Raw genomic sequence first — 42,332 nt, 5'->3', positions numbered from 1 at the left:
GGTGCAGCAATTTCCTCCGCCGCTATCGAATTAGAGGATACCCACTCCCAGGCAATAGCCCGTACGATCACAGATTCTGCGGGCCGCTACCACTTAACCGTCCCCATTGCAGGAGTCTATCGGCTGACAGTCTCGCAGCCTGGATTCAGGACCGCGATCGTGGAAAACATGACGCTTTTGACGAGCACGAATCTAAGAGACGTGACCCTTCAGCTCGGCCTGGTTAAAGATTCAATTCGCGTAAGCGAAGAACCTGAACTCGCGGCTGACCAAATTGCTACGCAAGGGCCGGTTGGCATTCTCGGCGATCTTCCGGTTCAAGAAACACCGTTCAGCGTTAAGTCGTACACGAGCACATTTCTTGAGAACCGCCAAGCGCTGACGCTGACGGATGCCCTCGACAGTGATGCTTCGATCCTTTCAGCATCGGCCTCCAGTCGTGGGTCGCCTAATGGCGACGTGTTTTTGAGCCGTGGTTTCAAGGGTGTAGCCGTCGCAGTTAACGGACTTTTTGGTCTTTCCGACGATTTGACGAACATGTATTTTGTCGATCGAGTGGATGTCTTCAGCGGTCCCAGCGCATTTGTCATGGGGGCGCCCGAGTCAGTTGGAGGCGTTTTCAACCTCCAACTCAAACGTGCGGATGATCGCCCTTACCTTCTATTGGCATCCGACTTCGTCGGCAAGAGTGTCTATGGGGCACGGATCGACGCTTCACGGAGATTTGCACCGCATAATGCCTTTGGAGCGCGCGCAAACGCCTTATATCGGGAAGGTGAAGGAGAGATCCGGGATTCCCGCCTGTTGATCGAAGGAGCTTCGCTGGGCCTCGACTTCAAATCAAAGGTGGTGCAGCTTTCACTGGATGCCCAGTATCTTCGTAACTACAACAGGGCATTTCAATATGTGCTTATTCCCGTCGCAGAAGTAGTCAGTTTACCTCGTCCCATGCCTACGAACTTGTCGACCCAACCGGTGTGGATGGATGACACCACTTCGCAGAAGGCAATCCTGGGACGAGCAGATGTCAACCTGTCGCCAAAGTGGATAGCAACCGCGGGCTCTGGCTTTTCTCCTTCATCGACCAGCATCCCAGGATATTGTCCGGTGTTGTTACTGGACTACTTTGGAACGATTCTTTGCGAGCAACGCAACCAGCTTACGGATCAGAACAACTACAGCACTGACTTTGGCCTTCGCGGGAAGGTCCATACCGGCGCCGTCTCCCACTCACTCATGATCGGATGGAATCGTGTGCATGATATGGAAAGTTTTGGTGACTTCAATGACTACGGACCTTCGCAACCCTACAACTTGTACACGTCCTACCGTCCAACATCACCAAACTATTCTTTTCCTGCTGTAACCGCAGACTACGTTGTAGACGACGAGAGCACAAAAGGCTGGTATCTAGGCGATACGGCTGGTCTGTTGCACGACAGGCTGCTTCTTACCGGGGGATTTCGCAGAACAATCATGAGGGGCAAGGAGACGTACCGCGGCACCTCGTCTAGCCGATATCACCAGAGTGCGTTCACGCCATCAGCGGCTGCGCTCTTTAAGGCGACCTCCCAGCTCTCGCTCTATGGGAACTTCATTCAGGCCCTTCAGCCGGGTTTCATTGCTCCGCCGGACACAAAGAACGCAGGAGAGATCTTTCCTCCCATCGTCAGCAACCAGGTTGAGGTTGGGGCCAAGTTTCAGGGTCGTGCCTGGATTTCAACAATTGCCCTCTATCGCATCAGCGAGGCAAATGGAGTCGTGAGCACTGCTACGAACCCACCAACTTTCTCTCAAGATGGCCGCCAGGTGAACACCGGGCTTGAAGTCAATTTCGCGGGGGACTTGTTTCGCGGTCTGCATGCGATTCTCTCAGGCAGTTTCATCGATTCCCGGCAGCGATCCACGGGCGATCCGACCATCGAAGGGAAACGCACGGCAAATGTCCCGGCGGCAACGGAACGTATAAATCTGAATTGGGACATTCCCCGCACAAAAGCGCTTGCTTTTGATTGCAACCTGAAGTTTACGGGAGCAGCGGCGTTCGACGCGACCAACAGCTATGACGTCCCAGCTTGGATAAGCGCGGATTTAGGCGTTCGATACTCTTTCCCTAAGGAGAGGCCGTTTACATTCAGGGCTCAAGTGGCAAACGTGTCCAATTCTTCATACTGGATTTCCGTGTTTTCCGGAGGGCTGGCTCCTTCTGGTCCGCGAGTCGTGACTGTCTCGATTTCCAAGTCGTTTTGAAGGGCAGCGGTGCGTTCTTTGAGAGTCAGCTACCAACTGTCCAACGTCGCGTACTGACCCTTAGCACTAATAAACACCCTTTCAAAAACCATAGTCGGAAGAACGCCGTCTTCCCGGGTTGACGGACCCCGTCCCAATGAGTTCAGTGGGACTGCGAAGGAGACCTGGGCAACGACGTGTGGACTAATGCGAAGCGCCATCTCCGGTAGTATTTGGAATCCCTGTTTACCTCCATATACCACTCGAGTGAGAACCGGGTCAGGGTGCTCGCGGCGTTGACCAGAGTGGAGTGCGGCTGCAGCGTTGTAAAGCACAGGCGCGTTACTCCCCGAGTCGAGCCTCAGAAGTATTAAAGGAGTCTCAGAGCCAGATGATCGAACGGCAATGATTAAGGGCCGCGTAAACGGTAAGTCGTCCCCTAGACCAAGTGGAGTGGCGAGACCGATGTGCGCACTTTTGATCGACAACGCCAGGGAATCACCGTCATCGAGGCATAGGAGCTTACGGCGGTTGTCGATCAGCAAATCGAAGTGTTCCAGGAAGTTGTCGCCCAGAATACCCCGAATACGCGGATCTGCAGCTCGCAGGTTGTCAATGTCACCGATAACCGCCAGGGAGTCCGTAACCGAACGATCTCCAGCTCGAAGAAGCCCAAGGTGAACGAATTCGCTCCTGGAGAATGTAGCGACGCCCGCGGAGCCGGTCGTTCCTTCTGCCTTCAGATGCAGTTCTGCGGCAAGGGAAGTTTCCACGGTGCTGATCTGTGCCCCGGTGTCGACCACGAAGTCGTATGGCCCGGAGTAGTTAATCTGAACCGAGACGACTATCAGAGAGCTTTGAATAAGTCGAAGCGGTAAACTGGTCACGTTTGCCGGGCAGCGCGGCTCGGCTCCCATCGCTGGGAGAACCGAGACAGCTAAGACAAGTGAACTTAAGCAACGGGAGAAAGGCATCTGCGCACCCCACGGCCGAGTTGGCCAGGTGCGACTGTCGCTTGTTTTTTCGACATGGTCGTGACGGGGTTCTCACCATTTTCTGAAAGTGAGTGACGGATTTGTGACGGCACATAAGTCCTCTGTTTTCAAATTCGAAGACGTGGAAGTGCGCGAAGGCGAATTCCTTTTAATCAAAGGAACTAAAGCTGTGCCGGTAGAACCCAAGGCATTTCGCGTGCTCATATATCTCCTGCAAAATCCTGGGAGGGTCGTTACCAAGGAAGAAATCCTGGAATCGGTCTGGAACGACTGCGCAGTTTCGGATAACTCGCTTACCAGAAGCATTGCGACTCTGAGGCGTTTGCTGCGCGACGACACCCACGAGCCGCGTTACATCGCCACGGTACCCACAGTGGGATACCGTTTCCTGTGCGCCGTGAAGGTGACCGACGAGGCCGGACAACTTGAGTTGGCTCCAGCGGAGATCGTGGAAATTACAGACCAGAGTCGTTCGAGACGAAGAGTATCCAAGCTCCCGATCGGCGTCACCGCAGTCACTGCCCTTGCGCTCGCGGCCTTCGTCTTCGTCCTGGTTGCGCACCGACAGGGGAGCAAGCTTCCAACATATGGCCCGGAGTCACGATTGACGGCAAGTTCTAAGGAGACTCCGGTTACCAGCTCTTCCATCTCGCCAGATGCCAAGTATCTCGCCTATACGGACAGAACGGGCCTCTTCGTACGTCAATTGGAAGACGGGGAGACTAACCATCTCTTCCTACCGCAATCTCTGGGCCCGGTTCGGGTAGAAAGCTGGTTTCCTGACAGCGCACACCTGCTGGTCTCGTCTTGGGATGGAGGGCCAAATGACCCCCAAAGCCTCTGGAAGGTATCACTGGCCGGTGCAACACCGCCGCGGAAACTGGTCGAGGACGGCGAACTCGCGAGGGTTTCACCTGACGGTGCCCTCATTGCGTTTTTGAGGGTTGCGGACAGCCGCACTGAAATATGGACAATCCGTTCGGACACTGCCGAGGCACACCAAGTACTGACCACTTCCGCAACCGAAGAAGAATACCTGAGCGCGGCGGCGTGGGCGCCGGATAGCCGACGTTTTGCCTATGTCAGAACAACCGTTCACCAGGACGGAAGTGGTGAGCGGAAGATCGAGACGATTGACATCGCCACCCGCAAGGTCAAGCTTGTGCTCTCTGACCCGAACGTTAGACCGTGGCTCACCTGGACGGAGAAGAGTTCACTCGTCTATTCACGTTTTGACGAGACTCCGAACCAGAAAGACATGAACCTCTGGCTGGCACGACTAGACGCTCAAACGGATCAGAAACGGTTTAAAACCCAAATCACGAGTGGTCACGGCTTCCTCGTCGAATTGAGCGCCTCAAGCGATGGGAAAGTCTTGGCCTTCAGAAGGGTCGAGCCTCAAGGTGACGTATATATCGCTGAACTGCGACAGGGTAAGCTTCTGGCGGCACCCGCGCGGCTCACGCGGGAAAATTGGGAGGACGACGCACACTCGTGGACCCGAGACAGCGAAGCTGTTCTTTTTACTTCCGATCGGGACGGTCGCCAGCATATTTACAGGCAGGATATTGATCAGTTAGCCCCCGTCCTATTGGTGGGCGGAGAACATGACCTGGGACTTCCGCGGCTCAGCCCAGAGGGAAGCGACATGCTCTATCTCCAGTACCCCCGGCAGGCTGAAGCATCTCGAGACGTGCAAATCAGAACAATACCATTGTCGGGGGGCACGTCCCGGCTACTTCTCCAGGCGCCGGGAATTTGGAATCACGAGTGTGCCCGACTCCCTTCGTCGGTATGTATCTACAGTTCCGGTTCTCAGAAAGACCTCCGCTTATTCTCCTTTGATTCGAAGACAGGCGCCAAAACAGAGCTCTCTTCGAGCAAATTTAAGAGCACATTGTGGGACAACTGGGGCTTATCCCCTGATGGAAAATATCTTGCTGGATTTAAGCCGATCCCACTACACGATGTTGTGATTCGTATCATTTCGCTCCAGGACGAGTCGGAGAAAAGCATCTCCCTACCGGGGTGGATTGGGCTGAACGGTATGGATTGGGCAGCTGACGGCATGAGCCTTTGGGTGAGCGCATGTACTCAACACAGCTCGCTCTGGGGAGAACCCAATACTTGCACGCTTGTGAACGCGGGCCTCAACGGCAGAATCACACCGCTGATCGACGGCAGAGATATCCACTTCTTCGCAGCCATACCGTCTCCCAACGGAGACCGGCTAGCACTTGACGGCGAGACTGCCGACAATTCGAATGTCTGGATTGTGAGAGCCGATCACTAGGCAATTTCGAGCGACACAGACTCGAAACGGGCCTTCCGACTATCCATACGCGAAAAAGATCGGGTTTGTTGACCTGTCGGCGTAAAACGCCATGTCTGGAAGAGGGAAAGGTCAGCCCGATGATTTTGATAAGGGCCCGGCAAGTGGCCGAATAGTCGGCATCTCGAACAAGTGACTTTGGCAGCTGCCGAAAAACGGTGTTATAGGAAACGACCCTTGCCAACCGGAGTTATTGTGGGTGACGGAAACGTTGCAAAGTATTCGCCCCACCGTTTTGCGCTCCCGACGAAGCCTTATGGAAAGAACCAGCTCACTATTCCTTCTTCTCGACTACCACATTCAGGTGCATAATCGTGGCTCATGCGACTCATTCTGATCCTGTTTGTTCTGGCGTGGACGGTCGCCTCCCTTCCAGAGGAGCAGACTTCACCAGCATCCTCTAACGCCCTCTTCTCGGTGACCAACAACCGCGAAGAGATTATCTCCCTCGCTGGCAAATGGCGATTCCAACCCGGCGACAACCCCAACTTCGCCGAACCCACATTCGATGACTCCGCCTGGATTCTCCTCGACTCCACCAAAAGCTGGTCGAGTCAAGGCTACAAAGGGATGAGCGGCCTTGCCTGGTACCGCTTTCGCATAATCCTCCCTGCCGGCAACGAGCCGATCGCTCTCTACCTCCCGCGGATCAACACCTGCTACCAGGTATTTGCAGACGGCGCGCTGCTAACGACCGTCGGCCGCATGCCACCCAAAGCGTCTACCTACCGCACCCAACCTACTGTCGTTGCTCTGTCAGCTGCCGATCGACCGGCCCCCCACACAGTGACCATCGCGGTGCGCGTCTGGCACAACCCTATCTGGGCAGCTTACGTCGGTGGTGGCCCTAATGGTGAAGGTGAATACGGCAGCTTGAGCCGAATCGCCCCAATGGCCAAGTCCCGCGCCTCTGAGCGCACGTGGAGCTCCAGCATGGACCTCGATATAGCCGTGCTGGAGTTCCTGGCGGGGACCGTCGCCTTCGCCTTGTACCTCTTGCGTCGCTCCGAGCGTGAGTACCTCTGGTTCAGTTTGATGAGCTTGTCGAACGGACTCGGATATCTCATCTCTTTCTACGAAAGTAACAACACCCACCGCATTCACCTCTGGGATGGAATCGGCGGTGCCATCGGCTGCTTCTTCTCCGTCGCCTCTCTCTTCTTCTATCGCAGCCTCCTTAAGGGCCGGACGAATCTGCTCTTCTGGAGTGCGGTTGCAGCGCAGTGCCTCACATATTGCATCACTTGGGCTCTCTTCACCGGGCACATCACCACCCCTCAAATCATTGCAAGCAGTTTCCTGCTGGACCTTCTATCTTTTGCTTGGATCCTTTTGCTTTTGAGTGAACGGCTTAGAGAGCGCCTCCCCGACGCCAGGCTCCTCATCCTTCCCCTCCTGTTATCCATTGGGAACGAGTTCCTCATAACCCTTGCCAACGTTCTAAGTACGCTCGATGTGAAAGAGTTGCCCTACCCCTTTGACATCGTTAAGAGGCCCGTAGAGATCGCCTCCTCCCACTTGGTTGAAGTTCTCTTCCTTCTTGCCATGCTCGCAATTCTGCTCAACCGTTTCAGCCGGACCAGCCGCGAGCACGACCGCACCGCATCCGAACTCGAAGCCGCCCGCTCCCTGCAGCATGTCCTGATCCCGGACAATATTCCCAACATCCCCGGTATGCAAGTCATGACCGCCTATCATCCCGCACAGGAGGTCGGCGGAGACTTCTTCCAGATTCTTCCGCTGCCCCTCGGGGAGACTCTTATCGTCCTCGGTGATGTATCCGGGAAAGGCCTCGGAGCCGCCATGACCGTCTCTCTCATCGTAGGATCCCTTCGCACGCTTGCGGAAACCATCGACTCACCGGCACTTCTACTCGCTGGCCTGAACCGCTGTCTCTACGGCCGCGGTACTGGCTTCACGACATGCATCATCCTGCGAATCGCGCCGGGCAACAGGCTTACCATCTCCAATGCGGGTCATTTGTCTCCATACCTCAATGGCGTAGAAGTGGAAACTGAAGCCAACCTTCCTCTAGGCTTGCTCGAAGTCGGTCTCTTCCACGAGCAACTAATGATCCTGACTTTGGGAGATCGGCTCACTATGCTGACCGATGGTGTGCCGGAGGCAACCAGGAAACGGGAACTTTTCGGCTTCGAACGCACCCAGATCCTAGCAATTCAAGGTGCAGAATTCATTGCGGATGCGGCTCGACGCTTCGGCCAGACGGATGACATCACCGTCTTAACGATTGATCTCCTATCGCACTCTTGAGCAATCTTAAGGTGGACATATATCAAGTCGCTGTCAAAGATCGGGATATTTACCGCTCGCACTGCTCGTGTACTGGTCGCGATTTCTGCCGCGCTTTCTGGGCGTCTGGCTCGCCATCGATGGCTTGGCGTGGTTGATTCTGAGCCTTACGGGCATACTGTTGCCGCAGTACCACGACAAGGTGTTTACCTAAGCTCAACCCGCCTCCTTCGGAGAGGTGGCGTTCATGCTGTGGCTTGTCATCAAGGGCGCCTGGTCGCCAGCGCTGGATGCCACAGGCTTATCGTCGACGATTAGTTAGGATGCACTTCATGGGTTGTCGGCAACTCGGAAACAATCTCCGACGATCCGAACTGGGCTTCAAAAGTTCCCGAGAAACGGGTTTTCGGAGATGACGAGATCGAAGTTACCGAAAATCCGACTTTGCGTGAAATATCAGTTGCTGATTGCTTTGGGTGCTTCATCATCGTCTGTTCGGATTCATCACCATGATCTTTCCTCTAAGGCAACGCCTAAGTGCGCCTCTCGTCGACAGCATCTCGCCTATGGCGCCCCAGAGATGTCGCTTCCCTGAAGGATATACAGGGCGCCTACTGTGGTGCCTTCACTCGGCCAGTTCGAAGTCACGAAGGCTAGCCCGTTCGTTCCCCAGCGAACCATGCGCCACGGAGCCCCGAGCACGTCCGGAATGGTGATCGTATTCAGCAGCGCCTGCGTGTTTAGGTCATAGATATTGAGCGTGTACGAGTTAGCTCCATGCCCAGAGTTGGGAACCGTGGTCAAGGGCGTGAGGACGAAGGCTCGCTTCAATGCTGAGTCCGTGGCGAGCAGGGTACCCTCGCCCGAATCGAACTGACCGACCTGCGCTGGCCCGACTGGGTTTGTAATCACACCCGAGTCGCTGTAAAGCAGCTTGGTTCCCGGATCGAAATGAACCTGCAGCCCGAAGCCGCCCCGATTGAGGCCGTTAGCAGGCGATACGCCGGACGGGGAAACGATAACGCCGTAGATTTCCTGCGGCGAAATACCATTTTGCACTTGACCGTAAAGCGTATTCGCATCCGCGCCCCATACAAGACTGCTGAACTCGACTCCGCTTGTGAAGTAAGAGAGCGTGTTCGGACGAGCAGTAGCGTTGTCATAAATTGCGAGAATGCAGGCGCTGGGCCCAACGTTCGTTATGCCTTCCGATACCGCAATCGTTTGAGGACTGCCGGGAGCTACCTTCATCGCTACAGGAAACGCGCAACTACCCTGCGTGCCAACCGTGCCCGTGACTCCAGCCCCCGTTGGAATCGTGAGATCTAATGAGAAAGACGGCAACGAATACCGCTGAACGATTGCTTGGCCTGAGAAGCCCGCATAGAGATAGCTTCCATCGTCAGAGAGGGCAATGGCGCTCGGTTGGTCGGCAACAGGAATCGTCTGCTGAATAGCAGCCGCGGCCGGGTCGATAACGGCAATAGTGTCGGGTGATACGGGATCGCCTGTCGGAACCGAAACGTAAAGCAGGTTGCGTGCGGCATCCCAGGCAAGATCGCTCCCTGAGACGTTGAGCACTTGCATCTGCGCGTGAGCTCCCAGATTTGGAACCACCGTAAAGCCTATCGCATTAGAACTACCTGTTCCCGGACCGTTGCTGACCGTGAGTAGGCTAGCTACTGGCTGGCTCAGCGCTGTCGCCGGAATCGTGACGACGATCTGAGTATCTGAAATGGAGTCTATCAACAAATTCTGATTGTTCCACGTCACCTGAGAGGCCTGCGTAAAGTCGCGGCCCTTCAACATAACCTGCTTGTACCTCGTAGTGAGATGACGGGAGCGGACCGCAGTTGGGCACAGCGGTATCAGATCGACGACATTCTTCACTACTCGCGTGTCTCGAAAGAGACCGGTATTGGGACAAGCGAGTACGCTCAGGTAATCGCGCTGCATAGTCAGGAAAACAGGCTAATAGTTCTGCGGGGCAACCGAGAGCAGACAACCTACAACCCACGCCGTCAGATGGGGGTCACAGTCTATCGCGCGCGGGAGAAGGCGTTTGCCGTCGGTGATCGTGTTCAGTTCACCGCGCCGAATCGGGAGTTGAAGGTTGCAAATCGCGAGCTGGGAAGCATAGACAACATAGCCCCCAGCGGATCGATGCAGCTGAAGCTGGATTGCGGGCGCAGCGTGGAGTTCACAGCGCAGAGCTTTCCACACCTGGACCATGACTACGCCGTCACTAGTCATTCAAGCCAAGGACAGACCGCAGAGCGTGTGTTAATCCATGTAGACACTGAGCTTGGTGCAAAGGACCTGCTGAACCGCCGCCTGGCGTATGTCTCGGTTTCGCGCGGACAGTGGGACGCACAGATCCTTACCAATGATCGCGAGAAGCTGTCGCAGGCTCTTAGTCACGATGTGTCGCACAACAGCGCTTATCAACCAGAGCAAGCGATCCTCGGGGTGCAGCAGAAAATCGGTCCATCCTCCGAGCGGGTGTTGGAGCGGAGCATAGGGTATGGATTGGGTTTGTGAAGAAAGTGAAGTCTCTATCGAAGGAGCAGACGATGCAGGCAATCAACAACGCGTATAAGAAACCATCAGCACGAGCCACCATTCAGCCCGAGGCGAAGCTGCTGGTCAGCCGGGAAGCGGCAGCCCAACTACTCTCGATCAGCCAGCGTGGACTCGATTACCTCCTCGCCAATCGGAGACTGCCAACTAGAAGAATTGGCGGAAGGGTTCTGATCCCGGTGGCTGACCTGCGAAAGTATGCGGGTGGCGATCATCCTGAGAACATCGTGGCTTAGTTACACCCAACCTCATCGTCGACAAGCAACCGATTTTACATCTCCGACAGGTTCGAGGCGCACGGCCTTCCCGTTCGGCCTGCCGGCGCCCAATCCGCCTCATGGATTACGAGGAGTTCGTCAGACTAGCCACCAGCGGCCACGTCAGGGTCGGCAGCCTAGCTCACCCAGTTGAGCACTGCCATGGCGTCCACGACTTGGCTGGGTGCGAAGTGGGCATATCTCATGGTTGACGCTATAGAAGCGTGACCTGCAGCCTCCTGGACCACCTTAAGATGTACTCCAGCTTGTACTAGCCTAGAGCAGAAAGTATGCCGGTTGTCGTGCCACCTATAGTTCGTGATTCCGGCCTCAGCCAACGCTGCCGCCCACCACTTCTTGTTGTCCGACTTCGAGAACACGAAGTCGTCACTATCGTCCTTCCCTGCCCTTCGGTGCACATCCAGTTCTTTTAGGGTAAGGAGCGCCTTCTTCACGTCTTCGATGATGAAGGCATTGCGAGGCTTCCAATTCTTCGTCATAAAAAGCCTCATGATCCGCCTGGAGAAATCCACATCAGGCCATCGCAGATTGAACTGTTCGCTCCGTCTCAACCCCGAGCGGATCGACACGTCGAACTCGATCATTCGGTGAAGCGCTTGCTTGCGCAGCTCCGGATGCCTCTTTGGATCACACGCTGCGATATCTCGGTTGATCACCTCCCGCAGACGCCGCTCTTCGTCTAGCGACAGAAACCTCTCGATCCCTTTCCCGACGTCCTTTAGTGGAACATGCTCAGCGGGATTCACGTCTATCAAGCCCTTCCGTTTCCCGTGCTTGTAGAGCATCGACAAAGTCCCCCGAAGCTTATTGATCGTCGCGTTTGCCAACTCGCGGTCTACCTGAATGCCAACGAGCCACTCTTCGATTTGCGGCGCAGTGATCTCGGCAGCTACCTTTCCTTCAAAGGCTTTGCGAATCTCCTCGATTCGTCGCGGCGGATTCTTCTGGTCCCTATACTCCTCGGGGTGCCCCTGAATGTAAGACAGGAACTCCGCGCAAAGGAGATCCATTGTCGCAATACTCCCAACATTATTTGAAGCTTCTTTCTGACTCTTCGCGCTGGTGGGGAGCCTACCGACGCGCCTAATAACCTTAGCCGCATTCACCCAGTCCACTGCTGCCCTGCGATCTCGCCCGAAGCTCTTACGTACCAACTTTCCTTCCGGAGACCTGTAACGACCACACCAGTTTCCCGGCTCACGTTCATACACACCAATAACTTTTTTCGGTTTCGGCGGCACTCGACACACTTCCTCCGAAGCCCCTCGCCTCGTGAGATGAGGGTGAAGCTCCTGTCCCAGCATACAATTCACAGTGATACTTTTGTGATACTTTTCTCTGGTATCTCTTGCAATTCCCTGCAGGCGACTCTGAACTATTGGAACAGCAAAGCCTTGTTTTTATTGGGTTTAATAATTGAGTTGCAGAGTCATGCTAATCCCGCAAACCATAGAAAAAGGCCTTTAAGGCGTTGGTCCTGGGTTCGAGCCCCAGCGCTCTCACCATAAATCCCTTATAACCAATCACATAGAGTCAATAGCTGCCGGGTCGGTTCAGACGGTCCTCTATGCTGTCGGTTTGTCCGGAGGGGGGACGACCGCGCAGAAGTCCTCGAGAAAGCGGTCGGTGTACTCGGCGATCAAGGTTTCGATACGGTCCGCGGCGTCTGCGCGGAGGATGAGGCCGGCGTGATGATGACGTTCAAGACGGTGGACTACCTCGGGTGCGTCGTAGCTGCTGGTGTCGGGATGCTCTTGCCGCGCGAGGCAGATGACGCTGCCGGCGTACTGGTAGGTCAGGTTTGGCAGCGTGTACTCCATGCCGAGAAGAGTGGCAAGTTCGAGTCTTGCCCACTCGACCCACGGATTGATGCCGGAAGCTAACTCGACAACGTCGGCGATGTGAGCACCGCCAACGCGCGCTGCGGTTTCGAGGAAGTAAAAGCTGCCGTCGGCATCCGACTTGATGAACTCGGTGTGGGTGACGCCGGAGATGAGACCGAGTGACTCGATCACCTGTTTGTGGATGGCATTGAGAGAGAGGGCATCGATCGATTCCCTGTTGAGGGCGCGGGTACTGAAGATGCCGCCTTGATGCATGGTCTGCATGGGCGGCTTGCCGTATCTGTAGGGCGCGCCGAAGAGGACTTTGCCTTTCCAGGTGACACCTTCGACGTGAAAGATCTCGCCAGGGACGAAGCGTTCGAGGACGTAGTGCGACTGGAGGTCGCCGAGCTGATCGAGGATGGGCCAGAGGTCGTCTTGCGATTCGATTTTGCGGATGCCGATGGCGGAGGCGTTGGTGCGAGGCTTCAACAACCATGGTCCGGGTACGTCGCGGAGGAAGCTGTGGAGGTCGTCATAGTTGAAGACGCCGGTGAACTCGGGGACGGGAACGCCTTTTTGCTTCGCACTGACTCGCATGGCGAGTTTGTCACGGAAGTTTCGGTTGAGCGATTCACCCATTCCGGGCAGGCGCATGTGCTCGCGCAGGAGTGCGGCGACTTCGAGGTCGAACTCGTCCAAGGCGACGATGCGGTCGATGTGGTTTGTGCGTGCGAGAAACGTGACAGTGTTCAGGACTTGAGCGGGAGTGAGATTCTCCGGCATGGTGATGAGTTTGGTGAGAGATTCGCGGGGCCAGTCGGCGTGTTCGAGTTTATCGACCGTGAGCAGGATGACGTTCGCGCCGAGGCGGGCCGCCTCTTTGAGAAAACGCTGACCTTTTTCGTAGGTGCTGATGCAGAGAATTGTAGGGTCCCGATGCGTATCAGTCACGGTGGCTCCTGTGGTCGGTTAGGGACAGGCTGAACTCGGTACAGCAGCGTACGCTTGGGCTAGAGTAACTTCTTTTTGGGGCAGCGCAGAACTATTTAGACGGCGGGTTCTTCGGCGAAGGTTTGTTTTACGCCGTCCTCGAGTGTTGTGAAGGGTGTGGCGTAGCCTGTGGCACGGAGGCCGGAGACGTCGGCCTGGGTGTAGTGCTGATAGCGGTTTTTGAGGTCGCCTGGAAAGGGGATGTACTCGATTTTTCCCTGCCCGTGGACCTGCATGAGGGCCTCGGCAACTGCTTTGAAGGTCCGCGCCTGTCCAGTGCCAGCGTTGACCACGATATGCATAGGCTTCTTGGGGCTGTCGGGGAGAAGGCCAGCGAAGAACATGTTAATGCGGGCGAGGTCTTTGACGAAGACGAAGTCGCGGCGTTGTTCGCCGTCGGCGTAGCCGCCTGAGCCTTGGAACATGCGGATGGTCCCGGTGTCTTTGAGCTGTCGAGTGAAGTGGTGGATGACGCTGGCCATGCGGCCTTTGTGCTGCTCCCGTGGGCCGTAGACGTTGAAGTAGCGGAGGCCGACGACGGTGCACTTCATGTCGTGAAGATGGCGGCGGACGTAGTTGTCGAAGATGAGTTTGGAGTAGCCGTAGATGTTTAGGGGACGCTCGTTAGCGGAGAGTTCGGTGAAGCTGGTGCTGGCCCCGTATACCGCGGCGGTGGACGCGTAAATCAGGGGGATCTTGCGGTCGAGGGCGAAGTGCAGCAGTTCCTTGGAGTAGGTGAAGTTGTTATCCAGCATGTAGCGGCCATCGTCTTCGAGGGTGTTGGCGCAGGCGCCCTGATGGAGGATGGCCCGGATTCTGGTGTTCTCGAAGTCGCCAGCTTTGAGAGCTGCGCGGAACTCGCGCTTGTCCATGTAGTCGGCGTATTCTGCACCCGCGAGGTTGAGGAACTTCAGGCCGGTGAGGTTCGGGGCTGGGGCGAAGTTATCGACCAGCAGGATGTTGCGCTCTCCTATTTGATTCAACTGTTGGATAAGGTTGCTGCCGATGAAGCCTGCTCCGCCGGTAACGATGATCACTTCTGGGTCTCCTCACTCACGGCAGGGCTTGCTGTGAGCTTTTTTACGATGTTGGTGGTCGAGAAGCCTTCGACGGTGGGAACGATCTCGACTCGGCCGCCGCCTGCGATTACATCCTCGTGTCCGACTACGGTTTCGATGGTGTAGTCGCCGCCTTTTACAAGCACGTTGGGCTTCACGGCGCGAATGAGTTCGAGGGGCGTGTCTTCTTCGAAGAGGACGACGGCATCCACCGCGGCGAGGGCGGCCATGACGCGGGCGCGTTCGCGTCCTGAGACAATAGGACGGGTTGGACCCTTGAGACGGCAGACGGATGCGTCAGAGTTGAGGCCGAGAACGAGTTTTGAGCCGAAGCGGTGACAGTCTTCGAGCAGCGTGATGTGGCCGACATGCAGGAGATCGAAGCAGCCATTGGTGAAGACGATGGTCTCGCCCGAAGAGCGCCACTCGGCAATGCGGAGTTTGAGGCGGTCGAGGTCGAGGATCTTTTCGCCGGCCGTGAGCCCCGAGCTGGGGGTGAGGACGGCGACCAACTCGTGAGCCGCGATGGGCACGGTACCGACCTTGCTGACTACGATGCCTGCGGCGAGGTTGGCGAGCTCCACGGCGGTCTCGACCGTCAGGCCGCCGGCGATGCTAGCGGTTAGAGTCGCAATGACTGTGTCGCCAGCTCCTGAAACGTCGAAGACCTCGCGGGCGCGGGCGGGAGAGTGATAGATCCCGGGTTCGTCCGCTGAAGGAGTGCGAAGGACGTTGATTCCCTTTTCGCTCATAGTGACGGTAAGGAACTTGAAGTCGTGTTCAGCGACCAGGGCTCGTCCGGCGATGAGAAGTTCTTCCGTGTGATGCGATGGGATGCCGGTTGCTGTTGAGAGTTCGCCCAGGTTCGGGCAGACGGTGGTGGCGCCGGAGTATTTGCTGAAGTCGGGGGTCTTCGGGTCGACGAAGACGGGAATGCGGGCGGTGCGGGCGGCGCGGATGACAACTTCACAGAGGGAACGCGTGAGAGCGCCTTTGGCGTAGTCGGAGAGGATAACGGCGTGGACCTTGGTGACGAGTTCGGTCGCACGTTCCTGAAGGCGTTGAGCTTCGGCGGCGGGAAAGGGATCGCGGCTCTCTATGTCCAAACGTAGGAGTTGCTGCATGCGGCCGACGATACGGGTTTTGGAGATGGTGGGGAGCGAACTTGAGACGACGCCGGTAGTGTCGATGTTGGCGCGATCGAGGATTGCGGCTAGTTCTGTCTGCTCGGCATCGCTTCCCCAGAGACCCGCCAGGAAGGTCTGGCAGCCGAGGCCGGCGAGGTTCATGGCTACGTTGGCTGCTCCGCCAGCGCGCTCGTAGCGCTGAGCGTGGCGGATGACCGGAACCGGGGCCTCAGGAGAGATGCGCTCGACCTCGCCATGGATGTAGCGGTCGAGCATGATGTCACCAATTACCAAGACTTTGAGTTGACTGAAGCCGCCCTCAAGCAGGTTCAGGATCGAGTGAAGTTCGGGCAGCATGAACGAAAAGATCTCCCGCGAACATCATCGCATCTTTGAGCGAACGTGCGTTCTCCCGGGTTAGCCGAGGACGGCGCGAACCTCGGTGATAACCTCGTCCACCGTGATAGAGGTTAGGCATCTCTTTTTTTCAATGATGCAGGTCTCGAGACCGCAGCCCCAGCAATCGGTCTGGTGATAGACAATGCGATGCTGCTTACCGTAGGGGAACCAGACGCGAGGCTTATTGCGGGCGGCGAAGATCGCAACACACGGAGTTTGAACGGCTGCGGCGAGGTGCATGGGGCCGCTGTCGTGACCGACAAAGATACGGGCCATGGCGAAGACGGCTGCGCTCTCGCGCGGACTGAGCGAGCCGCAGAGGTTGATGACCGGGGTGGAGGAGCTTTGTTTCCAGCCGCCGGCCGTGAAGTCGCTGGCTTCGGCCTCCTCAGAGGCTCCGCACAAAGCGAGAGCGTGGTTGGGATACAGGGGTGCGAGGCGCTGTAGGAGTGCTCGCCAATTTTCGCGGCCCCAGTCCTTCGACTGCACCTTGGTACCAACGCTGACTGCGATCACAGGCATGCCTGCGGCGGCGGCAAGGGCTTCTTTTGCGCGGGCATGCTCGGCGGCAGTGAGGCGGAGATCCCAGCTTGCGGGATCCTCGAGGTGGGCGTCTCCCAGCTCGGACAGATTGCGGGTAAGACGCGCTCCTTCGGGTTCGAGGGTCTGGGTTTGCTGCTCCCATCGGTTTTGCTGCATGTCCTCGGTAAGGGGAATGCCGATGAGATGTTTTATTCCGCAGAGACGGAAGAACTGCGCGTCGCGACGGGCTGACTCGACGCCTCGGGCAGAACCCACGTAGACCAGGACTTGTGGCCGCCACCGAAGGAGCTGCCACCAGAGGGAGATAAGTTCGCGAGGGCTGCGCATGCCGACGACGTAGCGGAAGTAGCTGTGTACGAGATTGCTGTGTTCGAGGATGGCTGCGGCGGCTGGGGCTTTGACGTTGACGGGGAAGTTGGTCAGCATGCGGCGTTCTGCCTGCGGGAAGGCGCGAGCAACGAGATGGAGGGCCGGTAGTGCGATGAGTGTGTCGCCGAGGCTGCCGAGGCGATAGATCAAGACCCGTTTCGTGGAGATTGCCATTGTCTGTCTTTAGTCTGCTTGGTTCGGCGACTTAGGGCAAATAGGACGAAAGGGGGAGACGGGGTTTGCTGGTTTCTGAATCGGAGAGCCTGATAGCCTGATCGAGCGAGAGGTCTGGTTTTGAACGAGACGAACAACCTGATTTTTGTGTCGATCGCGGCGTATCGCGATCCGCAACTTATTCCTACGATTGAAGACTGCATTGTGAAGGCGCGGCATCCTGAGCGGCTTCGGTTTGGTATCTGCTGGCAACACGATCCCCAGTCGGATACGTTGCCGCTTCGTAACGACGATTGCTTCAGGATTCTAGCGATTGACTGGCGCGAGAGCCGGGGAGCTTGCTGGGCCCGGTCGGAGGTGATGAAACTCTGGCGTGGTGAGGATTGGTTTCTGCAGGTCGATTCGCATTGCCGCTTTGCGTGGGAATGGGATGCGAAGCTGATCGACGAGATGAGGCAGACGGAGAGCTCCAAGCCGATTTTGAGTACCTATGCTGCACCTTTTACTCCCGGGGGAGACGAGGTGCTGGTCGAGGGGCCACTGCAGATGGCATTTCAGGGCTTTACCGAGGATGGCATTCCGCATATGAAGCCGATGGCGATAGCGGATTGGCGGAGTTTGACGAAGCCACGACGAGCGCGTTTTCTGTCTGCGGGTTTCCTATTTGCGCAGGGTGGTTTTGTGGATGAGATTGGATACGATTCTGAACTGTATTTTCTGGGGGAGGAAGCAGCCATGACCCTGCGCGCTTTCACCAGCGGGTATGACCTGTTTCATCCGGGGGAGACTATCGTCTGGCATGACTACGGCAGGCCGAGGGCTCCGAAGCACTGGGGCGATCACGTGGAGGAGAACCATGAGGGCCGTTCGTGGCGGGAACTGGATTTGCGAAGCCGAGACAAGGTGAGGAGGCTGCTTGCGGGGCAACCGGTAGAGAGCTACGGACTCGGGTCCGCGCGGAGCCTGGAGGACTATGAGGCCTATGCGGGACTATCGTTGAAGCTGCGAAAGGCCCAGGATTACACCGTGCGATGCGGGGAGCCGCCTAATCCTGAGGCAGCCATCGACTGGACTGGAGAGATCTTTCCTTGGATGGTTCGGATTACGTTTGATCGCGGCGCTCTGCCGGTTGCGGCCTTTGACGATCCTGAACTTTGGTATGTCGGGGTGCAGGATGCGGATCACGTCGAGATCTACCGCCAGGATGTTCCCTCATCGGAATTAACTTCGCTCCGGACCTCAGAACCGAAGATCGTTCTAGTCTGTGAGTTCGAATCGGGGTCGGTTCCCGCATCGTGGACGGTTTGGCCAGTGAGCCGCTCCCTGGGATGGCTGAGCAGGATTGAAGGCACTCTGGGAGATGAGGATTACACGATCGTCGTTGACGACAATACTGAATGAGATATACGCGGTGTATTGAGTGCAAACACATTGCGGCGTTTGCGATTCACATTGCCGCAACTGGTACAGTCTTTGGTTGGGAGGGCCTATGCTCGACGCACTTTTGATAACGCGGATGCAGGAAGACATGACGGCTGGCCTGCATGAGACAGAGAACGAGGTGGCCATTGCGACGGGGGCGGATGGGTTGATGGCGTTGGCGATGGCACAGCATCGGGCTAACTTCGATCTCTGGCATGGGGAGGATAATGCACGGGTTCCGGACGCGCCGGACGCGGAGATCGTGAGGGTAAAGCATGCGATCGATACGCTGAACCAGCGACGCAACGATCTGGTAGAGAAGATGGATGTGTGGCTGATCGACCGACTGGAACAGGATCCGGCCGCCCCACTGCACTCGGAGACGCCTGGCCTGATGATCGACCGGCTTTCTATCCTGGCGTTGAAGATCTATCACACACACGAGGAAGCTCACCGGGCGAGCGCGACAGAGGAGCATCGTTCGCGAAATGCGAGCCGACTGGCATTGCTCGAAGAACAGCGTGACGATCTGGCGGCTTGTCTTGATGCGCTCTGGAGTGACGTACTGGCTGGGAGGCGGAGATTCAAGCTCTATCGGCAGATGAAGATGTATAACGACCCCGAGTTGAACCCGGCGGTATATGGTCGCGTGTAAGGATGGCCCGGTGTGCCGGTTTGGGTGGATAGTTCTGACGCGAATGATGATGATACCGATAGGTTGTACGGACGTGGGGTTGACCTGACGGCCAGGTCTGCGTATAAAACCGACACGAGAACAAACAAATTTTGGGGCACCCGTTAGAATGGGAGAGCTCAGAAACGCCTTAGGCGACAGGAACTACGATGGCTCAGACAAAAACAGCAGCAGCACCAGCAATAAAGCGGGTCCCACGCACGATCGCTGGAACTATTCCTCAGACAAACGACAATGCCCGGGCGCAGCTGATGGCTCACTACGAAGCAGCTCTGCGATTGATGCAGGAGGGCAAGTACGACAAGGCCCATGCTGCGTTCGACAAGATGCTGGCCGCCGGCGCGGGTGAACTGGGCGATCGCGTCCGCATGTATGCCACTGCATGCTCGCAGCAGATGACGAAGGGCAAGAATGACTTCGCAAACTGCGAAGAACAATATGACTATGCGATCTCCTTGCTGAACGACGGTCACTACGAAGATGCGCGAGAGCACTTTACCTTGATCCTGCAGGCGAACGAGAAGGCGGACTATGCCTTTTACGGTCTGGCGGTGCTGGCCAGCATGACTGGCGACTCTCATCGCTGCCTGGAGCATTTGACCGAGGCTATCCGGCAGAACCCACGGAACAGGATCCAGGCAAGAGCGGATTCGGACTTTCAGGATATGGCTGACGATCCGCGCTTTACGGAGCTGCTCTATCCCGAGGTCTAAGCGCGATTTGCAAACCGGTACAGCGGCCGCGTCGTTTAGGCTTGTGTAGGAGAACCTGCGCATGCCTTCGCCTAAATTGACCGAATCGAAAGACAAAGACCTGCGAGTGGTTGCCATCGGCGGGGGCACGGGCTTGTCCACGCTTTTGCGGGGGCTGAAGCGGTATGTGGTAACTCCGGAGCGCAGGAGAGGGATTCGTCTGGGCGAATCTGCAAGGGTCGAGAGGCCTCCTGTGCCGCCCTGTCCCGAGGCGCGATGCATCATTCGGGAGCTTTCCGCCGTGGTGACGGTGACGGATGATGGCGGGTCTTCCGGGAGATTGCGCGAGGACTTCAAGATGCTGCCTCCGGGAGACATCCGGAACTGCCTGGTCGCCCTCTCCGAGGATGAGCATTTGCTCTCGCGATTGTTTCAGTATCGCTTTGAACATGGTGATTTGGAGGGACATAGCTTCGGCAATCTTTTTGTAGCTGCTTTGTCGCATATCACCGGAGATTTTGCGCAGGCAGTGCAGATGTCGTCGCAGATATTGGCCGCGAGAGGCAAGATCTACCCTGCGACGAATACGAACGTGACCCTGGCGGCGAATATGGATGACGGCTCGCTGGTGCGAGGCGAGACCAATATCACGAAGAGTAAACGCAGCATTGTCGAACTGCGATTGGAGCCGGAGTTGGCGGACCCGCTCCCGGAGACGTTAGAGGCGATTGCGAATGCTGACCTGATTACGCTGGGACCGGGCTCGCTTTATACGTCGCTGATTACGAATATGCTGGTTCGCGGCATCCCTGAGGCTTTGGCTGCGTCGCCTGCTACGAAGGTATTTGTGTGCAACCTGATGACGCAGGCGAACGAGTCGCTGGGACTGACGGCTTCTGAACACATCGAGAAGATCATGCAGCATGCAGGCAGCGTTACGGCTCCTATCTTCGACTACGCGCTGATCAACACGGGGCAGATCTCCGCAATTCGACTGGAGCAATACGCTCGCGAGGGACAACAGCCGATCGAGCCTGATCTCGACAGGGTGCGGGCGCTGGGCGTCGAGCCGGTTACAGGCAACTTCGTTCACGAGGGTGACGTACTGCGGCATGATTATGACCTTGTGGCGGAGCGGCTGCTGGGGTTGGGGATGGAGCGTCCGTTGGCGGTTGCGGGTGCGGGTGTCGGGCAGGTATCCCCTCCCCGTACTTAGTGTGTGCAAAGTCTTCAAAGATAATGGGTTAGGTCTGGACTTCCGGGTGCACTTGTCCCTCCTTACGGTTTAAAGGCAAATGCCCCGACTTGAGGTCGGGGCATTGTTTTGTTCTATATCCAGTATAACGTGTGGAGTAGAACTTATACGCCACGTCTATCTCCCTGTCTGGCAAGGAGTTCTGGCGTTTTGGGGATTGACAGCTTTCTAAAGACCGCGTCCTGCCGGACGGGCCTCCTGCGCGGAGGGCGGGCGTTTGCACGCCTTTTTAAAGCTTCGCCTTGTCCTCCCGTTGGTCGGAATTCGCGACCACGCGAAGCGGTATACACGTCACGAAGTGACCGCCCTCCGCGTAGGAGGCCCCGTCCGGGAGGACAGCTTAGAGCGTGGCAATCTCGATGAGGGGCGTGGGAGGTGGGGACTCGAGCGTGCGTTTGAGCTGACCACAGGCAGCGTAGATGTCGCGGCCGCGGGGCTTGCGGATGAAGGCGGGGATGCCACCGTCGCGGAGACGTTTTTGGAAGATGCCTACATCCTGTGGGGTGGGCTCGTGGAAGGGCATGCCGGGGCCAGAGTTCCAGACGATGAGGTTGATTTTGGCGCGGAGATTTTTCAATAGGGCGATCAGTTCGTCCGCGTGTTCGCGCTGGTCGTTGATGCCACCGAGCAGGACGTACTCGAAGGTGATGCGTTCACGAGGACGCAGCGGAACAGTGGAGATGGCTTCGAGTAGAGCGGCGATGTTCCATTTGCGAGTGATGGGCATAATGGACTCGCGGACAATATCGTTGGAGGCGTTGAGGCTGACGGCCAGCTTGGGGCGGACGGTCTCTTGAGCGAACTGTTCTATACCGGGCAGGATGCCGGAGGTGCTGACGGTCATGCGGGACTCGGGGATGCGCATGGGGCCAGTGAGAAGGCGGACGGCGTCCATAAAGCTCATGTAATTCAAAAATGGTTCGCCCATGCCCATGAAAACCAGGTTGATTCGGTCGCGTCCGACTTCAACGTTGTGGCGGTTGAGGACCGCAGCAACTTGTCCGGCTATCTCGCCGGGGGTGAGGTTGCGGCGGATGCCGAGTTTGGCGGTGAGGCAGAACTGGCAGTTGACGGCGCAGCCCACTTGGCTGGAGATGCAGATGGTGGCACGCTTGTAGTCGTCGTCATCGTGCGAGGGATGCTCTTCCTCCTCGGCGGCCTTGGTGCCGTCGCCGCGCTCGCCACCGTCGCCTCCGGGCATCCAGACGGTCTCGACGGTCTCGCCGTCGGCCATGCGAACCAGGTAGCGCTCGGTACCGTCGATGGAATGCGCGGTCTGGAGGAGCTCCGGAAGGCCGACGGTGTGGCCTGCGGCTTTGAGCTCCTCGCGTAGGGCGGCTGGGAGGGTGGTGATCTGGTCGAGCGAGGGGACGCGCTGAACGTAGAGGGCCTCGCAAAGCTGGCGTGCCCGGTAGGCAGACTGATTGAGGCTCTCCATCAGACCGGTCAGCTCTGAAAGCGAGGCTCCAAAGAGAGATTTTATCTCAACCTTTAGATTTGAAATTTCTTCTAAATTGCTCATTATTATAAGTTAATTTATTTTTATCAAACTGATTAGAAGCTTGAGATACTGCCGGAGCATCTATATAAGTCTACTCCGATAGGTACGAAAGATGGCGCAGGCGGCGCTGTGAAACAATGGAGTCTGAAGGAGCCTCATGTCTGTAACGATGGTAGAAGATGTCGTAGTTTCGAAGAATGCCTCTCGGAATATCCGCAAAACTGTTTTGTCGAATGGTTTGCTGGTACTGACCGAGAAGATGCCTCACGTGCGCAGTGTCTCGATGGGGGCCTGGGTTGGGTCTGGGTCGCGAGATGAGGCGGCAGAGGTGAATGGGATCTCGCACTTTGTCGAGCATATGGTGTTCAAGGGCACGACCTCGCGGTCGGCGCAGCAGATTGCCCGGGAGGTGGACACGATTGGAGGCAATCTCGACGCGTTTACCGGGAAGGAGACAGTCTGCTTCAACATCAAGGTGCTGGATGAGAACGTGGCGCCGGCGCTGGATGTGCTGTCGGACCTGGTGTTGCACCCAACCTTTGCGCCTGAGGACGTGGAGCGCGAGAAGGGCGTGATCTCGGAAGAGATCAAGATGGACGAGGATAATCCGGATTACCTGGTGCACGAGGTGTGGACGCAGAACTTCTGGAAGGGCGACGCGCTGGGACGTCCGATTCTGGGAACCGTCAAGACGGTGAAGAGCTTCGACCAGCAGACGCTGCTGAACTTTTATGCGGGGCAGTTTACGCCGAGGAATATGGTGTTTTCGGCTGCGGGCAACCTGGAGCACGATGCCTTTGTGGCTCAGGTGGAGAAGGAGTTTGGCTCGCTGGCTGCCAGCGGGGATAGCGTGCCGACGAAGGTAGCTGCGCCGAGGGCTACGCCGCACATTACGTTGAAGCGGAAGAAGTCGCTGGAGCAGGTTCAGTTGTGCCTGGGGATGCCGGCGCCTCCGGTGAATGATTCGCGGCGTTATGTGGTCTACCTGATGAACACGATGTTGGGTGGCGGGATGAGCTCGCGGCTGTTCCAGACGATTCGCGAGGACCGGGGGCTGGCTTACTCGATCTACTCGGAGATGAACCCGTTCCGCGATACCGGCTCGCTGTGCGTGTACGCGGGAACCTCGGTGGATAAGACGCAGGAGGTGTTGCAGCTTACCCTGCAGGAGTTGCGGCGTCTGAAGGAAGAGACGGTCAGCGAAGTGGAGTTGAAGCGAGCCAAGGATCAACTGAAGAGCAATATGGTGATCGGGCTTGAGAGCTCGGGCAGCAGGATGGCGAATCTCGCGCGGCAGCAGATGTACTTTGGACGATTCTTTGGCGTGGACGAGATTATGCAAGAGATTGAAGCCGTATCGACGGCCGATGTGCAGGTTCTGGCGCAGGAGCTGTTCCGGCCGGAGATGATGGCGTTGACGCTCCTTGGAAATCTTGGCACGATGGAGATCGAGCGGGAAGATTTGGCCTGCTAGTTCCCTGCTGATAGAGTTTGTTCGGTGGTAGAGAACGAGAATTGCCGAGGATTGAAAAAGACAATGAATGCACGGGACCGGTTGCGCGCAGGGCTACAGGTACGACGGAACGAAGATGGATTTACACTGATCGAACTGCTGATCGTGATGTCGGTGATGCTGATCCTGATGACGCTGGCGGTTCCGCAGCTGTTGAAGCTGAGGAAGCAGGCGCAGGAGACGTCGGCGGTCCAGTCGCTGCGAACGATCGGACAGGCGGAGCTGCAGTACAACTCGGCTTACCCGGCGAATGGGTTTTCTTGTTCGTTGCCGACGCTGGGTGGCGATCCGAAGTCTGGCGCGCCGACGGCACAGGCGGCGCAGCTGATTACGCCGGATTTGGCGAGCGGGCAGAAGGCTGGCTATACGTTCGCAATCACTAACTGCACCAAGGTGACGGTGAACAATCAGGATATGTACACGTCGTTTGAGATTACGGCGGTGCCGAACTCGATTGGAAAGACCGGCGACCGCGGTTTCTGCACGGACGAGAACAACACTATCCGCTACGACCCGGCAGGTGGAACCAACTGCACACAGCCTATCCAGTAATGTGGGCCAAGGCTGTCTTAGTCGCGTCGTTCTTGTGCGCTCCGCTGGTTGCGCAGGAGAACGACGCGTTGGTGCGTAAGGTCGACGATCACTACAACCATCTGAGTTCCCTGCGGGCTCATTACACCGAGAGCTATGCGGGGATGGGGATGAATCGCTCGGAAGAAGGTACGCTGCTACTGAAGAAGCCGGGGCGGATGCGGTGGAGCTACGCTGCGCCTGTCGGTAAGGTGTTTGTGCTGGATGGGAAGTTCGCTTGGTTTTATACGCCAGGGGATGCTCAGGCGACGCGGGTGCCAGCGAAGCAGTTGGATGATCTGCGGTCGCCGCTGCGGTTTTTGCTCGGGCACACTCAGCTGAAGAAAGAGCTCGACAACCTGACGGTGGCTGCGGATGGAGCGGGTTTTCGGATCTCGGGCGTGCCGAAAGGGATGGCGCAAAGGGTGAAGTTGTTGTCGCTGTGGGTGACGGCAGGTGGGGCGATTGAGCGGATGAAGCTCGAAGAGGTGGATGGTGCGGTGACGGAGTTTGCTTTCTCGGGGATGCAGGAGAACGTGCCAGTGAAGGATGCGGACTTTGCGTTCGTTCCGCCGGACGGGGTCAGCGTGGTGGAGGGGTTGCCGCCGATCTAATGGCGGCTCCCACTGGGCTTTAGGCGATTACGGCTTTGCCTGCTTCGCCGACGTCGACTTTGCCGCCGGTTGCAGCTGCGGCGAGGTATTTGATGCCTCGTACGATCTTGCTGGAAGAAGCTTCCCAGTAATCAGCTTCGGTGATGTCGACGCGAAGGACTGCGATGTTGGGATCGTCTTCGCCGGCGGGAAACCAGGCTTTGTACATCGAGTTCCAAAGTTCGTGAATTTTGGCCCGGTCCTGACTGACGTAGGCGCGTCCTTTGGCGGAGATGTATTTTGCGTTGGCAGCGTCGGAAAAGACGAGAGTGGCGTGAGAGTCATCTTTGATCTCGTGAACCTTCTCGGACTTTAGTGGGGTCAAGAACCAGACGGTACCGTCGAAGTTTTTGATGTGGGTTGCCATAGGACGGCTTTCGAAGGAGCCGTCTTCTCCGGTTGTGACAAGCATGGCAATCGGAATGTCTTCGATGAGTGAACCAATTTTCTTGAGACCTTCAGTGCCGGTAAGTTGTTTGAACTCGCTCATAAGTGCTCCTCGACCCGTTGAGATGCCTCAAGCGATTAGTACGTTTGCGTAGGAACGAGCTTCGCAGCTGCAAGATCAAAAAAAGGTTAAAGTTTGTGATATTTTCCGAACAATTTACGTCTTTCAGAAGATCTTTTTAGATATTTCAGACGTGACTGCGATCAGAAGAGGGCGATGTTTGGGTAGAGCGAGTAGTAAAATTGAAGATATAACCGTCGACGCATTTGCCAACGCGCGGAAGAGACGCGCAGAAAAGTAGAGTTAAGATCGTGAGCCATATTGTTTCAGTGAATCGCCTGAGTACGTCGGAGTTTCATTCGGCGGTTTATTCCCTCTCTCCGTCCGTTGCCGTGTTTGATTGCGATGGAACGCTTTGGTCGGGAGACGCCGGAACCGGCTTTATGAAGTGGACGATCGAGACGGGGCTTGTCTCGCGAGAGGCGACGGACTGGATCGACTCTCGATATCGCGGATATATGAAGGGTGAAGTGTCTGAGGTGGCGATCTGTGGGGAGATGGTGCAGATGTACCAGCGGCTGCGCGAAGACGAGCTGCGGCGGGCGGCGAAGAACTTCTTTGCCAGCCAGATTGAGCCGAACATCTTTGCCGAGATGAAGGAGCTGGTGGACGAGCTTCGTGGCAAAGGAGTCGATATCTGGGCGGTAAGCTCGACGAATAATTGGGTGATTGAAGAGGGAATGAAGCGCTTTGGGATTCCGGCTGAGCGGGTGCTGGCGGCTCGGGTACAGGTGAAGGACGGGGTGGTGACCGATACGATTCTGGATGTTCCGACAGACGAGGGCAAGGTGGCATCGCTCAAGCGGGCGGGTGTGACAGCGCCGGATGCGGTCTTCGGGAATTCGGTCCACGACGCGGCGATGCTGGCCATCGCACGACGAGCGTTTCCCGTAAATCCTTCCGCGGCTCTGTCTGAGCGAAGTGCGCAGGAAGGCTGGCCGGTTTACTATCCTGCAACAGTTCGTCCGGCCTAAGTAAAGCGAATAGAAGCTTTTGGGCTGCCAATATCGTCTAATCTGTAGTCAGGTGAGAGAGCCGATCCGCAAACTCGAGGAGCATGTTGAAGCCACTGTACAGAAGCCAGTCCGATTGGTGGTTGCGGCTCTGATTCTGCGTGGGGAGCCGAGTGAAGGCGGCCGTGGACGCGAAGTATTGATCTGTCAACGGAAACCGGACCAGCCGATGAGTCTGAAGTGGGAGTTCCCGGGTGGGAAGATCGAGGCCGGTGAGACGTCGGAGGACGCTCTGGCTCGCGAGCTGAATGAGGAGCTGGGAATTACGGCAGTGATCGGCCGGCGAGTGGCGCGGGTGAGGCACAAATACCGGAACGGCGGGGCGATTGATCTTCAGTTTTTTGTGGTGCAGGAGTTCGATGGCGCGCTGGAGAACCGAATCTTCAACGATATGCGATGGGCTCCATTGACGGAGCTGCCGGGCTATGACTTTCTCGCGGCAGATCTTGGGTTGATTCGGGATCTCTCAGAAGGCAAGCTGCTGTAGGAGTGATCTGTTTTCAATTGGTGTCGAACGCGGAAGAGACACTGCGAGAACAAGCAGCATAGCCGAGAAGAAGAGCGAAATGCCGGGGATTCTCCACTGCGGCGGCAAGAGCGCCGCCTCCGGTCGAGATGACACGGTTTTGGAGCTGGATAAGAAAAACAAAACCGGCGGTCTAGCCGTGAAGTGTATTCCAGACGAGGATGAGCGAGAGAGTTGTGACGATGACGACGGTCGTCCATGCGATGACGTTGAACCAGGGCTTGTTGGTGTAGCTGCCCATGAGGTCGTGCTTGTTGATCAACTTCAACATGAAGACCAGGACCAGGGGCAAAAGAATGCCGTTTAGCACCTGCGAGAGGATGCTGAACTTCACCAAGGGAAAGTTCGGGACGAGCACGATGGCCGCGCCCGCGAAGAGCAGCACGCTGTAGAGCCAGTAGAAGAACTTCGCGTCGTTGAAGCTCTTATCCAGACCACTCTCGAAGCCGAGGCCCTCGCAGACGGTATAGGCGGTCGATAGGGGAAGGATCGACGCTGCAAAGAGGGACGCGTTGAAGAGGCCAGCAGCGAAGAGAATGAAAGCATATTGGCCTGCCAGCGGTTTCATCGCACCAGCGGCATCTGACGGGTCGGAGATGTGGCGGATGCCGTGGGTGTAGAGGGTGGCGGCACACGCCACTACGATGAACCAGGCCACAATGTCGGTGAAGATAGAGCCTACGATGACGTCCAGTCGCGAGGTTTTGTACTTGCGGATGCTGACACCCTTTTCAACGATGGAGGACTGTAGATAAAACTGCATCCATGGAGTGATGGTGGTGCCGATGACTGCGACGGTTGTGTAGACGTAGTCCTTGTCTGACCAGACGTTGCGTGGAGGCAGCTTGACTGTCTCCACCATAGCAAGATGCCAGTCAGGGCCGCTGAGGACGCCGGTGATGATGTAGGCGATGTAGAAGACGCTGGCGATAAGGAAGATCTTTTCGACGCTCTTGTAGTCGCCCTTGACCACAAGCACCCACACGATGGCCGCGCAGATGGGGACGCTGAGATATTTGCTGACGTGAAAGAGCTGCATGCTGCCTGCGATGCCGGAGAACTCGGTGACCACGTTGGTAAAGTTGACCGCCACCAGAAGGATCATGATGACGAAGGTGATGCGGAGCCCGAACTCTTCGCGGATGAGGTCGCTGAGGCCTTTGCCGGTGACTACGCCCATGCGGGCGCACATCTCCTGCACGACGATGAGCGCGAGGGTGATTGGGATCATCGTCCACAGAAGTGTGTAGCCGAACTGCGCGCCCGCGGCGGAGTAGGTGAGGATGCCGCCCGCGTCGTTGTCCACGTTGGCCGTGATAAAGCCAGGACCAAGCACCGCGAAGATGAGAATGAGTCGGGTTCTCCAGGTGCGCCAGGCGCTCATTGCTTATCCTTGTGTGCGGACGAGTGAGGTGAAATTTGTGCTTTTGGGGAGGACCTATTGGTCCGCCTCTAACAGGCTAACTCATCTTCCTGCCCCGGCGCAGGGAGAGCAGATGATCCTTGAGATAGGTAGCTAGGTTGCTTCTGGCTGGCTTGGGAAGAGCTGATCTCGTTCGGCTTGTACGAGGCGGTAGAGTGCGGCTGCGGGAGCTTCGAGGGTTCGGTCGTCAGCCAGTTTTGCGTTGGCGCTAATGTGGTGCGAGTTTTTCGAAGAGAAGAGAATGATGCTTGCCGGATCCATCAGAAGCGCAGCCTTCAGCATGAGGCGGGCGAGATCGTTCGCGTTGCTGAGGTCGATGTTCGTCGACGCGGACCAGCGTTTGCAGAGTTCCCTGTTTTCTGTAAGAGCGCGGTGGAGCGAGCGGAAGTTTTCGGTTAGAGTGCGGTGATGAATTCGAAAGGGCGGTGCCGGGGCGGCACGTGCGGCCTCTACGTTTGCGTCTAGAACGGACCATTCGTACTGGAGGGTACGGCAGTACGAGGGACGCTCGGCCAGGAGGCTGGGGATTTTGTCCGCGCCGCTGCCTATGCCGAAGGTGCCGATCGTTCCTCTTTGCTTCTCGCGTTCGAGGAGGGTTAGAAGGGCGTCGTCGTGAAGATCGGCGGCCGAGGCCTCGTGCAGTAACCAGACATCGATATGGTCGGTGCGTAGTGCGGCGAGGCTGTGTTCAAGAGAGGCTTTCGCTTCCTGCGGTGTGAAGGTGGCTCTTTCGCTGGGGCGCGTGGCGGCGTTTGCCGCTTGAGCGAGACGGTGCTTCAGGCTTGGGAGGGTCTTGATGATCGGCCCTGCTACGCGGCGGGCGGCTGAGATCAGAGAGGGCTTTTTCCCGGGAGGGATTCCGTATTTTGTGGTGACGGTGATCTGGGCGTGGCGCTGGAGGAATTCGCCAAGACAGCTCTCGGCCTCGCCGTAGCCGTACATGGGAGCGACGTCGAAGTGGCGGATGCCCGCGTCGTAGGCTGCTTCAAGGATGGCAAGCGACGCGCGACGGCCCATGGCGCCCATCAGGCTGGAGCAGCCGAAGCCGAGGCGGGTGGTGGTGCGGCCGGTATCGGCTAATTCGATGAGTTGCATTCCAGATGATTCTGGCTCAAGTGGAGAGAGATGGGAAGTGACTGTTGTGATGGCGGTCAGGGCCTGGGCTGGCCGGTTTGATCGTGGGGTGGTTCTACTCGCTTAGCGACGTTTAGGGGGATCTGAACGGTGCCGAGACGGCCGCCGAGTGTATCCCAGACGGCGATGAAGAGGTAGTTCTGTCCCTTGGGAATACTGAATTGCTGGTCGAAGTAGATCTTGCCGTTCGGAGCTTTGCTGAGTTTGTCGCAGTCGAAGCTGAGAGTGAACTTCTGGCTGATGTGTCCGACAGGACGGCCATACTGATTGAAGGCGACGACGCCGGCTCCGATCTGGACGCGCTGCCCGCCGGGGATGTTCTGCTGAACGAAGTCTGCTGCGGGCACGGTGTAGCGGATGTTGTAGATTGCCTCGTTTTTCTTCTCGGGGACTGTGGAGGTGTTTTCTGGGAGGGATACTGATGATGCGGGCTGCACCTCGGCCTGGAAAATGATGGGTTGGTCGTAGTTCCCGGGGAGTTGAAACTTCTCGCCGTTGGAGGTGAGGAGCATTCGCACTTTCTTTACGTCACTCGGGTCGGAGGCGTTGGCTCCGTCGTCGAAGTAGCCGGTTCGGTAGGAGAGGGTGTAGGGTCCGCCATCGAGGGTGACCTTAACCTTGTGCCACTTATTGTCCTGCTTGAAGTCGCGCGGCGAGTAGGAGAGCGTGTAGAAGTCGGCGTCGGTGGCGATGGTCTTCAAGGAGAACTGGGCGAGGCCGTTGCTGGCGTAGAGAGCGCGCCCGCCGGTAGCTTTGGCTTCCTCGTCCATCAGGACGGTCTCGAGGGAGAGGCCTGCTTCGACACCGCGTACGTCGATCGGATAGAGCGCGATGCGGCTGGCTTCGAGCTCATCGTAGATGATGCGAAGGGCGCCATAGTCGACGGTGGGTATTTTTGTCGGGTCGGCGAGAGCGGAGCCCGCACTGAACCAGAGCACATTTTTTCGACCCGGAAGCTGGCCGAGATAGACGGCGATCTCGTGCATAGCCTCGCAGGAACGATTGGCTAGCTCTGCTGGAGTCCGGATCTCGGGCATCCGTACGACGGGTACGGCTTTGCGAACGGCGGCGTGCAGAAGTGCGTGGTCCGTGGTGAAGTTCTGCAGGAGGAGACTGAACTCTCCACCGTGGACGAAGATCGCGAGCGAGTTTTGCGGCGGCAGAGCGTCGATGAAGTCGGTGAGCTGCTTGTAGACGTACATCTGCGTGACGACGTCGATGCTATCGGTATTGAGGACGATGACGTTGAAGGCGGGCGGAGGGTGGAGCAGGTAGTCGTTGCTGAAGGTGTGCGGGGCGGCTGGTGCGGCGATCGGCATGACGGCGGCCTGTGCGCCGGTGTGCTCTTCGAAGGAGCCTATGTCCTGCGGTTTTTTGTCGTCGAAGATGTGAAAGGCGGAGCGGCTTAGATTGTGGACCGGGTTGCCGTTCTTGTCGGTGACGGTGACGTCGGTGAGGACAACGCGGGCTCGGGCGTGCAGAGTGAAGCCGGACTGGCCAGGAGATTGGGCCAGGGTGGAGAGTGCGGTTGCCAAGAGTAAAACAGCCAGCGCAGCGTGAGCTAAGCGAATGGACATGGCCTGTCTCTACTGAAGAACGCCTTCCAGCAGTTTGACGGTGAAGAATGAGCGGAAGTTGCAATCAGGTACTGCGCGTATTGGAGAGGTGGTCGCTGAGGCGCAGGGCGAGGGCCAGGACGGTGTGGGTTGGGTTCGAGAATCCAGAGCTGGGAAAGACGGCAGAGCTGCAGATGTAGGTGTTGGTGAGGCCGTAGAGGCGGAGGTCGGTGTCGACAATGCCAGTGGCGTCGGAGGTGGACATGCGCATGCCGCCCATGTGGTGGTTGCTGTCGTCGCAGCGGGCGAGGAAGTTGGGACTGCCGGACATCAGGTCTTCGTTGGGGATGATGCGAGCTAGACCGGCGAGGACGCGCTGGGCGATGAGGACATACTGTCTGATGGTGTCCAGTTCCCTCTCCGAGATCTGCCAGTCGAAGCGGATGCGGAAGAGACCGAGCGAGTCGCGCTGATCGGTAAGGGTGATGCTGCTGCTCGAGGTGGGCTCCTGCTCGCAGTGGACGCGAAGAAAGATGCGAACTTCGGGTGGGCTGTAGGCGCGGCGCTGGACTTTGTAACGCCAGGCCTGGTGGACAAGCATGGGCAGATGCTTTGCTGTGTGCTGGAGATTGTCGCGGGTCACTTCGCTGAAGCGGGCGCGAATGAGGTTGCGAACGGTTGTTTTTGCCTGGCCGCGGACCTTCCCTGTGTCCTCGAAGGACATGGTCGAGCCGATGTTGAGGGTGCCGTGTGCGGCCTGCGACTGCGGGACGAGGCGCAGCTTGGGGAGGTATTTGAAGCCGTGGGTGATGATGGGGTCGAAGGTGTCGTGGAATCGCTCCGGGTCGAGCGGTTCGACGGCGGCGGCGTTGCAGTCGATGTGATCCTGAAAGTGTTGGCCGAGGAGGCCGGAGCGGTTCCAGGGCAGGCCGCCGGGGCGAGGCTGCAGGAAGAAGCGCGAGCTCTCGATACCGCCCAACGCAAAGATGTAGTGCGGGGCTCGAAAGACGGCTTCCATGCCGGTGAGGGTGCGCGCGCGAAGGCCAGTAGCGGCTGGGCCCTCGGTCATCAGCTCGACGGCGCTCGCGTGAAGCCAGAGATGGATGTTGGGATGTTCGGCGAGTGTTTTGTGATGAAGCCGCGCGAAGTTCGGTTCGGGGCACCAGCGCGAGAGGTAGGCTTCGAGATTGTCGTACTGGGTGAAAGGCAGGCCGAGATCCTGCCAGACGGCGGCGTCGCTGCGTTCAACCTTGGCGAGGCCCTCGAGCGAGAGAGCCCGCTCGTAGAAAGGTGTCAGGGTGGATTTTGGAAACGGCCAGCCACTTTCGGGGACGCCGGGGCGCGGGGTGAAGTCGAGAGTGTCGAGTTCGAGGATCTGGCCTCCCCAGCGGACCGTTGTGCCTCCTTTTACGCGGATGCGTCCAGTGTGGATGCCGCGATGGGGAAGGCCGACGATCTCGCTGTCGTAGAGGGACTGCGACGAGTCTTCCCTGGTCGCGCCGCCGCCTTCGAGCAGCAGGACTTTTTTTCCTTTTTGTGCAGACTCTACCGCAAGCGTGATACCTGCGGCCCCCGCACCGATGATGCAGATGTCCGCAGTGGAAACGGCAGGCGCGTCATGAAGTAGATCGTGAATCACCGACTGCCTGCGTGCTCTGTTTTGGCAGAAGGCTTCAACTTTTGAAGGATCAATTGCGCGCGCTCTACAATCAACTCGACCTGTCGGTCGTTGTAGTAACCATCGCGTGCTGCGCGAACGCAACCAGCAGCGGCGATGCGTTGACGTGCCGACTCGTCGGGCAAATAACGACGGATCTTCGCGACTAACTCTTCGAAGCCGGTGAAGAAGACAGCCTCTTCGTCTTCTTTGAAGCGCTGCATGTGGCCGTCGGAACGCTCAGCGAGCAGGAAGCCTCCGCACCCGGCGATTTCAAAGCTTTTGTGCACGAACTCGTCGCAGTTGGAGTGAGTGATGAAGCTCAGATTGATCTTCGACTTCCAGATGCCTTCGCGGTATTCGTCGCGAAAGAGTTCCCCGCCGTTGAAGAGGGCTTTGTACGCGGCCGGTTGCATAGCGCGAGCCCACTGGCGTGGATTGCCGGAGATCACGACCGGAAATTTGCACTCCTGCGACAGGCGGGTGAGGGTCTGGGCGCGGTCGTCGTAGGGCGTTCCGATGAAGGAGACCTCGCGATTGCGATTGGCGTCGGACCAGCCGTCAGGGGGGGGGAATTGCAATGTTGGTTCGTAGGCGGTCTGAATTTTGATGACGTCGCGGGCACCGCGCGATTTGTAATCGAGAATGTTCTTGTCGCGCTGGACGACGTGAAGGTCATAGTGGGGAATGCCCTTCATGTAGAGGCGCCAGCCTGGGTCCTGGCGGGTTCCAAACGGATTGTCGATCATGTAACTGACAGTGGCGATATTCATCGCACGCATGCGATCGAGCGTACTGGGCCGAATGTAGAGAAGCTTGTCCGTCCAGAGGATGTCAGGTTTTTCTGCTGCTGCGATTTTGATGAGATCGCCATTGAGTCGCGCCACGGAGGGTCCCATGACCAGGCGCTGGTTTACCTTGCGAATGATTGGGTTTCTGGACTCGTAGTCGAAGACGTTGAATGGAATGACCTGGTGGCCGAGGCGCTCCAAGGCCCAAAGGCGATAGAGGGAGGTATCGTTTGGTGAGAGGCCGGTGGCGTACAGAATCTTCATGCCGTGCTGCGTTTCCCTTTCGTTTTCCTGATGTCTGTTCTAGCGGCTCGCCCTCAAAAGAGCAATTATCTGTTCGGCGTGGATGACCCCGGCGAGTTGTTTCTCGTGATCGATCACCGGCAGTGACCGCAGATTGTATTTGTCGAAGAGCTCGGCGACCTTTCGTCCGTTTGCGTCGACGTTGCAGGTGACAAGGTGGCCTCGGGGCAGATCGGCCAATGGAGTACCAGCCGCAGCCAGAAGTAACTGAACGATGGGAACTACCGCAATGACCTTTTCCTCTTCGTCGAGCAGAAAAACGTCGGTGATGTTTTCTATATCGCCTTCATACTCTCGCAACGAATCGATTGCCCGATCGACGAGAGCTGTGGAGGGTAAGGCAAGATACTCAGTTGTCATGCGGCCTGCAGCGGAGTCGCCGGAGAACTCAAGCAGGTCTTCGACGTCCTGGCGCTCCTCGGGGTTCATCTCTTCGAGAATCGCCTCGGAGCGCTCATCGGTCATTTCAGAGAGCAGGTCAGCGGCGGCGCCTGGATCCATCTCTTCGACGATGCCGGCGATCTGCCCGGAGTCGAGGGATTCGATGAGGGACTGCTGCATCTTCGGCTTGACCTCTTCGAGGGCCTCGGCAGCAACCTCCTCGTCGAGCGAGATAAAAAGGGCGTGGCGCTCTGCGGGAGCCAGTTCCTCGAGAATGTCAGCGATGTCGGAGGGGTGCATCTTCGAGAGGCGATCCTGCTCGATCTTCAGCTTGACGCGGCGGGCTGGATCGCGTTCGATGAGGTCAACGAAGTCCCAGGGGATGACACTGGCGCCGAAGCGGGAGGCGATGCGGTCGATCGAAGTCGCGGGGAGGCCCTTCAGAAGGCGGCGGACAGCCCCGCGCATCCCGACCTCCACCTCGGCGATGCGCAGAGTGAGATCGGGAGTGTCTTCCTGACAGTTCTCCCATACGAGATCGACGTCGTTGACGCGGACAACCTTGTGCCCGTGTACGTCGATAATCTGCTGGTCCAGCAGGTCGCGCTCCAGCAGAAGGTAGTCGTCATCCTCTTGAAGTGGAGTGGGTTGCTCGTCTTCACGGAGCTGCATGTCGCCACCAGGGCTTAGCTGGAGCTGGGAGATCAGGACCAGGGACGGTCGTTTGCCGCGCGGGGCCGAAGCCAGTCTGAGGACGATGCCGTGAATGTGAGCGGCGTCGACGGAGGGGGCCACGGCGAACTCACGCACATGGCCAAGGGTGCCCCCCTGCGCGTCTGCAACGGCTGAGCCCAAGAGGGCCGAGACACTCGTCCTTTGATTAGCATGCTTTGTCATAACGAGTTACGGGTTAGATTCCAAAAACTTAGCCTTTAGTCGCATGTTAGCCCACCTTGCTGCCGATAGGTTGGCGGAACGAGCCGGTCTGGTCAACTTTTTGGGCCATTAAGGGACCGAAATCCACGGAAGAAAAGAGACACCACCTTGACATTCGAGAAATCCACAAGCAAACTGCCATCATCGCTGTTGTCTGACGTTGACGACTGGCATACCAGCACTGCAAGGACTGCTTTGGCCGATTCAACGACAAGCCGTGTCAGCTTCACCCTGGATTCGTCTCTCGACAGTGTTAACAAGATTGAGCAGACCGCTGAGCAATGCGCGCAGCGTGCTGGCTTTGACGAAGACACCGTTCCACACATCGCCATGGCCGTGCGCGAGGCCGCGGTCAACGCGGTGCTGCACGGCAACTCGTACGACACTAACAAGCATGTGATAGCGTCGTTTGAGACGACGTCAGACTCGCTGATCATCCGTATTTCAGACCAGGGCCCCGGGCTCGATCCAGAAAAGATTCCGGACCCCCTCGCCCCGGAAAATATCCTCCGCGGCTCCGGGCGAGGTATCTTTCTTATCAAGGCTTTCATGGATGAGGTAAACTTTCGCCAGTTACATCCGGGCACAGAACTGACTCTTATCAAGCATCGAACACCCGCGCAGTCGGGGACCTAAGGAGAACACTAGACATGAGCATGAAAGTAAAAACTCGCCAGGTGGATGGAATCACCATTCTGGATCTCAGCGGCCGCATTACCCTAGGCGAAGGCAGCGTGACGATCCGCGACGCCGTGCGCGATGTTCTGGCCAAAGGTTCCAATAAGATTTTGCTCAACCTGGGCGACATCAGCTACATCGACAGCTCGGGCATCGGCGAGCTGGTCAGCGCCTTCACCACCGTCAAGAACAGCGGCGGCGAGCTCAAGCTGTTGAACCTCACCAAGAAAGTACACGACCTGCTGCAGATCACCAAGCTCTACACCGTCTTCGATGTTAAAGACGATGAAGCGACGGCGATCTCTTCGTTCACCAAATAGTCACGATTCTTCCATAAAAAAGCCGTCGCTAAGTGCGACGGCTTTTTTGTTGGGCCAAGTCAGTTCGCTTCGCTACTTCGAGAAGTCGACCTTCGGCGCCACATTGTTTTCGGGGTTTCCCTTGAAGTACTCGTCGCGGTAATGAAAGCCCGCGATATTGGCCCAGATGCTTTGAGGGAACTGCCGAACGTAAACATTGTAATCCTCAAGCGTCTTGTTGTATCGCTGACGTGCGACGGAGATTCGGTTTTCAGTGCCGGAGAGCTCATCTGTCAACCGGTTGAATTGCTCGTTGCCTTTGAGGTTTGGATACTGCTCCTGCAGACGGAAGAATGGTCCGAGAGCTACGTCCAGTTTGGCGTTGGCGTTGATATTGCTGGCGTGATCGCCGCCTGCGGCAAGAACTCCGGCGCGGGCATTGGCAATGTTGGTCAAAATAGTTGATTCTTCGGAGACGTACCCTTTCACCGAAGCGACTAAATTGGGGATGAGGTCGAGACGACGCTGTTGCTGAACATCGACCTGTGAAAACGCCTGATTGACTGCCTCATTCTTCTGCACCAGCGTGTTCTTCGCGCCGATGTAGCTGCCTCCAATAAAGAGCAGAACGACGATGAGGAGAGCTACAACACCAAGCACAACCCATAAAGATTTCATGTTTCCTCAATTTCCCTTCGTCTGAATTTCGATACTACCGAGAGATGGCGTCTCCGGCTGTACTTTATCACTGGAACCGGCTTTCTTTGCGTTTCTTTGCAGTAATTTGGCCTAGATTTGGGTCATTAAAAGTCCCCGCTGGCTCCGCCGCCTCCTGAACTGCCGCCGCCAAAGCCGCCAAAACCTCCGCCTCCACGGTCGTCATCGCGTCCTCGGCCGCCACCAAAACCACCCCCTCCGCCGCCTCCCATCAGATTTCCCAGCAGGAAGAAGATCAGGCCGGTGTTGCCGGTCTTGACGAGAAAGAAGAGTATCAGCAGAACAGCGCCGCCACCGATAAGGAGCTCGGTGAACGTTAGCTGTACGGGCTGCTGCTGTTGATGTTGTTGGTATTGGCGGACCGGTGGGGCGAGGTTAAGGGTGACTCCTGCGTCCGCCGCGATAATTCGGGCAATCTGCGTGACACCGAGCGGAATAGCCGTGTTGTAATCCCCCTGCTCGGCGGCTGGAACCATCGAACGGCCGATGTCGCCAACCTTCGCGTCATTGAGGATGCCCTCGAGGCCGTAGCCAACCTCGATGCGACCGCGCCTGGGAGTCATGACGAGCACCATCAAGACGCCGCGATCAGTCCCCTTTGGGCCAACCTTCCATTTGTCTTCAAGCGCGGTGGCAAACTCTTCGATCGACTGGTCGTTGTCGAGAGTTTTGATGGTAACGACCGCGATTTGAGCGTGGGCTTGTCGATCTACCTGTGTGCAGAGATTTTCGAGGCTGTATTTGGTCGAGGGGGATAGAACGCCGGCGAAATCGTTGATGTAGCCGGTAGGCGCCGGCAGCGTGTTTACCGACTCCGCTGTCACTACGAGCGACGGCGCGAACGTCAGAAGGACAATAGCAAGCCATCGCGAAAGATAGTTCATCGATGGTCATTCTACGCCCTAACGATTTACAAGACAGCAAAACGTAAGAGCTTACCCTTGGCGCTTAGATCAGCAAAACGAGGCTTATAAGGTCGGGGCGGGGGGCGGCACACTACCGGGTTGCGGTACGGGGATGCCTTTCTCGCGGGCGAGTTTATCGACCATCATCGTGTGCTCATGTATGACCTTGGTTGCGTTCGCGACTGCGGTCTGCAGGGTTGGGTCTATGGTGCTTGCGGCCTCCTGGCGAAACTCGCGAAGGTCCTTGTGATGGTCTTTCACCATGAAAGACAGGTATTCCATATCAAAGTTATTCCCGGAAAGTGAGTTGAGTTTGTCGTACTCCGCCTGGTCTTCCTTGTTCAAATCCTTCGGTAGCCTGACGCCCATGGAGTCGGCGATGGGAGCCATCTCATTGTTCAGTTTTGTGTGGTCGTCTACCATCTTTTGGCCGAAGGCTCTTACATCGTCGCCGCTTCCCTTCTGAGCGGCGAGTTGGCCAAGCTTGACCTCGGCCATACCTCCCTGCGCAGCCTTGCGGAGGAAGATCTTATCTTTCATTGTTTGGCCGACGTCTCCGGCGTTTGTCGCGGAGTCCTGGATCGCGGTAGCGGAGGCGGGCGTCTGCTGTGGTTGGTTGGGCTGCGTCTGCGAGGCCCCCTGCGCCATGAGGTCAGGCTGAGCCAAAAGAATTGTGGGAGCGAAGAATACTGCGGCGAGAACCAGGGTTCGAGGAATCAAGTTGTAAGCAGTATCAGGTTTCATGGGAGCGCTCCCGTTGTTGACGGTTCTGATGTAACTTTCCGCCAAGGGCATACCTCTAGTTGGGTGTTCATAGGGAGTTTATGGTTGCCTTTCGATCCATGGACGACGCTGTATCCTGTCAATGGAGCTCCGATTAATGACGCAAAGCACTATCCAGCCACCGCACGCTCGCCAGGAACCGACGCCCACCACGCTGCATGGACACACGCTCGAAGATAACTACCGCTGGATGAGGGATAAGTCCTCCCCCGAGGTGCTGACTCATCTCGAGGCGGAGAATGCCTATACGCTCTCCGTAATGGCGGGGACCGAGCAGCTTCAGGCCAAGCTCTATGCCGAGATGCTCTCGCATATCAAGGAGACTGATGAGTCAGTTCCCTATCGGCAGCGAGGATGGTTCTACTATGTGCGCACGGTGGAAGGAAGCCAATATCCGATCCACTGCCGGAGACGGGCGACGGGGGCTAAGTTCGACCCATCGCAGCCCGAAGAGATTGTATTGGATGTAAATCAGCTCGCGGTTGGTCAGCCCTTTATGGCATTGGGCGCAATGTCGGTGAGCATGGACGATACGAAGCTGGCTTACTCAACCGACAACACGGGATTTCGTCAGTACACGTTACATATTCGCGATCTGGAGACCGGTGTGGACTTACCGGACACGGCAGAACGGGTAGGATCGGTTGCCTGGGCTGCAGACTCGCAAACACTCTTCTATACAACTGAGGATGAGGTAACAAAGCGGCATGACCACCTCTTCCGTCATCGTCTGGGCGACTCTGTTGCGAACGACGTGATGATCTACGAGGAGAAGGACGAACGCTTCAATCTTGGAGTCGGCAAGACTCGTGACAACGAGTACGTGCTGATGGAAGCGGGTAGCCATACGACCAGCGAATGCCGGTACCTCTCCGCGAGGACTCCTGAAGGGGAGTTTCAGATGATCGCGCCGCGAGTTGATGAGCAGGAATACTCGGTCGATCATCGCGGCGGCTTGTTCTACATCCGGACGAACGACGTGGGAAAGAACTTTCGCGTGGTTACGACCAAAGTGGAGACGCCGGGTCGTGATTCCTGGGAGGAGCTGATTCCATTGGACGTGGACGCTCCGCTTGAGGACTTCGACGTCTTCGACTCCTTTTGTGTCTGTTCGAGGCGAAGGCTTGGTCTCCCCACTCTCACAATTGTCGAATTCGGAGTGGCGAGGGAGCTAGGACGCTCGAGAGAGATTGAGTTTCCGGAGCCAGTTTATTCTGCCGGGACCAATATGAATCCGGAGTTTGCAACGAAGCGGCTTCGATACAGCTATCAGTCCCTGGTTTCGCCAGCATCGATTTACGAATACGACGTGCAATCGGGCACCTCGGAGCTTTTGAAGCAGCAGGAGGTTCCGGGCGGGTTCGATTCGACGCGTTACGCTTCCGAGCGAGTGTGGGTTGAAGCATCCGATGGCGTGAAGATTCCGGCTTCGGTCGTGTATCGCCGTGATTTATTTAAGCGAGACTCGACGAATCCTGTTTATGTGTACGGCTACGGTTCGTATGGCTATCCCCTGCCGATCGGTTTCAGTTCTTCGCGTTTGTCGCTGCTGGATCGAGGTGTGGTGATCGCATACGCGCATATTCGTGGTGGTGGCGAGATGGGAGATTCCTGGCACGACGCTGGCAAGATGCTGGTCAAGCGCAACACCTTTAGTGACTTTATCGCCGTGGCAGAGCAGCTGGTCACAAAAGGCTATGGAGCTAAGGATCGGGTTGCGATTGAGGGAGGGAGTGCGGGCGGCTTGCTGATGGGTGCGGTGGTCAACGAGCGGCCGGATTTATTTCGGGTGGTTCTCTCGCACGTTCCATTTGTAGACGTGATGAACACAATGCTCGATGCCAGTCTGCCCCTTACCGTGGCTGAGTATGAGGAGTGGGGAAACCCGAATGAAGCAGAGGCGTTCGCTTACATGCGGTCCTATTCGCCGTACGACAATTTAAAGGCGGGACACTATCCGGCGATGCTGGTGAAGACGAGCCTAAACGATTCCCAGGTGATGTATTGGGAGCCGGCAAAGTATGTCGCGAGATTGCGTACGTTGAAGACCAATGACACTCCGCTGCTGCTGCACATCAACATGGATGCAGGACACGGCGGTGCTTCGGGACGATATGACTATCTAAAGGAGATTGCGTTCGACTATGCGTTTTTGCTAACGCAGCTTGGAGTGGCTAACTAGACGCCAGCTTGTCCGCCACCACGAGTTCCGCGCTTGCGCAGAACCCACGTCGTCATGCACCGGTAGTCCTGCACGATTGTTGTCTTCAATGGGTCCACCATCACGGCGTTCAGTTGATCCGTCAATCGCATCAACATCGCCTCGTCGACCAAGAACCACTCCGACCCATCGTTAATCCGGAAGACATTTCCTCGCAACCGCTCGAACTCCATCCCGATACGCGAACCCAGTCGGCAGAATAGTAGCCCGCCCGGTCGGAGAACACGCCAAAGTTCTGCGATGATTGCGAGGAAATGGGCGTCATCCCGCGCGAAATGCAGCACGGAGCTACAGATGACTACATCTGCAAAGTTATATGGGAAGTCGATTTCATCCAGCTGCCCGACGCGAAAGTTATTTGAAGGCAGATCTGGTGCTAGTTGAGCGGCAAGCGCTCGTACCTGCTCAACGCCCTCTGCATTTGCGTCTACCGCGAAGATCTCGCAACCCACACGTAGGAGATGCACCAGATTCCGACCGTATCCGCAGCCTGCGTCGAGCACGCGCATTCCACTGGTAATGTTTCCTCTCAGAATCTGGTCGAAAACATAGATATCAATCTGGCCAAACTGCTCCTGCACGTTCATGGCGACTTTAGTAGCTTCCACTGTCTCTCCGGCCGTTTGATCTTGTGTCGTTTGGGTAGTACTGCGTGGTCGCACTAAGAGTCGGCTGATACAGCCTCTTCAATCTTGTCACCTTCACCTGGCGCGAGGAAGAGGTTGGTTTCGAGACCGTGTTGCCGAGTGTAAAGGTCGTAGTAGCGGCCTTGTAGTTTGTAGAGCGAGTCGTGAGTGCCGCGTTCGAGAATCCTTCCCTGCTCGATCACGAGGATCTGGTCTGCACGCCGGATGGTGGAGAGACGGTGCGCGATCACGAAGGTCGTGCGACCCTCCATCAAGAAGTTGAGCCCGCTCTGGATGAGCGCCTCGGATTCCGAGTCGAGCGAACTGGTGGCTTCATCGAGGATGAGGATGCGTGGATCCGCGAGGATGGCGCGGGCGATAGAGATGCGCTGGCGTTGCCCGCCGGAGAGCTTGACGCCGCGTTC

The 42,332-nt window shown here is 57.1% G+C and carries 38 protein-coding genes (1 of these 38 running past the window's edge); 18 read left to right on the top strand and 20 right to left on the bottom strand.

The window, feature by feature from the left end; genetic code table 11:
* Nucleotides 1-2,250: TonB-dependent receptor (locus HDF14_RS19885; protein WP_183980138.1), on the top strand; the 2,250-nt coding region annotated here is incomplete at its 5' end.
* A gap of 29 nt (nucleotides 2,251-2,279) precedes the next feature.
* Here HDF14_RS19885 and HDF14_RS19880 read toward each other — a convergent pair.
* The gene (locus tag HDF14_RS19880; RefSeq protein WP_260698421.1) at nucleotides 2,280-3,146 is read right to left on the bottom strand and encodes a retropepsin-like aspartic protease; all 867 of its coding nucleotides are present in this window, start codon (nucleotides 3,144-3,146) and stop codon (nucleotides 2,280-2,282) included.
* Nucleotides 3,147-3,393: 247 nt separating this feature from the next.
* Between HDF14_RS19880 and HDF14_RS19875 the strand changes: the two genes are divergently transcribed.
* The 3 genes from HDF14_RS19875 (at nucleotide 3,394) to HDF14_RS27710 (ending at nucleotide 8,020) form a co-directional block, all read left to right on the top strand.
* Entirely contained in the window at nucleotides 3,394-5,517 is a 2,124-nt protein-coding gene (locus tag HDF14_RS19875; RefSeq protein WP_183980135.1) for a winged helix-turn-helix domain-containing protein, read from the top strand.
* A 360-nt stretch (nucleotides 5,518-5,877) separates the two neighbouring features.
* Nucleotides 5,878-7,827, top strand: coding sequence for a PP2C family protein-serine/threonine phosphatase (locus HDF14_RS19870; protein ID WP_183980133.1), 1,950 nt, complete (start codon nucleotides 5,878-5,880; stop codon nucleotides 7,825-7,827).
* Between the two features lie 19 nt (nucleotides 7,828-7,846).
* Nucleotides 7,847-8,020: a DUF4386 family protein gene (locus tag HDF14_RS27710; RefSeq protein ID WP_406707251.1), complete on the top strand. Its 174-nt coding sequence runs from the start codon at nucleotides 7,847-7,849 to the stop codon at nucleotides 8,018-8,020.
* Nucleotides 8,021-8,370: 350 nt separating this feature from the next.
* Here the strand turns inward: HDF14_RS27710 and HDF14_RS19865 are convergent, their stop codons facing one another.
* The gene (locus HDF14_RS19865) at nucleotides 8,371-9,615 is read right to left on the bottom strand and encodes an IPT/TIG domain-containing protein (protein WP_183980131.1); all 1,245 of its coding nucleotides are present in this window, start codon (nucleotides 9,613-9,615) and stop codon (nucleotides 8,371-8,373) included.
* Nucleotides 9,616-9,639: 24 nt separating this feature from the next.
* On the opposite strand from HDF14_RS19865, the gene HDF14_RS19860 reads away from it, so the two are divergent.
* The gene (locus HDF14_RS19860) at nucleotides 9,640-10,347 is read left to right on the top strand and encodes an ATP-binding domain-containing protein (protein WP_183980129.1); all 708 of its coding nucleotides are present in this window, start codon (nucleotides 9,640-9,642) and stop codon (nucleotides 10,345-10,347) included.
* Entirely contained in the window at nucleotides 10,344-10,622 is a 279-nt protein-coding gene (locus HDF14_RS19855; protein WP_183980127.1) for a helix-turn-helix domain-containing protein, read from the top strand. The genes HDF14_RS19860 and HDF14_RS19855 overlap by 4 nt, the downstream gene beginning before the upstream one ends.
* Nucleotides 10,623-10,780: 158 nt before the next feature.
* On the opposite strand, the gene HDF14_RS27270 is transcribed toward HDF14_RS19855, so the two are convergent.
* The 5 genes from HDF14_RS27270 to HDF14_RS19830 all read right to left on the bottom strand — a co-directional run bounded on the left by HDF14_RS27270 (nucleotide 10,781) and on the right by HDF14_RS19830 (nucleotide 17,150).
* Nucleotides 10,781-11,905, bottom strand: a complete 1,125-nt coding sequence (locus tag HDF14_RS27270) for a tyrosine-type recombinase/integrase (RefSeq protein ID WP_183980125.1) — start codon at nucleotides 11,903-11,905, stop codon at nucleotides 10,781-10,783.
* A gap of 324 nt (nucleotides 11,906-12,229) precedes the next feature.
* Nucleotides 12,230-13,441 carry an ATP-grasp domain-containing protein gene (locus HDF14_RS19845; protein ID WP_183980122.1) on the bottom strand — a complete coding sequence of 404 codons (1,212 nt, stop codon included), beginning with the start codon at nucleotides 13,439-13,441 and terminating at the stop codon, nucleotides 12,230-12,232.
* Between the two features lie 95 nt (nucleotides 13,442-13,536).
* The gene (gene rfaD, locus HDF14_RS19840) at nucleotides 13,537-14,517 is read right to left on the bottom strand and encodes an ADP-glyceromanno-heptose 6-epimerase (RefSeq protein ID WP_183980120.1); all 981 of its coding nucleotides are present in this window, start codon (nucleotides 14,515-14,517) and stop codon (nucleotides 13,537-13,539) included.
* Nucleotides 14,514-16,022: a bifunctional D-glycero-beta-D-manno-heptose-7-phosphate kinase/D-glycero-beta-D-manno-heptose 1-phosphate adenylyltransferase HldE gene (gene hldE / locus HDF14_RS19835; RefSeq protein ID WP_183980118.1), complete on the bottom strand. Its 1,509-nt coding sequence runs from the start codon at nucleotides 16,020-16,022 to the stop codon at nucleotides 14,514-14,516. Before hldE ends, rfaD begins: the two co-directional genes overlap by 4 nt.
* 60 nt (nucleotides 16,023-16,082) lie before the next feature.
* Complete coding sequence (locus HDF14_RS19830) at nucleotides 16,083-17,150, bottom strand: glycosyltransferase family 9 protein (RefSeq protein WP_183980116.1); 1,068 nt, start codon at nucleotides 17,148-17,150, stop codon at nucleotides 16,083-16,085.
* A 120-nt stretch (nucleotides 17,151-17,270) separates the two neighbouring features.
* Between HDF14_RS19830 and HDF14_RS19825 the strand changes: the two genes are divergently transcribed.
* The 4 genes from HDF14_RS19825 (at nucleotide 17,271) to HDF14_RS19810 (ending at nucleotide 21,174) form a co-directional block, all read left to right on the top strand.
* Nucleotides 17,271-18,551 (top strand): GlcNAc-transferase family protein, encoded by a 1,281-nt coding sequence (locus HDF14_RS19825; RefSeq protein ID WP_183980114.1) that lies wholly within the window; start codon nucleotides 17,271-17,273, stop codon nucleotides 18,549-18,551.
* 88 nt (nucleotides 18,552-18,639) lie between these two features.
* On the top strand, nucleotides 18,640-19,227 hold the full coding sequence (locus HDF14_RS19820; protein WP_183980112.1) for a DUF4254 domain-containing protein: 588 nt from the start codon (nucleotides 18,640-18,642) through the stop codon (nucleotides 19,225-19,227).
* 188 nt (nucleotides 19,228-19,415) lie between these two features.
* Nucleotides 19,416-19,979, top strand: coding sequence for a tetratricopeptide repeat protein (locus HDF14_RS19815; RefSeq protein WP_183980109.1), 564 nt, complete (start codon nucleotides 19,416-19,418; stop codon nucleotides 19,977-19,979).
* Between the two features lie 61 nt (nucleotides 19,980-20,040).
* Nucleotides 20,041-21,174 carry a gluconeogenesis factor YvcK family protein gene (locus HDF14_RS19810; RefSeq protein WP_183980107.1) on the top strand — a complete coding sequence of 378 codons (1,134 nt, stop codon included), beginning with the start codon at nucleotides 20,041-20,043 and terminating at the stop codon, nucleotides 21,172-21,174.
* A gap of 379 nt (nucleotides 21,175-21,553) precedes the next feature.
* Here HDF14_RS19810 and rlmN read toward each other — a convergent pair whose 3' ends face one another.
* Complete coding sequence (gene rlmN / locus HDF14_RS19805; protein ID WP_183980105.1) at nucleotides 21,554-22,735, bottom strand: 23S rRNA (adenine(2503)-C(2))-methyltransferase RlmN; 1,182 nt, start codon at nucleotides 22,733-22,735, stop codon at nucleotides 21,554-21,556.
* A 136-nt stretch (nucleotides 22,736-22,871) separates the two neighbouring features.
* Here rlmN and HDF14_RS19800 point away from each other — a divergent pair, with 136 nt between their 5' ends.
* The 3 genes from HDF14_RS19800 (at nucleotide 22,872) to lolA (ending at nucleotide 25,411) form a co-directional block, all read left to right on the top strand.
* The gene (locus HDF14_RS19800; protein ID WP_183980103.1) at nucleotides 22,872-24,188 is read left to right on the top strand and encodes a M16 family metallopeptidase; all 1,317 of its coding nucleotides are present in this window, start codon (nucleotides 22,872-22,874) and stop codon (nucleotides 24,186-24,188) included.
* 51 nt (nucleotides 24,189-24,239) lie between these two features.
* Entirely contained in the window at nucleotides 24,240-24,779 is a 540-nt protein-coding gene (locus HDF14_RS19795; protein ID WP_260698420.1) for a prepilin-type N-terminal cleavage/methylation domain-containing protein, read from the top strand.
* A 71-nt stretch (nucleotides 24,780-24,850) separates the two neighbouring features.
* On the top strand, nucleotides 24,851-25,411 hold the full coding sequence (gene lolA, locus HDF14_RS19790; RefSeq protein ID WP_313899646.1) for an outer membrane lipoprotein chaperone LolA: 561 nt from the start codon (nucleotides 24,851-24,853) through the stop codon (nucleotides 25,409-25,411).
* Nucleotides 25,412-25,430: 19 nt separating this feature from the next.
* Here lolA and HDF14_RS19785 read toward each other — a convergent pair whose 3' ends face one another.
* A complete protein-coding gene (locus HDF14_RS19785; RefSeq protein WP_183980098.1) occupies nucleotides 25,431-25,940 on the bottom strand; it encodes a pyridoxamine 5'-phosphate oxidase family protein in 510 nt (169 codons plus the stop codon).
* Between the two features lie 269 nt (nucleotides 25,941-26,209).
* Here HDF14_RS19785 and HDF14_RS19780 point away from each other — a divergent pair, with 269 nt between their 5' ends.
* Nucleotides 26,210-26,932, top strand: coding sequence for an HAD family hydrolase (locus HDF14_RS19780; RefSeq protein WP_183980096.1), 723 nt, complete (start codon nucleotides 26,210-26,212; stop codon nucleotides 26,930-26,932).
* Between the two features lie 52 nt (nucleotides 26,933-26,984).
* On the top strand, nucleotides 26,985-27,458 hold the full coding sequence (locus tag HDF14_RS19775) for a (deoxy)nucleoside triphosphate pyrophosphohydrolase (RefSeq protein WP_183980094.1): 474 nt from the start codon (nucleotides 26,985-26,987) through the stop codon (nucleotides 27,456-27,458).
* 172 nt (nucleotides 27,459-27,630) lie between these two features.
* Here the strand turns inward: HDF14_RS19775 and HDF14_RS19770 are convergent, their stop codons facing one another.
* The 6 genes from HDF14_RS19770 to HDF14_RS19745 form a co-directional block, all read right to left on the bottom strand.
* Nucleotides 27,631-28,881, bottom strand: coding sequence for an Nramp family divalent metal transporter (locus tag HDF14_RS19770; protein ID WP_183980092.1), 1,251 nt, complete (start codon nucleotides 28,879-28,881; stop codon nucleotides 27,631-27,633).
* A 132-nt stretch (nucleotides 28,882-29,013) separates the two neighbouring features.
* A complete protein-coding gene (locus tag HDF14_RS19765; protein ID WP_183980091.1) occupies nucleotides 29,014-30,015 on the bottom strand; it encodes an aldo/keto reductase in 1,002 nt (333 codons plus the stop codon).
* A gap of 56 nt (nucleotides 30,016-30,071) precedes the next feature.
* Complete coding sequence (locus HDF14_RS19760) at nucleotides 30,072-31,631, bottom strand: VWA domain-containing protein (RefSeq protein ID WP_183980089.1); 1,560 nt, start codon at nucleotides 31,629-31,631, stop codon at nucleotides 30,072-30,074.
* Between the two features lie 64 nt (nucleotides 31,632-31,695).
* On the bottom strand, nucleotides 31,696-33,249 hold the full coding sequence (locus HDF14_RS27265) for a GMC oxidoreductase (RefSeq protein WP_183980087.1): 1,554 nt from the start codon (nucleotides 33,247-33,249) through the stop codon (nucleotides 31,696-31,698).
* Complete coding sequence (locus HDF14_RS19750; protein ID WP_183980085.1) at nucleotides 33,246-34,322, bottom strand: CgeB family protein; 1,077 nt, start codon at nucleotides 34,320-34,322, stop codon at nucleotides 33,246-33,248. The genes HDF14_RS27265 and HDF14_RS19750 overlap by 4 nt, the downstream gene beginning before the upstream one ends.
* A gap of 39 nt (nucleotides 34,323-34,361) precedes the next feature.
* Nucleotides 34,362-35,597, bottom strand: a complete 1,236-nt coding sequence (locus HDF14_RS19745; protein WP_313899643.1) for a magnesium transporter MgtE N-terminal domain-containing protein — start codon at nucleotides 35,595-35,597, stop codon at nucleotides 34,362-34,364.
* A gap of 189 nt (nucleotides 35,598-35,786) precedes the next feature.
* On the opposite strand from HDF14_RS19745, the gene HDF14_RS19740 reads away from it, so the two are divergent.
* Entirely contained in the window at nucleotides 35,787-36,314 is a 528-nt protein-coding gene (locus tag HDF14_RS19740) for an ATP-binding protein (RefSeq protein ID WP_313899642.1), read from the top strand.
* A 14-nt stretch (nucleotides 36,315-36,328) separates the two neighbouring features.
* Complete coding sequence (locus tag HDF14_RS19735) at nucleotides 36,329-36,676, top strand: STAS domain-containing protein (protein ID WP_158945525.1); 348 nt, start codon at nucleotides 36,329-36,331, stop codon at nucleotides 36,674-36,676.
* A 72-nt stretch (nucleotides 36,677-36,748) separates the two neighbouring features.
* Here the strand turns inward: HDF14_RS19735 and HDF14_RS19730 are convergent, their stop codons facing one another.
* The 3 genes from HDF14_RS19730 to HDF14_RS19720 form a co-directional block, all read right to left on the bottom strand.
* Nucleotides 36,749-37,333, bottom strand: coding sequence for a LemA family protein (locus tag HDF14_RS19730; protein WP_183980081.1), 585 nt, complete (start codon nucleotides 37,331-37,333; stop codon nucleotides 36,749-36,751).
* Between the two features lie 125 nt (nucleotides 37,334-37,458).
* Entirely contained in the window at nucleotides 37,459-38,256 is a 798-nt protein-coding gene (locus HDF14_RS19725) for a TPM domain-containing protein (RefSeq protein WP_183980079.1), read from the bottom strand.
* A gap of 84 nt (nucleotides 38,257-38,340) precedes the next feature.
* Entirely contained in the window at nucleotides 38,341-39,021 is a 681-nt protein-coding gene (locus tag HDF14_RS19720) for a DUF4142 domain-containing protein (protein ID WP_183980077.1), read from the bottom strand.
* Between the two features lie 136 nt (nucleotides 39,022-39,157).
* Here HDF14_RS19720 and HDF14_RS19715 point away from each other — a divergent pair, with 136 nt between their 5' ends.
* Nucleotides 39,158-41,242, top strand: a complete 2,085-nt coding sequence (locus HDF14_RS19715; protein WP_183980075.1) for a S9 family peptidase — start codon at nucleotides 39,158-39,160, stop codon at nucleotides 41,240-41,242.
* Here the strand turns inward: HDF14_RS19715 and HDF14_RS19710 are convergent.
* Together HDF14_RS19710 and HDF14_RS19705 are read right to left on the bottom strand one after the other, a co-directional pair.
* A complete protein-coding gene (locus HDF14_RS19710; protein ID WP_313899641.1) occupies nucleotides 41,239-41,889 on the bottom strand; it encodes a class I SAM-dependent methyltransferase in 651 nt (216 codons plus the stop codon). The genes HDF14_RS19715 and HDF14_RS19710 overlap by 4 nt on opposite strands.
* Before the next feature lie 53 nt (nucleotides 41,890-41,942).
* Nucleotides 41,943-42,332, bottom strand: partial view of an ABC transporter ATP-binding protein gene (locus HDF14_RS19705; RefSeq protein WP_183980073.1) — the final stretch only. 1,521 nt of this gene lie beyond the right edge of the window; only the last 390 of its 1,911 coding nucleotides appear in the window; its start codon lies beyond the right edge, outside the window; its stop codon occupies nucleotides 41,943-41,945.

Origin of the sequence: Tunturiibacter gelidiferens, from assembly GCF_014201335.1 — a bacterium.
GTDB lineage: Bacteria > Acidobacteriota > Terriglobia > Terriglobales > Acidobacteriaceae > Edaphobacter > Edaphobacter lichenicola_E.
The sequence above is the reverse complement of the archived record's forward strand: the minus strand, read 5'-3'. Positions and strand labels throughout refer to the sequence as shown.

Bases quoted from the DNA above. Each gene is read 5' to 3' on its own strand.
- HDF14_RS19880 (WP_260698421.1), bottom strand. From the start codon at position 3,146: ATGGGAGCCGAGCCGCGCTGCCCGGCAAACGTGACCAGTTTACCGCTT.
- HDF14_RS19870 (WP_183980133.1), top strand. From the start codon at position 5,878: ATGCGACTCATTCTGATCCTGTTTGTTCTGGCGTGGACGGTCGCCTCC.
- HDF14_RS19865 (WP_183980131.1), bottom strand. From the start codon at position 9,615: ATGTTGAAGGGCCGCGACTTTACGCAGGCCTCTCAGGTGACGTGGAAC.
- HDF14_RS19860 (WP_183980129.1), top strand. From the start codon at position 9,640: ATGACGGGAGCGGACCGCAGTTGGGCACAGCGGTATCAGATCGACGAC.
- hldE (WP_183980118.1), bottom strand. From the start codon at position 16,022: ATGCTGCCCGAACTTCACTCGATCCTGAACCTGCTTGAGGGCGGCTTC.
- HDF14_RS19830 (WP_183980116.1), bottom strand. From the start codon at position 17,150: ATGGCAATCTCCACGAAACGGGTCTTGATCTATCGCCTCGGCAGCCTC.
- HDF14_RS19820 (WP_183980112.1), top strand. From the start codon at position 18,640: ATGCTCGACGCACTTTTGATAACGCGGATGCAGGAAGACATGACGGCT.
- HDF14_RS19815 (WP_183980109.1), top strand. From the start codon at position 19,416: ATGGCTCAGACAAAAACAGCAGCAGCACCAGCAATAAAGCGGGTCCCA.
- HDF14_RS19810 (WP_183980107.1), top strand. From the start codon at position 20,041: ATGCCTTCGCCTAAATTGACCGAATCGAAAGACAAAGACCTGCGAGTG.
- rlmN (WP_183980105.1), bottom strand. From the start codon at position 22,735: ATGAGCAATTTAGAAGAAATTTCAAATCTAAAGGTTGAGATAAAATCT.
- HDF14_RS19800 (WP_183980103.1), top strand. From the start codon at position 22,872: ATGTCTGTAACGATGGTAGAAGATGTCGTAGTTTCGAAGAATGCCTCT.
- HDF14_RS19785 (WP_183980098.1), bottom strand. From the start codon at position 25,940: ATGAGCGAGTTCAAACAACTTACCGGCACTGAAGGTCTCAAGAAAATT.
- HDF14_RS19770 (WP_183980092.1), bottom strand. From the start codon at position 28,881: ATGAGCGCCTGGCGCACCTGGAGAACCCGACTCATTCTCATCTTCGCG.
- HDF14_RS19765 (WP_183980091.1), bottom strand. From the start codon at position 30,015: ATGCAACTCATCGAATTAGCCGATACCGGCCGCACCACCACCCGCCTC.
- HDF14_RS19760 (WP_183980089.1), bottom strand. From the start codon at position 31,631: ATGTCCATTCGCTTAGCTCACGCTGCGCTGGCTGTTTTACTCTTGGCA.
- HDF14_RS19750 (WP_183980085.1), bottom strand. From the start codon at position 34,322: ATGAAGATTCTGTACGCCACCGGCCTCTCACCAAACGATACCTCCCTC.
- HDF14_RS19735 (WP_158945525.1), top strand. From the start codon at position 36,329: ATGAGCATGAAAGTAAAAACTCGCCAGGTGGATGGAATCACCATTCTG.
- HDF14_RS19730 (WP_183980081.1), bottom strand. From the start codon at position 37,333: ATGAAATCTTTATGGGTTGTGCTTGGTGTTGTAGCTCTCCTCATCGTC.
- HDF14_RS19725 (WP_183980079.1), bottom strand. From the start codon at position 38,256: ATGAACTATCTTTCGCGATGGCTTGCTATTGTCCTTCTGACGTTCGCG.
- HDF14_RS19720 (WP_183980077.1), bottom strand. From the start codon at position 39,021: ATGAAACCTGATACTGCTTACAACTTGATTCCTCGAACCCTGGTTCTC.
- HDF14_RS19715 (WP_183980075.1), top strand. From the start codon at position 39,158: ATGACGCAAAGCACTATCCAGCCACCGCACGCTCGCCAGGAACCGACG.